This is a genomic window from Streptomyces sp. NPDC051662 (assembly GCF_040681655.1).
In the GTDB taxonomy this organism is placed as follows: domain Bacteria; phylum Actinomycetota; class Actinomycetes; order Streptomycetales; family Streptomycetaceae; genus Streptomyces.
In genome coordinates this window covers 1-57,395 of record NZ_JBFAZD010000012.1, presented here as the reverse complement: position 1 = coordinate 57,395, position 57,395 = coordinate 1, and the positions used below count along the sequence as shown (strand labels likewise).

Below are 57,395 nucleotides of genomic sequence, written 5' to 3'. Positions count from 1 at the left end.
GTTGCGGCCCAGCTTGCGGTAGGGCTCGGTGTCGACGATGCCGTTGGCGCGCAGCGTCTTGGCGACGGCCGCCGCGTCGATCTCGTCCGCGAAGTCGATCGTGCCGATGACCTGCGAGCGCTTCGCCGGATCGACCACGAACGGGGTGGCGTACTTGGACGCGTCGGCCCATCCGTAGAGCGTGCGGGAGGAGGTGGCCGTACGGCGGACCGACCAGTCCAGGCCGCCCTGGGAGTTGAGCCAGGTGAGCTGCTCGTTGAGGAGGAAGAGTGTGGCCAGCGCCGGGGTGTTGTACGTCTGGTTCTTCAGCGAGTTGTCGATCGCCGTCGGCAGCGAGAAGAACTCCGGGACATGGCGTCCCGAGGCGTGGACGCGTGCGGCGCGCTCCAGCGCGGCCGGCGAGAAGACGCCGATCCACAGGCCGCCGTCGGAGGCGAAGGACTTCTGCGGGGCGAAGTAGTAGACGTCCGTCTCGGTGATGTCGACCGGCAGGCCGCCCGCGCCGGAGGTCGCGTCGACCAGGACGAGCGAACCCTCGTCGGCGCCCGCGACGCGCTTGATCGGGGCCGCGACACCCGTGGAGGTCTCGTTGTGGGTGAACGCGTAGACGTCGACGCCCGTCTCGGCCTTCGGGTCCGGGTGCGAGCCGGGATCGGCGGAGATGACGGTCGGGTCGGCCAGCCACGGCGCGAGCTTCGCCGCCTTGGCGAACTTGGAGGAGAACTCACCGAAGGAGAGGTGCTGTGATTTGTTCTCGATCAGACCGTGTGTCGCGATGTCCCAGAAGGCGGTGGAGCCGCCGTTGCCCAGGATCACCTCGTAGCCCTCGGGGAGCTCGAAGAGGCTCCGTACGCCCTCGCGCACCGCGCCGACCAGGTTCTTGACTGGGGCCTGGCGATGGGATGTACCGAGGAGCGACGTACCGGTGGCGGCCAGCGCGTCCACCGCCTCCGTCCGCACCTTGGAGGGGCCTGCGCCGAAACGGCCGTCGGCGGGCTTGATGTCAACGGGAATCTCGATATCGGCCACGGGCCGGAGCGTAGTCGCTCGCGTAGCACGCCCGATAACCGTGTCCGTCGGGTGAGACACGGTGAGACACCCGCCAGGGCGGTGGGAAGGGGGACGCGGAGGCTGCGCTCGGGTCCCGCCGCCCCCTGGCTCCGCAGCCAGAGCTTCACCCGTACGGAGGACTATGGAGGACCACGAGGACTACGGAGGACCAGGGCCGTCAGGGAGTCGCCGCCGTGGCCGCCGCTCTCTTCTCGGCCAGGGCGTGGAGGTACTCGACGAGCGTGATCAGTACGTACTTGCTGGACGAGCGGTCCCGCGCGTCGCACTCCACCAGCGGCACATCCGGCGCCAGAACGAGCGCCGCGCGGATCTCCTCCTCCGTGTGGACGGGCCCGCCGAAGTCGTTGCAGGCCACGATGAAGGGAATGCCGTGGTGCTCCAGCCGGTCGATCGCGTACCAGGAGTCGGAGAGACGGCGGGTGTCGACGAGTACGACCGCGCCGAGTGTGCCGGAGAAGAGCCGGTCCCAGAGATACCAGAAACGTTCCTGCCCGGGGGCGCCGAAGAGATAGAGCACCGAGCGCGCGTCGAGGGAGATCCGGCCGAAGTCGAAGGCGACGGTGGTCGTGTTCTTCCGCTGGAGGCCGTCGAGCCCGGCGAGTCCGCTGATGTCCTGGCCCGAGCGCGTCATCGCCTCCTCGGTGTTGAGGGGACGGATCTCGCTGACGGAACGGACCATGGTCGTCTTGCCGACGGCGAAGCCGCCGACGATGACGATCTTCAGACCGTTGTCGGCGGTACTGGGCAGGGCCTGCCGGTCCGTTGACGGGCCGGCGGCCCGTTCGGAGGTTGCGGAGTCCAACGCGCACCTGCTCCAGGATGTGGGGATCGGGAAGGCGGTCGGCCGCCCGGACCGTCCGGGATGAGGGGCACGGGCGTTGTTGAATAATGCTCAAACGGTGGCCACTATATGAGAATTGACGATCAGTTTGGGAGGTTCATGTTTCCTTTCTTTGCTGTTCCGGGAGCGGCGAATCAGGAAGAACCGGGACGGTGAGAACGGCGGGGGCATGCTGGATTCATGGCTGAGCGCGAAACGCGGGATACACGGGATACCCGAAACACACGAAAAGCGACGGCATCGGCAGCGGACCCGGCACCGGCCACGGAAGTGGCCGCGGCGCTGACGGCGGCCGTGCGCGGTGAGGTGGATTTCGGCGCGGCGGCCAGAGCGCTGACGACCATGGACGCGTCCAACTACCGGCGGGTGCCGGTCGGAGTCGTCGCCCCGCGTGACGCGGCGGATGTGGCGGCGGCGCTCGCGGTCTGCCGTACGTACGGGGTGCCGGTGGTGCCGCGCGGCGCCGGGACCTCCATCGCGGGAAACGCCACGGGCCTGGGCGTGGTGCTCGACCTCACCCGCCATCTGCGGTCGATCGTGTCCGTGGACCCGGAGGCGCGCACGGCGGTCGTCCAGCCAGGCGTCGTCCTGGACGCGCTGCGCGAGGCCGTACGGCCGTACGGGCTGACCTTCGGACCCGATCCGTCCACGCACAGCCGGTGCACGCTCGGCGGGATGATCGGCAACAACTCGTGCGGAGCGCACTCGGTGGCCTGGGGCACGACCGCCGACAATGTCCACGAGCTGTCGGTGATCACCTACGGCGGCGCCGCGCTCCGCCTCGGCAAGGGCTGGGACGGCGCCCCGGCCGGGGTGCGCGAGCTGGTCGAGTCCCATCTCGCACCGCTGCGCACGGGCTTCCCCGCCGGGCTTCCCCGACGGATCTCCGGATACGCGCTGGACGCGCTGCTGCCCGAGGCCGGCACCGATCTGGCCCGTGCCTTCTGCGGCAGCGAGGGCACGCTCGGGGTCGTCACCGAAGCGACGGTACGGCTCGTCGAGTCGCCCCCGGCCCGCGCCCTGGCCGTCCTCGGCTACCCGGACGAGAGCGCCGCCGCCGAAGCCGCGGCCGGGCTGCTCCCGTACGGTCCGCTGACGGTCGAGGGCATGTCCGAGGACCTTGTGCGCGTACGGGGCGAGGGCGGGCACGGACTGCCGCGCGGCGGGGCCTGGCTGTTCGTGGAGACGGGCGGCGCGACGCCGGCCGAGGCGCGGGCCGCCGCCACCGCGATCCTCCGCGCGGCCGACGCGCTGGACGGAACGGTCGTGGCCGACCCGGCCGGGCAGCGGGCGCTGTGGCGCGTACGGGAGGACGCGGCCGGGACCGCGACCCGCATGCCCGACGACACGGAGGCCTGGCCCGGCTGGGAGGACTGCGCGGTGCCGCCCGCCCGGCTCGGCGCGTATCTGCGCGACTTCCGCGCGCTGCTCGCGGAACACGGCCTGCGCGGCACGCCCTACGGGCACTTCGGCGACGGCTGCATCCATGTCCGTATCGACTTCGATCTGCTGACCGAGGACGGGGTACGGCGCTTCCGGCGGTTCTCGGAGGAGGTGGCGTCGCTGGTCGTCGCGCACGGCGGCTCGCTCTCGGGCGAGCACGGCGACGGACTGGCGCGCTCGGAGCTGCTGCCGAAGATGTACGGGGACGAACTGGTCGGGCTCTTCGGCCGGTTCAAGGACCTGTGGGATCCGGCGGGCGGGATGAACCCGGGCGTGCTGGCCCGCCCGGCCAGGCTCGACGAGAATCTGCGCTTCGCGGTGCTGCCCCGCGAGCGTGTCGAGGTCGCGTTCGGCTATCCGCACGACGGGCCGGGCGGCGGGGACTTCTCGGCGGCCGTACGCAGGTGTGTGGGGGTCGCCAAGTGCCGGGTGGGCGGGCCCGGTTCGGGAGCGGAAGCGGGAGCGGGGGCGGGGGCAGGGGCGAACTCGGTGGCGCGTTCCGGGCCGGGGGTGATGTGTCCCTCGTTCCGCGCGACGGGCGAGGAACAGCACTCCACGCGCGGGCGCGCCCGGCTGCTCCACGAGATGCTCGCGGGCGAGGTGGTGACGGACGGCTGGCGCTCGACGGAGGTACGGGACGCGCTGGACCTCTGTCTGTCCTGCAAGGGCTGCCGCAGCGACTGCCCGGTGGGCGTGGACATGGCCACGTACAAGGCGGAGTTCCTGCACCACCACTACGCGGGCCGGATGCGGCCCGCCGCGCACTACGCGATGGGCATGCTGCCGCGCTGGCTGCGGCTGGCGGCGCCGTTCGCACGGGTGCTGAACGCGGCGGCGCGGGTGCCCCCGCTGGCGGCGCTCGCGAAGCGGCTGGGGGGCATCGCCCCGGAGCGTTCGATTCCGCGGCTGGCGCCCGAGCCCTTCGGACGGTGGCTGGAACGGCATATGAAGGCCCGTACGGAGGTCCTCGCGCGCAGCCGCTCGGCGGTCCTGTGGCCGGACACCTTCACCGAGTATCTGACGCCGTCGGTGGGCCGGGCGGCGGTACGGGTGTTCGAGGCGGCCGGGATCGGTGTCGTGGCGCCGCCGCAGGGGGGCCGGGTCTGCTGCGGGCTGACCTATGTCTCGACGGGCCAGCTCGACCGGGCGCGTACGGTCATGCGCCGCACGCTGGACCTGATGGAACCACTGCTGGACGCGGGCCTTCCGGTCGTCGTCCTCGAACCGAGCTGCGCGGGCGCGCTCACCACGGACCTGCCGGAACTGCTCGGCGACGACCCGCGCGCGGCGCGGCTGGCCGCGTCCGTACGGACCTTCGCCCAGGCCCTGGAGGAGTGCGCGCCGCGGTGGCGGCCACCTCGTCTGGACCGTCCGGTCACCGGGCAGACGCACTGCCACCAGCACGCGGTCCTGGGCGACGAGGCGGACCGGCGGCTACGTGAACGCGCGGGCCTGACCGGTGAGCTGAGCGGCGGCTGCTGCGGGCTGGCGGGCAACTTCGGTTTCGAACGCGGCCATTACGCCGTCTCGGTGGCCTGCGCGGAGGACCAGCTGCTGCCGTCGCTGCGGGCGGCCGGCCAGGGGGCGGAGATCCTGGCGGACGGCTTCTCGTGCCGTACCCAGCTGGCGCAGCTGGGCGGCCACCGGGCGCGTCACCTGGCGGAGGTGCTCGCGGAGGCGTTGAAGGAGGAGCCGAAGGCTGAGTCGAAAGAGGAGCTGAAGGAGGAATGAAGGGGGGAGTCGACGGAGAGGCCGGCCGAGGGGCGGTGACGGGAGGCGCGGTGATGGTGACGTCCGCGCTCCGAACCGCCTGGCACCTCGGCCGGCCGCTGTTCGCGCAATCACGCGTCAGCTCGCGGTGGGCCGTCGCCTGCGCGTCGCGGAGACCAGGCTCGCCCCCGCGATGACGGCCGCGCCGGCGACCCCGGCGACGACCGAGGGGTTGGGGCCCGTGGAGGCCAGGGTCCCGTCGGACTCTCCGCCCGCCGCCCGGGACCGGGCGGCGTCGAGGATCAGATCGGTGACGGCCCTGGGGTCGGCGAGCATGGCGAGGTGCGGGGCGTTGATCTCGACCGTATGGGAGCGGGCCCGCTTGGCCTCGAAACGCTCCAGCTCGGGGGAGATGGTCTTGTCCTGGGTGGAGACGAGGGCCCAGGAGGGGATGGTCTTCCAGGCGGCGGGGCCGGCCGTGTCGGCGAACGCCTGGGCGGCGATGGGGCGTTGCGTGGCCGCGAGTACCGCGGTGGTGGCCTCGGGCAGCGAGGCGGCGAACACCGGCCTGAACCGCTCGGGCTTGATGTAGAGGTCGGTGCCGGTGGATCCGTCGGGCCGGGTGAACGGTACGGAGTTGGTGGCCGTTCCGAGTTCGCTGCCCGGGAACTTGTCCGAAAGGACCGAGAGGACTTCGCCCTTGTCGGGCATCAGCGCGTTGATGTAGACGAGCGCCTTGACGTGCGGATTGCCGATCGCGGCGCCGCTGATCACCGCGCCGGCGTAGGAGTGGGCGACCAGAACGATCGGGCCCTTGATGCTTCTGAGGAAGCTGGCTATGTACGCCGCGTCGCCGTGCAGGCCCCGCAGCGGATTGGCGGGTGCCATGACGAGGTAGCCGTCGTTCTGCAGGTTCGGGACGACCTCGCCCCAGCTCGACGCGTCGGCGAAGGCGCCGTGCACCAGCACGATCGTCGGTTTGGCGGCGGTGACGCCGCGGCTCGCGGAGTGGTGGGCGGCAGCGGCGGCGTCGGCGGCGGGGATGGCGTTGACGAGGGCCGTCGCGGTGAACATCGCGGCGAGGGCACACGCGTGGTGCGAACGTATCCGAGGGCCGGAACGCGGACCTCTCCTCGGGCCGGGACGCGAACGTATCCGCCGCCCGGGGGTGGATGGCATGGGCATGTCTCTCTCTCCTCTTTTGAGACGGGTGAGGGCGAGTCGACATCAGTGTGTTCGTCCCCTGTCGAGGGGGGCGCGCGGTGGCGGGCATGCGGGTGAACGGGGCGCGGTCGGGCGCGGTCAGGCTCCCGACGCCAGTTCGTGGGCGAGGGCCGCGAGATGGGGGGTCGCCGGATGCGTGGCGCCCTCGCGCCAGACCAGGAAGACCTGGAGCGGCGGGGCTTCGGGCAAGGGCCGGTAGGCGACGCCGGGGTGGGGGTGCACGGCGGCCGTCGAGGCGCCCGTCACGCCGATGCCGCGCGCCGCGGCGATGGTCATCAGCCAGTCGTCGGTGTTGGTGACCGTGACGGTGGTCGCCGGACCCGCCCCCGGCGGCCAGAGCGCCGGACTCGTCGTGCCCGAGACCCGGTTGACGATCAGCGGCTGGGTCACCAGATCCGCGAGCGTCAGGGACGTGCGCGCGGCCAGCGGTCCATCGGCCGGGACCGCCGCCATCCGGGCCTCGGTGAACAGCAGCTCCGCGACCAGCCCGGGTGTCGCCACCGGGCCGCGCAGCAGCGCCGCGTCGACCTCGCCCCGGGCCAGCCCGGCCGTACGGTCGTCGATCCGCAGCAGTTCGAGCGGGGTCTCGGGCCGCTCCCGCTCCCAGCGGCGCAGCAGCGGTGTGGTGTACGGGCCGAAGGCCGACCACGCGTGACCGAGCCGGAGCGGCCTGCGGCGCAGCCGCTCGGCGTCGAGGGCATCGTCGAACGCGGCGACGGCGGAGGCCGCCCGGTCGCGGAAGGCGCGCCCCTCGGCGGTGAGAGCGAGATGGTGGGTGGAGCGCTCCGCGAGCCGCACGCCGAGATGTTTCTCCAGCGCGGCGAGGGTGCGGGAGACGGCGGGCTGGGTGAGATGCAGCCGGGCCGCCGCCCTGGTCACGCTGGACTCCTCGGCGATGGCGAGGAAGCAGCGGAGATGGCGCAGCTCAATGCTCATGCGTCCGGAGCATAACGGCAGCCCAATAGGCATTTCACGGGGTGCAGGCCAGGGCCGTAGCGTGACTGTGCGAGACAGTCGGATAAGTGCAGTATCTTAGACCGTGAGTCCATTGAAGCGAACTGAGGGAGGGATCCGGTGGAAGAGCCGCGTACCGCTGCCGCCACTGACGCTGTTGCCGCTGTCGACGCTGCCGCCGCTGTCTCACTGCCGGAAGCCACCGGCGCTGTCCAGGCCGCCGGTTCCGTCCAGACCGCCGGTTCCGTCCGGGCCGCGCGCCCCGGCGACTCCACCGGTCCCGGCCAGGCCGTCGGCGGCAAGCAGAGCCTCGGACCCGTCGCCCTGGTCGTGGCGGGTGGGCTCTCCGTACAGTTCGGTGCCGCCATCGCCGTCCTGCTGATGCCCAGGACCGGCGCCCTCGGAATCGTCTCGCTGCGGCTCGCGCTCGCCGCGATCGTGCTGCTCGCGGTCTGCCGCCCCGCCCTGCGCGGCCACTCGCGCGCCGACTGGGGCACGGTGATCGCCTTCGGCGCCGCCATGGCCGCGATGAACTGTCTCTTCTACCAGGCGGCCGACCGTATCCCGCTCGGTGCGGCCGTCACCCTGGAAGTCATCGGGCCGCTCGCCCTCTCCGTGATCGTCTCGCGGCGGCTGGTCAACCTCCTGTGGGCGGGGCTCGCGCTCGGCGGAGTGCTGCTGCTCAGCGGTGGAGGCTTCGACCGGCTCGACCCGGTGGGCGCGGCATATGCGCTCGGTGCGGGCGCCATGTGGGCCACCTACATAGTCTTCAGCGCGCGTACCGGCCGGCGCTTCCCGCAGGCCGACGGGCTGGCGCTGGCGATGGCGGTCGGCGCGCTGCTCGCCCTGCCGCTTGGCATCGTGGAATCCGGCTCGAAACTGCTGGTGCCCTCCACGCTCGGGCTCGCCCTCGCGGTGGCGCTGATGTCCTCCGTCCTCCCGTACACCCTCGAACTGCTCGCCCTGCGGCGGCTGCCCGCCCCCACCTTCGCCGTGCTGATGAGTCTGGAACCGGCCATCGCGGCGACCGCCGGATTCCTCGTTCTGCACCAGGCGCTCTCCGCCACCGACGCGCTGGCGATCGCGCTGGTCATCGTGGCGAGCATGGGCGCGGTACGTACCCAGATCGGGCGCGGGAACCCGAAGCCCGCCCGTAAGCCCGCCGGCAAGCCCGCCCGTAAGCCGGCCCGGGGCGAGGTTCGGTAGGCGAGGTCCGGTAGGCGAGGTCCGGTAACAGCAAAGCAAGCACGCTTGATTGTTTCTCCGGGCGCTGCCATGCTCCGGGGCACGCACACCGTCGTGCCCCGAGGGGAGCGCATTCGTGTCCGACTCCGGCTCTGCCGAAGTGCTCGGTGATCTGCACAGCGAGAGTGAGGAACTCGACCGGCTGGTCGCCCCGCTGGAGCCCGGGAGATGGCTGCTCGCGACCCCGTCACCCGGTTGGTCCATCGCCCATCAGATCGCCCATCTGACCTGGACCGACTCCGCCGCGCTGCTCGCCGTGGCGGATCCGGAGGCCTTCGCCGCGGAGTCCGGACAGGACCTGGCCGCCCCCGACACCTTCGTCGACGAGGGCGCGGCGGCCGGCGCCGTACTCCCGCCCGCCGAACTGCTCGCCCGATGGCGCGACGGCCGTGCGCGGCTGCACGGGGCCCTGCGCGGGGCGCCGCCCGGCGCACGCTTTCCCTGGTTCGGGCCGCCGATGAGCACCACGTCGATGGCGACCGCACGGCTGATGGAGACCTGGGCGCACGGCCAGGACATCGCGGACGCGCTCGGCGTACGCCGTGAGCCGACCGCGCGGCTGCGCCATGTGGCGTGGATCGGTGTACGGGCCCGTGACTACGCCTACGCCGTACGGGGCGAGCAGCCGCCCGCCGCGCCGTTCCGGGTCGAACTGACCGGCCCCGGCGGCGAGTGGTGGACGTACGGTCCCGAGGACGCCGCCCAGCGTGTGACCGGTCCCGCGCTGGACTTCTGTCTGCTGGTGACCCAGCGGGCGCACCGCGCGGATCTCGCCGTACGGGCCGAGGGCCCCGACGCGGATGCGTGGCTGGACATCGCGCAGGCCTTCGCCGGACCGGCGGGCCCCGGCCGGGCGCCCAAGGGGGCCTGATGGCAGCCGATTCCCCAGCCGCTTCCCCACCCAGTTCCCCAGCCGCTTCCCCAGCCGCTTCCCCGCCCGGCGTGCTGCGGATCGGAAACGCCTCCGGCTTCTACGGCGACCGCTTCGACGCGCTGCGCGAGATGCTCACGGACGGTCCGCTCGATGTCCTCACCGGCGACTATCTCGCCGAGCTGACCATGCTCATCCTCGGCAGGGACCGGCGGAAGAACTCGGACGCGGGCTATGCGAAGACGTTCCTGCGGCAGCTGGAGGAGGGCCTCGGACTCGCCCATGAGCGGGGCGTCAGGATCGTCACCAACGCGGGCGGACTGAACCCGGCCGGACTCGCCGCCGCCGTACGCGCGCTGGCCGCGCGGGTGGGCGTGCCGGTACGGGTCGCCCATGTCGAGGGGGACGATCTCCTCGCCCGCGGCGGCTGGGGTGACGGCGTCCTCACCGCCAACGCCTACCTCGGCGGTGCCGGAATCGCCGCCTGTCTGCGGGCCGGTGCCGATGTCGTGATCACCGGACGCGTGACGGACGCGGCGCTGGTGACCGGGCCGGCCGCCGCGCACTTCGGCTGGGACCTCACGGGTCCTGACCGTCCCAACGACCCCGACCGCCCCTACGACCCCGACCGCCCCGGTGATCTCGACGCGCTCGCGGGCGCGGTCGTCGCCGGGCACGTCCTGGAGTGCGGTACGCAGGCGACCGGCGGGAACTACTCCTTCTTCAGCCAGCACGACCTGCGCGGACAAGACCTGCGCGGACACGACCTGCGCCGGCCCGGCTTCCCGCTCGCCGAGATCCACGCCGACGGCTCGGCGGTCATCACCAAGCACGACGGCACGGGCGGGCTGGTCGACCTCGGCACGGTCACCGCGCAGCTGCTGTACGAGACCGGCGGCGCCCGGTACCCCGGGCCCGATGTCACCGCGCGCCTCGACACCGTACGGCTGGACCAGGACGGGCCCGACCGCGTCAGGATCTCCGGCGTACGGGGCGAGCCGCCGCCCCCGGCCCTCAAGGTCGGCCTCAACCGGCTCGGCGGCCTGCGCAATGAGATCGTCTTCGTCCTCACCGGCCTCGACATCGACGCCAAGGCCCGGCTGGTGCGCGGCCAGATGGAGGACGCGCTCGCCGGCCGGCGCCCGGCCGAGGTCCGCTGGGAGCTGGCCCGTACGGACCGGCCGGACGCCGACACCGAGGAGACCGCCAGCGCCCTGCTGCGCCTCGTCGTGCGCGACAGCGATCCGGAGGTGGTGGGCCGGGCCGTCAGCGGGGCGGCGATCGAGCTGGCGCTCGGCAGCTATCCCGGGTTCCATGTGACAGCCCCGCCGGGCAACGGCGTGCCGTACGGGGTCTTCGAGGCGGCGTACGTGGACGCGTCCGAGGTCGCCCATACGGCCGTGCTCCCCGACGGGCGGCGCGTGGCGCTGCCCGCTCCCTTACGTACCAAGGCACTTGAGCCGGTCCCGGCGCCCCCGCTGCCGGAGCCCCTGCCCGCCGGCCTGCCCACCCGTCGCGCCCCCCTCGGGCTCGTCGTGGGTGCCCGCAGCGGTGACAAGGGCGGCGACGCCAACGTCGGTGTCTGGGCGAGGAGCGAGGACGGCTGGCGCTGGCTCGCCCATCAGCTGACGACCGACAGATTCCGGGAACTGATCCCGGAGAGCCGGGAGCTGACCGTGGTCCGGCATCTCCTGCCCCGGCTGCGCGCCGTCAACTTCACCGTCGAGGGGCTGCTCGGTGAGGGCGTCGCCGCGCAGGCCAGGTTCGATCCCCAGGCGAAGGCGCTCGGCGAGTGGCTGCGCGCACGGTACGCCGATATCCCGGAGGTCCTGCTGTGACCGTGCTCCCCTCGGCCCTCGACACCGCGTCCGCCGACTACGGCGCCCACCGCGCCGCCATGCTCGGCAAGCTCGACGAACTGGCCGCCGAACACGCCAAGGCCCTGGCGGGCGGCGGCGAGAAGTACACCGCCAGGCACCGGAAGCGCGGCAAGCTGCTCGCGCGCGAGCGGATCGAGCTGCTGCTCGACCCCGACACCCCGTTCCTCGAACTGTCCCCGCTCGCCGCCTGGGGCAGCGACTACCCCGTCGGCGCGTCCATGGTCACCGGCATCGGTGTGGTCGAGGGCGTCGAGTGTCTGATCACCGCCAACGACCCGACCGTACGCGGCGGCGCCTCCAACCCCTGGACGCTGAAGAAGGCCCTGCGCGCCAACGAGATCGCCTTCGCCAACCGGCTGCCCGTCATCAGCCTGGTCGAGTCCGGCGGCGCCGATCTCCCCTCCCAGAAGGAGATCTTCATCCCCGGCGGCGCGCTCTTCCGCGACCTCACCCGGCTCTCCGCCGCCGGTATCCCCACCGTCGCGGTCGTCTTCGGCAACTCCACGGCGGGCGGCGCGTATGTCCCCGGGATGTCCGACCACACCGTCATGATCAAGGAGCGGTCGAAGGTCTTCCTCGGCGGCCCGCCCCTGGTGAAGATGGCCACCGGCGAGGAGAGCGACGACGAGTCGCTCGGCGGCGCCGAGATGCACGCCCGTACGTCCGGGCTCGCCGACCACTACGCGCTGGACGAACAGGACGCGATCCGGTGCGCGCGGCGGATCGTCGCCCGGTTCAACTGGCGCAAGGCGCACCCCGATCCCGGTCCGGCCGAGCCGCCGAAGTACGACGAGGACGAACTGCTCGGTATCGTCCCCGGCGATCTGAAGATCCCCTTCGATCCGCACGAGGTGATCGCCCGGATCGTGGACGGCTCGGACTTCGACGAGTTCAAACCGTTGTACGGGCCGAGCCTGGTGACCGGCTGGGCGCGGCTGCACGGCTATCCGGTGGGGGTGCTCGCCAACGCGCGGGGCGTGCTGTTCTCCGCCGAGTCGCAGAAGGCCGCGCAGTTCATCCAGCTCGCCAATCAGCGCGACATCCCCCTCGTCTTCCTGCACAACACCACGGGCTACATGGTCGGCAGGGAGTACGAGCAGGGCGGCATCATCAAACACGGCGCGACGATGATCAACGCGGTGTCGAACTCCCGCGTCCCCCATCTGTCCGTGCTGATGGGCGCCTCGTACGGCGCCGGGCACTACGGCATGTGCGGTCGCGCGTACGATCCGCGCTTCCTCTTCGCCTGGCCCAGCGCCAAGTCAGCGGTGATGGGCCCGCAGCAGCTCGCCGGGGTCCTGTCGATCGTGGCGCGGGCCTCGGCGGCGGCGAAGGGGCAGCCGTACGACGAGGACGGCGACGCCGCCTTGCGCGCCATGGTGGAGCGGCAGATCGAGTCCGAGTCGCTGCCCATGTTCCTCTCCGGGCGGCTGTACGACGACGGGGTCATCGACCCGCGCGACACCCGTACCGTCCTCGGCCTGTGCCTGTCCGCCGTCCACACCGCCCCGGTCGAGGGTGTGCGGGGCGGCTTCGGCGTCTTCCGGATGTGAGGTCCCAGATGATCGAGTCCTTGCTCGTCGCGAACCGGGGCGAGATCGCCTGCCGGGTTTTCAGGACCTGCCGCGAACGGGGGATCGCCACCGTCGCGGTCCACTCGGACGCCGACGCGGGCGCACTGCACGTACGGGAGGCGGACGCGGCCGTACGACTGCCGGGGGCCGCGCCCGCCGACACCTATCTGCGCGGCGATCCGATCGTGAAGGCGGCGCTCGACGCGGGCGCCGACGCGGTCCATCCCGGCTATGGCTTCCTCTCCGAGAACGCGGAGTTCGCGCGGGCGGTGCTGGACGCGGGCCTCGTCTGGGTCGGACCGCCGCCGGGCGCGATCGAGGCGATGGCGTCCAAGACGCGGGCGAAGGAGCTGATGGCGGCGGCGGGCGTACCGCTGCTGGCCCCGGTGGATCCGGCCACCGCCACAGGGGCCGATCTGCCACTGCTGCTGAAGGCGGCGGCGGGCGGTGGTGGCCGCGGTATGCGGATCGTGCGTGAACTCGCCTCGCTGGACGAGGAGGTGCGGGCCGCCTCGGCGGAGGCGGCGTCCGCGTTCGGGGACGGGGAGGTCTTCGCCGAGCCGTATGTGGAGCGCGGCAGACATGTGGAGGTACAGATCCTGGCGGACGCGCATGGCACGGTGTGGGCGCTGGGCACCCGGGACTGCTCCCTGCAACGCAGACACCAGAAGGTGATCGAGGAGTGCCCGGCGCCCGGTCTCCCGGACGAGCTGCGTGCGGTACTGCGCGAGGCGGCCGTGGCCGCGGCCCGCGCGGTCGACTACCGGGGCGCGGGCACGGTCGAGTTCTTGATCTCGCCCGAGGGGCGGCCGTACTTCCTGGAGATGAACACCCGCCTCCAGGTCGAACACCCGGTGACGGAGGAGGTGTTCGGGCTGGATCTGGTGGCCCTGCAACTCGCCGTCGCGGAGGGCGCCGCTCTGCCGCCGGAGCCGCCGGCCGCCCAGGGACACGCGGTGGAAGCGCGGCTCTACGCGGAGGACCCGGCGGCGGGGTGGGCGCCTCAGGCGGGGCGGCTGCACGCGCTTGAGGTGCCAGGACAGACGGCGGGCCGGGCGCCGGGGCCTGTTCCGGTGGGCGCCCGCGTGCCACGTCTGCGCGTCGACACCGGCTACACGCACGGCGACACCATCGGGACGCACTACGACGCCATGCTCGCGAAGGTCATCGTCTGGGCCCCCACGCGCGCCGAGGCGCTGCGCGGGCTCCGCCACGCGCTGCGCCGCGCCCGGGTGCACGGCCCCGGCACCAACCGGGACCTGCTCGTACGGTCGCTCGCCCACCCCGACGTCACCGAGGGGCGGTTCGACACCGGGTTCTACGAACGGCAGCTGGACGCGCTCACCACCCCTGTCCCCGGCGAGCGGCACGCCGCCGTCGCCGCCGCGCTCGCCGACGCGGCGGCCCGTACCACGGGCGGCACGCTGCCCGCGCGGCTCGGCGGCTGGCGCAATGTGGGCGCGCCCGCGCAGCGCAAGACGTACGGGGACCACGAGGTGCGCTACCGGGCCACCCGGGACGGTTTCGTCGTGGCGGCGGACGAAGGCGATGACGTCCAGGTCATCGCCGCCGCACCGCACCGCGTCAGTCTCGACATCGGCGGGGTCGTACGGCACTTCGACGTCCGCGTGTACGGCGACGAGGTCCATGTGGACAGCGCCACCGGCGCGTACCGGCTGATCGCCCGGCCGCGGTTCGAGGAGACCGGCCACCGCACCGCACCCGGATCGCTGCTCGCGCCGATGCCCGGCACCGTCGTACGGCTGGCCCCCGGGCTGGCCGAAGGCGCCCGGGTCACCGCCGGGCAGCCGCTCATCTGGCTGGAGGCCATGAAGATGGAGCACCGCGTCACCGCTCCCGCCTCCGGCACGCTCACCGCGCTCCACGCCGTCCCCGGCCGCCAGGTCGAGGTCGGCGCCCTGCTCGCCGTCGTCACCGATACAGACGTACAGGACGCACAGGACGCACAGGAGGAATCGTCACCATGAGCCCCAGCAGCCCCAGCAGCCCTAGCAGCCGCAGCAGTCACAGCAGGAGCAACAGCGCCATCATCGAGAGCGAGGAGCACACCGCGCTGCGCGCCGCCGTCGCCGCCCTCGGACGGCGCCATGGGCGCGGATACGACCGCGAGACCCTGTGGCGCGAGGCCGGCGAGCTCGGCTACCTCGGCGTGAACCTCCCCGAGGAGTACGGCGGCGGGGGCGGCGGGATCGCCGAACTCTCCCTGGTACTGGAAGAGCTGGGGGGAGCGGGCTGTCCGCTGCTGCTGATGATCGTCTCGCCCGCCATCTGCGGCACCGTGATCTCCCGCTTCGGTACGGACGAACAGAAGCGGCGGTGGCTGCCCGGTCTCGCGGACGGCTCCCTCACCATGGCCTTCGGCATCACCGAACCCGACGCCGGCTCCAACTCGCACCGGATCACGACCACGGCGCGCCGGGACGGCGACGACTGGGTGCTCAACGGCCGCAAGGTCTTCATCTCCGGTGTCGACATCGCCGACGCGACCCTCGTCGTCGGCCGTACCGAGGACGCGCGGACCGGCAGCCTCAAGCCATGCCTGTTCATCGTCCCCCGCGACACCGAAGGCTTCCGGCGCTCCCTGATCGAGATGGAACTCCACTCCGTGGAGAAGCAGTTCGAGCTGATCCTCGACGATGTACGGCTGCCCGCCGACGCGCTGGTCGGCGACGAGGACGCCGGGCTGCTCCAGCTGTTCGCCGGGCTCAACCCCGAGCGGATCATGACCGCCGCCTTCGCCCTCGGCATGGGCCGCTACGCGCTGGACCGGGCCGTCGAGTACGCGAAGACCCGTCAGGTGTGGAAGGAGCCCATCGGCGCCCACCAGGCCATCGCGCACCCGCTCGCCCAGGCCCATATCGAACTCGAACTCGCGCGCCTCATGATGCGCAAGGCCGCCCACCTCTACGACGCGGGCGACGACACCGGCGCGGGCGAGGCCGCCAACATGGCCAAGTACGCCGCGGGAGAAGCCTGTGTCAGGGCCGTCGACCAGGCCGTACACACCCTCGGCGGCAACGGGCTCACCCGTGAGTACGGTCTCGCGTCCCTCGTCACGGCCGCCCGGGTGGCCAGGATCGCGCCCGTCAGCCGGGAAATGATCCTGAACTACGTATCCCATCAGTCCCTGGGTCTCCCCAAGTCCTACTGAAACAGGGGAGTCTGTCTCTCCCAGAACGTCCCGTACGTCCACACGTCCACCGCGTCGAAGGGGCCGTCATGGTGTTCCACAGCGAGTACGCGGATGTCCCGGCCGTCGAACTGCCCATCCATGAGGCCGTGCTCGGCCGCGCCGCCGCGTACGGCGACACCGTCGCCCTCGTCGACGGCGTGACCGGCACGGCCATGACGTACACCGAGCTGGACGCCTTCCACCGCCGGATCGCCGCCGCGCTCACCGACGCCGGGGTGCGCAAGGGAGATGTCCTCGCCCTGCACAGCCCGAACACCGTGGCGTACCCCGCCGTCTTCTACGCCGCCACGCGCGCCGGCGCCTCCGTCACCACCGTCCACCCCCTCGCCACGCCCGAGGAAATCGCCACCCAGCTGCGCGACTCCGCCGCACGCTGGATCGTCACCGTCTCGCCGCTGCTCGACGCGGCCCGCAGATCGGCCGAACTCGTCGGCGGCATCGAGGAGATCTTCGTCTGCGACCGGGCGGAGGGGCACCGCTCGATCCTGGACCTGGCACGGTCGACGGCCCCCGAACCCGAGATCGCCATCGACCCGGTCGAGGACGTCGCGGTCCTGCCGTACTCCTCCGGCACCACCGGCGTCCCCAAGGGCGTCATGCTGACCCACCGCTCGATCGCCACCAATCTCGCGCAGCTCGCACCGGTCATGCCCATGGGGCCGGGCGACCGTATCCTCGCCGTTCTGCCGTTCTTCCACATCTACGGGCTCACCGCCCTGATGAACGCGCCGCTGCGGCACGGCGCGACGGTCGTCGTCCTGCCGCGCTTCGATCTCGACCAGTTCCTCGCGGCCATCGAGAAATACCGCGTCAACGGCCTGTTCGTCGCCCCGCCCATAGTCCTCGCGCTGGCCAAGCACCCGGCCGTCGCGCGGTACGACCTGTCCTCGCTCGACTACGTCCTGAGCGCCGCCGCCCCGCTGGACGCCCGGCTCGCCGCCGCCTGTTCGGCCCGGCTGGGGCTCCCGCCCGTACGCCAGGCGTACGGCATGACGGAGCTGTCACCCGGCACGCATGTGGTGCCGCTGACCGCCGAGAACCCGCCGCCGGGCGCCGTCGGCAAGCTCCTGCCCAGTACGGAGATGCGCGTCGTCGCGCTGGACGACCCGGACAAGGACCTCGACCCGGGCGCCGAGGGCGAGATCCTCCTGCGCGGCCCGCAGGTCATGAAGGGATATCTCGGCCGGCCGGAGGCCACTGCCGAGCTGATCGACGGCGCGGGCTGGGTGCACACCGGCGATGTCGGCCGGGTGGACGCCGACGGCTGGCTCTTCGTCGTCGACCGGGTCAAGGAGCTGATCAAGTACAAGGGGTTCCAGGTCGCCCCCGCCGATCTGGAGGCGCTGCTGCTCACCCATGAGCACATCGCGGACGCGGCGGTGATCGGGGTCCACGACGAGGACGGCAATGAGGTGCCCAAGGCATACATTGTTCGCCAGTCGGGTGCGGACGTGCTCACGGAGGAGGACGTCATGGCCTTCGTCGCCGAACGCGTCGCCCCGTACAAGAAGGTCCGCCGGGTCGAATTCGTCGGAGGCGTACCCCGCGCCGCCTCCGGAAAGATCCTCAGACGTGAACTGAGGGACCGTGAACTGAGGGACCGGGAAGCGCGGGACCGCGAGAGGAAGAACACGTGACGCAGACGCAGCCACCGGCGTCCGGGCCCGCGCTGGTCACCACGGCGCACGAGCGGGGCATCACCACGCTGACCCTGGACTCACCGGCGAACCGCAACGCCCTGTCGGCGCGGCTCGTCGACGCGCTCGGTGACGCGCTCACGGCCTGCGCCAAGGACCCGGCCGTACGGGCCGTGCTCCTCACCCACACCGGCACCACCTTCAGTGCGGGCGCCGACCTGAAGGAACCGGCCAACCCGTACACCTTCATCGCCCTGATGCGGCAGATCATCGAGCTGCCGAAGCCGGTCGTCGCGCGGGTCAGCGGCCATGTACGGGCCGGCGGCATCGGGCTCCTCGGCGCGTGCGACATCGCCATCGCCGACCGTACGTCCGACTTCGCCTTCACGGAGGTACGGATCGGAGTCGCCCCGGCCGTGATCTCGCTGCCGCTCCTGCCCCGCGTCGAACCGCGCGCGGCGGCCCGCTACTACCTCACCGGCGAGCGCTTCGACGCCGAGCGCGCCGCCACCGCCGGGGTGATCACCGAGGCCGCGGACGATGTGGACGCCGCGCTCGCGTCCGTACTCGACGGACTGCGCAGAGCCTCGCCGCAAGGGCTGGCCGAATCCAAGAAGCTGCTCACGGTCCGTGTGCTGGACGCCTTCGAGCGGTACGCCGAGGATCTCGTCCAGCGCTCCGCCTCGCTCTTCGTGACGGCTGAGGCGCGCGAGGGCATTACGGCGTTCCTCGAACGGCGGGACGCCTCGTGGGTGCGATAGGTCCTGTCAGGGCCGCGCCGAAACAGGACCGCAGCCGTGCCACCCGGCGCAGACTGCTGGAGGCGGCCGTGGCCTGCCTCGCCGAGTACGGCTGGGCGGGGTCCACGGTCGCCGTCGTCGCCGAGCGCGCGGGAGTCTCGCGCGGGGCGGCGCAGCACCACTTCCCCACCCGCGAGGACCTGTTCACGGCGGCCGTCGAATATGTGGCGGAGGAACGGTCCTCCGCGCTGCGCGCCCTGGTCCCGGCCGGGCCCGCGCACCGCCGCGCGGCCGTCGAGGGCATCGTCGCGCTCTATACGGGCCCTCTGTTCCGCGCGGCGCTGCACCTCTGGGTCGCGGCCTCCGACGAGGACCAGCTGCGGCCCCGCGTCACCGAACTGGAGGCCCGGGTCGGCCGCGAGTCCCACCGGATCGCGGTCGAACTGCTGGGCGCGGACGAGTCCGTGCCCGGCGTACGCGAGACCGTGCAGGGGCTGCTCGACATGGCACGCGGTCTGGGCCTGGCGACGCTGCTGACGGACGACGCGCGGCGGCGGGAGCGGGTCGTGGCGCAGTGGGCGCGGATCCTGGACGGCGTGCTCGGCTGAGGGACCCGGCTGTACCGGCGGCACCGGCTGCCCCGGCTGCACCGGCTGTCCCGACTGCCCCGCCTGCCCCGGTGGTACCGGCTGCCCCGCCGCACGGTCCGACGGGGCAGGGAGTCCGTCCGGTGCTCGGCACCCGGTGCTCAGCGCGCGATCGCGTCGAACCCCTCGATCTCACGCGGGCTCCGTGTTCCGGGCCCCACATAGCGCGCCGAAGGACGCACCAGCCGGCCCGTGCGCTTCTGCTCCAGGATGTGCGCCGACCAGCCGGCCGTACGGGCACAGGTGAACATCGACGTGAACATGTGCGCCGGGACCTCCGCGAAGTCCAGCACGATCGCCGCCCAGAACTCCACGTTCGTCGCGAGCACCCGGTCCGGCCTGCGCGCGTGCAGCTCCTCCAGCGCGGCCTTCTCCAGCGCCTCCGCCACCTCGAACCGCGGCGCGGCCAGCTCGCGCGCCGTACGCCGCAGCACCCGCGCCCGCGGGTCCTCGGCCCGGTAGACCCGGTGTCCGAAGCCCATCAGCCGCTCGCCCTTGTCCAGAGCCCGCCTGACGTACGCCGTCGCGTCGCCCGTGCGCTCGATCTCCTCGATCATGCCGAGGACCCGCGAGGGCGCGCCGCCGTGCAGTGGCCCCGACATGGCGCCGACCGCGCCCGACAGGGCCGCCGCCACATCGGCGCCCGTGGACGCGATGACCCGGGCGGTGAACGTGGAGGCGTTCATTCCGTGCTCGGCGGCCGATGTCCAGTAGGCGTCGACGGCCCGCACATGCCGGGGGTCGGGCTCACCGCGCCAGCGGATCATGAAGCGCTCGACGACGGACTCGGCCTTGTCGATCTCCCTCTGCGGCACCATCGGCACCCCCTGACCGCGGGCCGACTGGGCGACGTACGAGAGCGCCATCACCGCGGCACGCGCCAGATCGTCACGGGCCGTCCGCTCGTCGATGTCGAGGAGCGGTTTCAGCCCCCACACGGGCGCGAGCATCGCCAGCGCGGCCTGGACGTCGACCCGGATGTCACCGGAGTGGATCGGGATGGGGAACGGCTCGGCGGGCGGCAGACCGGGCGCGAACGCCCCGTCGACCAGCAGCCCCCACACATTGCCGAAGGACACCTTGCCGACCAGGTCCTCGATGTCGACGCCCCGGTAGCGGAGCGCGCCGCCCGCCTTGTCCGGTTCGGCGATCTCCGTCTCGAACGCGACGACTCCTTCGAGTCCGGGGACGAACGAGTTGTCCAAGGAGGTGTCGGAAGCGGACATCAGGCGGCTCCTCTGAGGTGGGGGCGGACTTCGGCGGGTCGGTCACCCCGGTGGATGCCCCCTGCGGCAGCCGTCCGGGAGTCAGGAACGTCCGGGAGGCAGGAACGATAGCCCCTGGTGTACGAAGGCCACAGTGGCCCGCCCCAAGATTTTGGCGGGTTCCTCCGATGCGGGGAAGCGTGATAACCGGCACACTGCCAGACTTCCGCCCCAGGGGATTAGCGGCACCCGGTGCCGGGAAAACTATGCCTGCGGCAGGATGGCGGCGTGCCTTACGAGACTCCGGATTCCGTCGATCCCGCCGATGCCGCAGATCCCGCCGATCCTGTGGACCCCGCCGCCATGCGCGAGCAGTACCGCACCACCCCTCTCCTGGAGAAGGACCTCGCGCCCGCGCCGATGGATCAGTTCGCCCGCTGGTTCAAGGACGCGGTGAGCGCGGGCTTCCCTGAGCCGAACGCGATGGTGGTCGCGACGGCCACCCCCGAGGGCCGGCCCTCCTCGCGCCTGGTGCTGCTGAAGGGGTTCGACGACCGGGGCTTTGTCTTCTTCACGAACTACACGTCCCGCAAGAGCGGCGAGATCGAGTCGAACCCGTACGTCTCGCTGCTCTTCCCCTGGCACCCCCTGGCCCGCCAGATCACCATCACGGGCACCGCCGTGCGCATCGGCCGCGACGAGACAGCCGCGTATTTCCGCACCCGCCCGCACGGCTCCCAGCTGGGCGCCTGGGCCAGCGACCAGTCCAGCCCGATCGCCTCCCGCGAGGAACTGCTCCACCGCTACGAAGAGCTGGCGGCCCGCTACCCGGAGGACGAGCGCGTACCGGTGCCCCCGCGGTGGGGCGGCTACCGCGTCACGCCGCAGACCGTCGAATTCTGGCAGGGCCACGAGAACCGACTCCATGACCGGCTGCGCTACGTACGCGAGGGCGACGGCGATGGCGCCGGCTGGCGGGTGGAGCGGCTCTGCCCGTAAGCGGCTCTGTCCGTGGACGCTGGACGCTGGACGCCCCGCGGATGGCCGGAGAAAAAGCAGTACCCCGCGGGCTCGGGTTCCTCCGAAGAGGAGCCGGCCGGACGTACCGGCGAGCCCGCGGGGCGGTGACTGCTGTGGATTGGGCCGGCGGTTACCGGCTCCGCACTGAGTGCGACAACGGGCCGTCAGCCCGCAGCCACCTCACGAGTCCGGAAAGAAATCACTTCCGAATCACCTCCTTTCAGTGTGAGTCACACTTTAGGAGTGGCCCCGGGGACTCTCAAGCGAATTTCTGAGGGAGTCCGGCCCCGCCGGTCGGCGGGCCTGGCACGACGGCATGCGCTCAAAGGATGCCGGGTACGCTCGTATGCGTGTTCCTCATCGAAACTTTGATCGATCGCCCATGGCGTGTGGTAGCCGGTATGCGGGACAGCTTTTGGGGTGCGACGATTTCGGGGAACCTTGTGTGTGCTGAGTCACGTTCGAGTTCAATGATCGGGCGTGCGTCAGCACAGGCGGAGACGCCCTGCAGGGGGTGCCAGGATGAGTGCTTCTCGGAGTGAGACCACCGATCCGCGCGGGCCGGACGAGCCGGATCCCGATCCCGAATCGGAGAGCGGAGCCGGTGCGGGTGGCGGCGGGGCGGAGCGGGACGAGGCCGGATCCGATCTGCTCGCGGCGTTGCTCGACGGTATGGACGCGGCTCTGTGCGCCTTCGACGCGGATGGCGTGATCACCCACTGGAACCGCGAAGCCGAGCGGATACTCGGCTGGTCCGCCGAGGAGGCCGTCGGACGGCAGGGCTTCGCCGGCTGGGCCGCGCGGACCGCCGACGCGGACGAGGTGCGGGCGCGCCTGATGGCCGTGATGGATACGCCGGGGCGGCAGGTGGACGAGTTCGCGCTGCTGCGCAAGGACGGCGGCAGGGTGCTGATACGGACCCAGTCCTCCGGGATGCGCGGGGCCGACGGCAAGCCCGCCGGGGTCTACAGCGCCTTCAGCGAGGTCCATGAGCAGATCGATCTGGAGCGGTCCATCGCGCTGAGCGAGGCGCTCTTCGACGACGCGTCCTGGGGTGTCGTGCTCGTCGACGTCGATCTGCGGCCGACGGTCGTCAATGGATACGCGGCGCGCGCGTTCGGTTCCGGGCGTGGCTCGGTGCTCGGCCGGCCGTTGGGCGAGCTGGTCGTGCAGGGCGTCGAGGAGGTGGAGGCCGCGCTCCACCATGTGCTCGCGGAAGGCGCGCCGAAGTCGCCCGCCGAGCTGTGGGTGTCGATCCCCGCGGCGGACGGGGAGCGGCGGCGCTGCTGGCGCAGCGGATTCCTGCGGCTGGCGTCCCCGCTGGCGGAGGAGCCGGTGCCACTGGGCGTGGGATGGATGTTCCAGGATGTGACGGAGTCGAAGCTGGCGGCCCAGGAGGCGGACCGGCTGCGGTTCCGTTCCAGCCAGCTCTACCGGGCGGGGCGCGCGGCGGCGGAGTGCGAGGATCCGCTGGAGGCGGCGACGGTCTATCTGGACTTCGCGCTGGCGGGTTTCGCGGATCACGCGCTGATCGATCTGGTGGCGGGGGAGCGGCCGGACGGCTCGGCGGCTCCCGTACGGCTGGTGCGGGTGGTGGAGACGCCGTCCGGTGGCGGGTCGGGGCCGGGCATGCCCGTCGAGACGGGCGGGATACCGGTGCGGTACGTGACCGGGCATCCGGCGCTCCAGGCGATGGACCGCAACGGCTCGGTACGGGCGAGCGCCCCTGGCGCCTCGGCCGGTTCCGGCGCCGCCGCGCCGGCACAGGCGCCGGGCGCCGTACCCTCCCCGGCCTGGGCGACCTCGCGGCAGTGGCCACCGGACTCGGTGCATGCTCTCTGTACGGTGCTGCGCAGCCGGGGCCGGTCGCTGGGTGTGGTGACGTTCCTGCGGGCAGCGAGCCGGTCCGCCTTCGAACGGCCGGACGCGGTGTACGCGGAGGATGTCACGATCCGTGTGGCGGCGGCCCTGGATCTCTTCGACGTCCTGTCCGACTGAGACGACGATCTGAGAAGGCGGCCTGGGGCGGCCTGGGGCGGCCTGGGGCGACGTTCTGGGACGGCGTCGCGGAGGTCGGGTGCCGGACGGCACGGGCGGCGTCGTACGTGCGCCGCCGCCGCGCGTACCGTCCGGTACTTCCCTTACTGACGTGCTGTCAGGACGCGCCCGCCTTGGGGCCCGCCGGGCCGCCCTCCCGGAGGGACGCCGCCTCCGGGGGAAGCATCCTGACCGGTTCCGTCTCCGCGTCGTTGTGCCGCAGAGCCCAGTTCTCCAGGGCGATGCGGCACGCGTGGTCGACATGGCGCAGGCCGGACAGATCCAGCTCGATGGGACGGTCCTTCGGCAGCGCCTCCAGCTGCTCCATGATGCGCGGCAGCCGCAGGAAGGTCGCGTTGCCGGTGACCGACACCACCATCCGGCCGCCGGTGAGTTCATGGACGTCGACATGGAGGTGGGAGATCTCCCACGCGGTCTTGACGACCGCCAGCAGCAGCCCGAGGACCACGCCCTCGAAGAGGTTCGTGACCAGGATCGCCAGCGCGGTGATGGCGAGGATCACCACTTCGCCGCGGTGCTCCCGCCACAGCGGGCGCAGATCCTTGACCGGTACGAGCTTGCAGCCCGCGTGCACCAGGACACCGGCGAGCGCCGCGAGCGGGATGATGCCGATCGCCGCCGGCAGCAGCGCGGCGAACAGCAGCAGCCACAGGCCGTGCAGGATCCGGGAGAGTGAAGTCCGCGCACCTGCCTGGACGTTGGCGGCGCTGCGTACGATGACCGCGGTCATCGGCAGCGCGCCGAGCGCCCCGCAGATCGTGTTCCCCACGCCCTGCGCCATGAGTTCCTTGTTGTAGTCCGTGCGCGGGCCGTCATGCATACGGTCCACCGCCGCGGCGCTGAACAGGCTTTCCGCCGAGGCGATCAGGGTGAACGCGAGCACGGTGCCGATGGCGGCCACGCTCGCGAGCTGCCCGAACTCGTCGAGTCCGGGCGGACGTATGGACTCCAGCAGCCCCTGTACCTCGACCTTGGCGACCCGCAGATCCAGCAGGAAGACCGCGGCGGTGGCCAGCGCCACGGCGGCAAGCGGGCCCGGGACCATGCGGGCCCCGGCCGGGAGACGGGGCCAGAGGACCAGTACGGCGATGGTCCCGGCTCCGATGAGGAACGCGGTCAGCGCCGTGCCGTCGGTGATGATGTCGACGGCCAGTCCGGGCAGCCCGGCGATCTTGTCGAGCCCGCCGGACGGCTGTGCGGTGTCGGCCATGGCGTACACCTGGCCCAGGATGAGCACGAGGCCGATGCCGGCCAGCATCCCCTGGACGACGGCGACCGAGATGGCCCGGAACCAGCGGCCGAAACCGAAGGCCCCGAGGGTCAGTTGCAGCAGTCCGGCCACCAGGACGATGGCGCCGAGTGTGCCGACGCCGAACTCCTTGACGGCTTCGTATACGAGGACCGTGAGACCGGCCGCGGGGCCGCTCACCTGAAGTGAGCTGCCGGGCAGGAAGCCCACGACGAGTCCGCCGACGATGCCGGTGACCAGACCGAGTTCGGCCGGGACACCGGAGGCGACCGCCACCCCCACACAGAGGGGCAGGGCGACGAGGAAGACGACGAGGGACGCGAGTATCTCGCGTCGAAGGACACGCTGGTCCTTCAGGAGTGGGAGGGAGAGCATGGCTGGTTGTCCTAGCTGTGCGGTCCGCGAGCGGACAGGAGGTGGGGAGAGATCGATACCGAGGCCGCCGTCACAGCGGTCTGAACTCCCCACCCAGCTCGGGCCGGTGGACGCTGATCGCGCCCGTGTCCACTTCGTAGTACCAGGCGTGCAAGGAGAGACGGCCCTCCGCGAGGCGTTCCCGCACGGCGGGGTAGCTCCTGAGGGTGTCGAGCTGGGCCGCCGCGTGGTGCCGCACGGCGTGGGCGAGACCGTGCGCCGACGGCAGCTCGGAGGCACCGAGGCCGAGCCAGCCGCGCACGGCGGGGACGGCCGACAGGTCCTCGCCGCGGACCATGGCGCCCACGGCGCCGCAGTGCGAGTGACCACAGACGACCAGGTCACGGACGTCGAGCACACGCAGCGCGTACTCGATGGTGGCGGTCTCGCCGCTGGGCCGGTCCGCGTCGTACGGGGGGACGATGTTGCCCGCCGTACGCAGCTCGAACAGCTCGCCGGGGCGGGCGCCGGTGATGAGGGAGGGGATGACACGGGAGTCCGAGCAGGTGATGAAGAGCGCTTGCGGCGTCTGCCCCGCCGCGAGATCTCGGAACTCGTCCGGGCGTTCCGCCACTTGCACGGTGAAGGAACGGGCGTTGTCGATGAGGGATTTCATGATGGCCTGCCTCCTGCACCCGCGGGCTTGCCGGGGCGCGGTGTGGTCGGGTCAGTGGGGGGTGAAACGGATATGCGAGAACTGCGGGTTGAGCGAGAGGGTTGAGGCGTGAGGGTCGAGCGTGAGGGTTGAGCGTGAGGGCGTCGCGCCCTGCCGGATCGCGGCAGTCGGGAGGCCGGCGTCGCGGCTGCCCTGCGGTGGTCCGGGCGGCCGGGTCAGGAAGCGGTCGTCCCGCGTCTGACGGTGGACTCGCGGTCCAGTCGGATTCTCACAGCTCGCCCTTTCCGTCCTTCGGTCTTTCTGTGGTGCCGTGCGGGCGTGGCAGTACGTGCCGACGCGTCCGACACGTCGTCAACTCCGATGATGCTGCACCGGAGTCTCCCCTACTTTGCCTGAACATTACTTCTTTGTGAAAGATCAAAATTTCGCCAAGTGCTCCCATGGTGACGCAAAGTTGTGGTTCCTGGGCATGGGAACGGGCTGGGGCCTGCGGGAATGTCCCCCGCGGGCCCCAGATGTCACTCTGATGTCACTCTCGGTTTCCGGTGAGGCGTGTGTCGCATTTCTTTCTGCACACGCGTCGCTTTACCGTAAATACGTTCTAGTGACGGTAGAAGATCCGGTCGCCGTACTCGGTCATGACCCTGCCATTCCACTCGGTCCCGCCGTCGACATTCCCCGAGCGCAGAAGCGGGGGTTCGATTCCACGTTCGGCCAACTCTCCGGCGGCGGCGGCCATCATCGCCTGCATCAGGGCGCTGGTGACGACGGTCGAGGCCGGCGCGAAGGGAGCCTCGATGCCGTCGGCCGTCAGTTCCGCGTCACCGACCGCGATCTTGCTGTCCAGCACGATGTCGCAGTGGTCCTTGAGATAGGTCCCGGTGAGATGCCGTGACTTGGTCTCCGTCGCGTACGCCACGGACGTCACGCCGATGACCTTCAGCCCCAGCGCCCGCGCGTTCATCGCCATCTCGACGGGCAGCGCGTTGCGTCCGGAGAGGGAGATGATCACCAGCAGGTCCCCGGCGCGGGCGGGGCTGGAGTCGAGCACGGCGCCCGCCAGCCCGTCGACCCGCTCCAGCGCGGAGCCGAGGGTGGCCGGCATGACATCGACGCCGACCACGCCGGGCACGGTGAGCAGATTCATCACGGCGAAGCCGCCGGCCCGGTAGACGACGTCCTGCGCGGCGAGGGAGGAGTGCCCGGCGCCGAAGGCGAAGAGCCGGCCTCCGGCGGCGACGGTGTCGGCGACGGCGGTTCCGGCGGCGGCGACGCCGGCGGACTCCTCGTCGCGTACCCGCTGGAGCAGACCGATCGCCGCATCGAAGAACTGACCGGCCAGGTTGCTCTCGCTCATCGAGGAGGCCCTTCCAGGGTGGGGTTTCAAGGGCGGAACAGGTGGGTGGCGCAGAGGAGGGAGCAGGGGTGGATCAGGGGTGGATCAGCGCTGGAACCGGGGCGGGACGGGGTCGGAGCGGGGGCGGGGCGGGCGCGGGGAATGTCTGTGCCGCGGATCACGTTGAGGTCTGGACCATTGCTCTGTCAATACGGCGACTCGACATGGCTGTCCCGCCGCATCGGGATCCCGCCCCCTTCCGCTCTCCACAGCACGGCACGGTTGTCGGTGGTATGCGTCAGAATTGAGTCAGGGCCAGCGCACGATTTATCGAGGGGCATGTATGTCCGGACTGATCGACACGACGGAGATGTACCTCCGCACCATCCTTGAGCTGGAAGAGGAAGGTGTGGTCCCAATGCGCGCCCGGATCGCGGAGCGGCTCGACCAGAGCGGGCCGACGGTCAGCCAGACCGTGGCCCGGATGGAGCGCGACGGACTGGTGCAGGTCGCGGGTGACCGGCATCTGGAGCTGACGGAAGAAGGACGCCGGCTGGCGACGCGCGTCATGCGCAAGCACAGGCTCGCCGAATGTCTCCTGGTCGATGTGATCGGCCTGGAGTGGGAGCAGGTGCACGCGGAGGCGTGCCGCTGGGAGCATGTGATGAGCGAGGCGGTGGAGCGGCGCGTGCTCGAACTGCTCCGCCACCCGACGGAGTCGCCGTACGGCAACCCGATCCCGGGCCTGGAAGAGCTGGGCGAGAAGGCCGAGGCGGACCCGTTCCTGGATGTGGGGTTGGTGAGCCTCGCCGAGCTGGATCCGGGTGCCGAGGGCAAGACGGTCGTGGTGCGGCGGATCGGTGAGCCCATCCAGACCGATGCCCAGCTGATGTACACGCTGCGGCGCGCGGGCGTACAGCCCGGCTCCGTGGTGAGTGTGACGGAGTCTCCCGGCGGGGTATTGGTCGGGAGCAGTGGCGAGGCCGCGGAGCTTCAGTCCGAGGTGGCGTCGCACGTCTTCGTCGCCAAGCGCTGAGGCGCGCCGGGCCCCGTGCACCGGACCCCGTCGTCGAAGGAGCACCGTCCGTCGTCCGCGTAGGGGGGCGGGCGGGGCTCCGGCGATGGGGCGCTGATCGTGTGCGGACGCGCGCATCCGGCTGTGCGTGCCGGGGGTGCGGGGGTGCGTCCGCGAGGTGGGTGTACCGGGGTGAGCTGAGGCTTCCTGGCAATGGAGTGACTCAGGGGGGCGCTCCGTGGCCGGAGGGTATGCGCTTTCCGGCCTGAGGGGGCGACGGCTGGGCGTTCGCGTGCCAGTCTGTGGCAGAGGCATATGACCTGAGGTGCCGACCGGGGGTGCGGCTCCGGGTCGGTCCGCGGCCGGGAGGGAGCAGGGTGATGCGCCTGTGCGGGGGTGTGCACTGTGTGTCGCGGCTGGCGGACCGTCTGTGCGGACCGGTTCAGCTGTGTGATCCGCGCACTCCGCGCGGGCCCGGCGGTGCGAGCCGGGGTGTTGCGCGAGGGGGCGGCTCCGGCGCCTTTCGGCACCGGAGCCTGTCCTCCCCTGCGCTGACCCGGAGCCCCGAGCTCCCAGGGTCATTCCCCTCGGACCGTCATCCCCGAGCGGCCCGCCTCCCGGTGAAGATCTCCCCCGGGCCGCGTCCGGCAATCCTGGAGCGTGGTCACTCGAACGAGCGGTGTTGCGCGCGGGGATCATGTTTTCGAATGAGAGTTCGATAGTCTGGCATGGCTGGACGCATCGGAACGGGGCCATAGCGGAATCCGACTGACCACTCAGGACCGAAGGGGGTGCCGGGACGCATGGTGCGGCGCATCGATGTAACCGGAGCGGGCGGCGTACGTCTCGCTGCCTGGGAGTTTGCCGACCCGCCCAAGCGACGCGAGGAGACGGAGCGGGCCTCCGGCGTCTTATTGCTGCACGGCCTCATGGGCCGCGCCTCGCACTGGGCGGCCACGGCGCGCTGGCTCTCGGAGCGGCACCGCGCGATCGCGCTCGATCAGCGCGGCCACGGCCGCAGCGACAAGCCCTCCGAGGGGCCGTTCACGCGCGAGGCGTACGTGGCCGACGCCGAGGCCGCGATCGAACAGCTCGGGCTGGCTCCCGTCACACTCGTCGGCCACTCGATGGGCGCGCTCACCGCCTGGCAGCTCGCCGCCAAGCGCCCCGATCTGGTCCGGGCCCTGATCATCTGTGACATGCGGGCCTCGGCGCTGGGGGCGGCGTCCCAGCGGGAGTGGGCGGACTGGTTCCGGGCCTGGCCCGTTCCGTTCGCGACGCTCGCCGACGTACGGAAGTGGTTCGGCGAGGACGACCCCTGGGTGGAGCGTCCCACGCCGGCGCGCGGCGAGTTCTTCGCCGAGGTGATGAAGGAGTGCGCGGACGGCTGGCGTCCGGTCTTCGCACGTCGCCAGATGCTGACGTCCCGGGAGACCTGGGTCCATGACGCGCACTGGGAGGAGCTGGCGCAGGTCCAGTGCCCCACCCTGGTGGTCCGCGGTCTGGACGGCGAGCTGGGCCGCGCGGAGGCGCAGGAAATGGTGCGGGTGCTGCCGCGCGGCCAGTACGCGGAGGTGACGGACGCGGGTCATCTCGCCCATTACGACCAGCCGGAGGCCTGGCGGGCGGCGATCGAACCGTTCCTGGACGGCGTGCTGACGCCCTGATGTGACGGTCACGTCGGGCGGGGGGGCGGGGGAGGGCGGCTCGGGCGCCGTCAGCCCTTGCTGACCGCCGTGAGGATCTCCGGTAGCCGCGCCGCCGTCCGAGGAGCCGCCAGCCGGAGGCCGCCCGCCACCGCCAGGGCCCCGTACGCCGTACCGGCCGGGAGCAGCAGCCACGCCCATTCGTCCGCGCCGGAGACATGGACCCAGATCGCCAGCGCGAGCACGGGCGCGCACAGCAGTGCCGCGCCGAGCATGCCGCCGAGGATCGAGATCCAGGCGAGTCCGGCCTGGCCAGGGGCGACGTTCTTGTAGCCGCTGTCCTGCGGTATCGAGTACGGGAAGCGCGCCGAGGCGACCGCGCCCGTCGCCAGCATCGCGCCGAGCAGCGCGAAGGACAGTCCGAGCGCCTCGGGCAGGGCCTGCCAGTCGCCCAGCAGCGCCGCCGTGGCCACGGTCACCAGCGCCGAGTACGGCAGCGTGATCACCAGCAGCGCCAGCGCACGCGCGCGCAGTTCGAGATAGGCGTCCCGTGTCGAGGAGATCGTCAGGGCCACCATCCAGAAGGCGGAGGTGTCCTGGCCGAACTGGTTGTACATCTGGATGCCGAGCATGCCGGCCGCGAAGCACGCGAAGTAGATCGTGCCCGTGCCCTGGAGCGCGTTGAACAGCGGCACGATCAGGCCGATGGCCAGCGAGGTCACCCAGGCCGCCTTGGTCTTCGGGTCGCGCCACACGTAGCGCAGACTGCGGAGCATCACCGTGCCCGTACGCCCCTCGGGCAGCAGCCGCCCCGGCTGCCACACCGACTCCTTGCGGGCCGGTTCCGCCGCCGCGAGCGTCGAGCCGTCGGGGGCGGTCATCAGCTTCACCAGCGACCGCCGCCACGCGTACAGCAGGGCCGCCAGCGCGGCCACCGTCAGCAGCAGCTGGGCCACGGCCCGCCCGTACGCGCCCTCGCTCACCGACTCCACCGCGCCCAGCGCGGACGCGGGCGGGAGCCACCGGATGACCCGCGCCGCCGGATCGAGCGCGGCGAGCCCGCCCGCGTCCCCGAGCCGCTGGGCGCCGAAGTTGACGACCTGGATGCCCACCGCGATCACCAGACCGCTCAGGACGGCCAAATCACGGCCCTTGCGCGAGGTCAGCAGCCGGATATTGGCCGTCGCGACGGCGCGCGCCAGCGCCACGCACATGAGCAGGACCAGCGGCACGGCCAGGACCGAGACGGCCACGGCCGCCGCGCCGTGGGCCGTCGCCGTCGCCGAGCCGACCGCCAGGCAGAGCGTGAAGAGCGGTCCGATCCCCACCAGCGACGCCGCGAGCAGCGCCCCGACCAGCGGTCGCGGGCGCAGCGGCAGCATCACCAGCCGGGTCGGGTCGAGCGTCTCGTCGCCGCCGGGGAAGAAGAGCGGCATCACGGCCCAGCCCAGTGCCAGCAGCGCGGTCAGCAGCACGACCAACGTGCCCGCGTGCTCGTTTCCGCGCAGCAGGAGGAGGCCGAGGAACTGCGCCGCGGCGAGGAGCAGCGCGAGGACCGCCGACGCGATGTACGCGACCGCCCGGCCCGAGGACTGCCGCAGCCCGTTGCGCAGGAGGGAGAGCTTCAGCCGTACGAAGACGGGCGTGAGTGGGACGGGTGCGAGCGGGACGGGCGTGAGCGGGACGGGTGCGAGGGGGACGGGTGCGAGCGGGCTCGTGCCGGACGCTCCGGACGCTCCGGTCGCGGGGTTGTTCTCGGCCATGTTCATCGCGCGCCACCCAGCCAGTCCAGCGACTCCCCGGCGCCGCGTCCCTGCGCGCCCACCAGCTCCAGGAAGGCGTTCTGGAGGGAGGACGCGGCACCCCGTACCTCTTCGAGGGTGCCCTGTGCGCGGATACGGCCCGCCACCATCACGGCGACCCAGTCGCACAGCGACTCGACCAGCTCCATCACATGGCTGGAGAAGACGACGGTCGCGCCCGAGTCCGTATAGCGCTCAAGGACGCCGCGGATCGTCTGCGCGGAGACCGGGTCGACGCCTTCGAACGGCTCGTCCAGGAAGAGCACCTGGGGGTTGTGGAGCAGCGCTGCCGCGAGGCCGATTTTCTTTCGCATACCTGTCGAGTAGTCGACAACGAGTTTGTGCTGCGCGCCCGCCAGATCCAGTACGTCGAGAAGCTGAGTGGCCCGTTTGTCGACCTCGGCGCCCGGCAGCCCCCGCAGCCGCCCGGTGTAGCCGAGGAGTTCCCGCCCGGAGAGCCGCTCGAAGAGCCTCAGCCCCTCCGGCAGGACCCCGATCCGCGCCTTGACCTCGACGGGGTCCCGCCAGACGTCGTGTCCGGCGACCCGTACCCGCCCCTGGTCGGGCCGGAGGAGGCCGGTGACCATGGACAGGGTCGTGGTCTTGCCCGCGCCGTTCCGTCCGACCAGGCCGATGAACTGGCCCGCGGGCAGTTCGAGGTCGATGCCGGCGACGGCGATGTGCTCGCCGAAGCGCTTCCACAGCCCTTCGACCTGAACGGCGGGCTCGGCGCGGGCGGCCGGCTCGGCGCGGGCGGCCGGCCCGGCGCCGATGGGCTCCGTACCGGCGGTCGCCGCTGTCGGCCGCGCGCCGTCTGCCCTCTCGGCCCTCTCGGCCCTCTCGGCCGGTGTCCGATCCCGTGCCTGGTCCCGTGCCTGGTCCGGCATCGCGCACCGCCTTTCGATATCTCGTACAGATGTCCCCGTACCGCTACGGGGACCACCTTAAGTACGGGCGCGATGTATGGGCGCCGCCTATGCGCGGCGGGCCCGCTCCGCGGCGGCCTCCCGTCCGCACGCGTACGCCAGGGGACTCATCAGCTCCTCGACGTCCGGCAGCCAGCGGTTGGCGTGCGTGGGGTGGCGCGCCCACTGGACCGCGCCGCTGCCGCCGATCCGCGTCGGCGGGGCCGCCACGTACTCCCCCTCGCCCCGGGTGACCAGGTCGATCGTCTCGGGCGTCCAGCCCAGCCTCCGTACGAGATCCTTCACCTTGAGCACCGCCCCGGGCAGTACGAAGAACAGCATCCGCCGGTCCGGGGTGCGGGTCACCGGCCCGAGCGTCAGCTCCATCCGCTCCATCCGGGCCAGTGCCAGGAAGCCGGCGGACTCCGGTACGTCGAGCGCGTCGAAGGTGCGTCCCGTCGGCAGCAGGACCGATGCCCCGGGCTGTTTCGACCACAGTCTGCGCGCCGCGACCGCGCTGCCCGTCGCCTGGGCCGCCCAGTCGGGACCGGTCGCGTGCGCCCCCGGCGCAGGGCAGTCGGGCCGCTCGCACGAGCACATCTCCCGGCCGTCCGCCGCCTCCAGCCAGGTACCGGGGAACACGTCCCAGTGCCGCTCTTCCGCGTACCGCACCGCGCTGTCCAGCAGCAGGTCGCCCCGCTGCTGAGGGATGTGCGCGGTGCCCGTCACTCCGATGGTCTCTTCCACGAACAGCACAACTACCGCCGCCACCACGGGTTACGGGGTGCCCGTTACCACGCCGGGGAACATCCGCCCTGCATGCGGGGCGCATGGATGCATGGGCGGGGGCGCGCGGGAAGGGGTGGGCCGGTAAGGGGGTAGCCACCCTCGGGGGTCCGACAACATATGGGCAACGCGGGCGGCACGGGGGCGAGCCCCGTCGTGTTTACCGAAGTTTTCTGAGAATCCTCGAATTTTTCCGTTATCACCGAACATGTGCATTCTTTGCATATGTGATGGGCAGTGTTCAGCGAGCTGATCACTGCGGCCACAGGGGGTATCCATTGGCAGCCAGACCACTCGTCGCGCGCCAGCCGAACGAACGGCTCCAGGCGCTCATTCAGGAGGCTGCGTGTTCCAACGCCGGGCTCGCCCGGCGCGTCAACATGGTCGGCGCGGAGCGCGGGTTGGACCTGCGCTACGACAAGACCTCGGTGGCGCGCTGGTTACGGGGACAGCAGCCGCGCGGCCGGGCCCCGGGCGTCATCGCCGAGGCGCTGGGCCGGAAGCTGGGCCGTACGGTCACGATCGACGAGATCGGGATGGCGAACGGCAAGAATCTCGCCTCGGGCGTCGGCCTGCAGTTCTCGCCCACTGTCATGGGCGCGATCGAACAGGCCTGTGAGCTGTGGCGCAGCGATGTGGGCCGCCGTGACTTCCTCTCCGGCTCCGCGGTGGCGTCCTCGGCGCTCGTCGAGCCCAGCAGGGACTGGCTGATCACGGGCGCGGACCCGGCCGTCGCGCGCAACACCGGTGCGCGGGTGGGGGATTCGGATGTCGAGGCGGTACGGGCCATGACCGCGGCCCTCATCGATCTGGACCACCGTTTCGGCAGCGGCCATGTTCGTCCCGTCGTCGTCCACTATCTGAACAGCGTGGTCTCGGGCCTGCTCGCCGGTTCGTACCGGGAGTCGGTCGGCCGGCGGCTCTTCGCGGCGGTCTCCCGACTGACCGAGCTGGCCGGTTATATGGCGATCGACACGGGTCAGCCGGGTCTCGCCCAGCGCTACTACATCCAGGCGCTGCGGCTTGCCCAGGCGTCAGGGGACCGCGGCTACGGCGGCTATGTGCTGGCCGCGTCGATGAGTCATCTGGCGGCGCAGCTCGGAAACCCGCGCGAGATCGCGCAGTTGGCGCGGGCGGCGCAGGAAGGGGCGCGCGGGCAGGTGGCGCCGCGGGCGCAGGCCATGTTCTACGCGGCCGAGGCCCGGGGACACGCGCTGATGGGCGACGCCCGCACCTGCGAGGCGGTTGTCGGCCGGGCGATCACCACGCTGGAGCGCTCGGGCGACGCCTCGGGCGACGACCCGGACTGGATCGCGCATTTCGATCACGCGTATCTCGCCGACGAGTTGGCGCACTGCTACCGCGATCTGGGCCGGCCGGAGGCGGCGGCCCGGCATGCCGAGGACTCGTTGGCGGGCCATCCCGAGTCACGGGCCAGACGGCGGGCGATCGGACTCGTCCTGCTGGCCACGTCCCAGGTCCAGCAGCGGGAGGTCGAGGAGGCATGCCGGACCGGCACACGCGCGGTGGAGCTGCTGGGCACGCTGCGCTCCAGCCGGGGCGCGGAGTATCTCGACGATCTCCAGCAGCGGCTGGAGCCGTACGCCAACGAGCCCGCGGTACGGGAGTTCGGGGCGCGGCTGGAGATCCAGGCGGCATGAGCGCGCCAGGTCCTGCCCGGTCGGTCTTCGTGGCCCACGCTTCGTGGCCCACGAGGGCCGACCGGACAGGACCTGGCGGAGCCCCGTGCGGGTGGCGCCGTGTGGGCGGCGTGGGGGGCGCGTGGGGGTGGCGTGAGGGTGATCAAGTCCGGGGCGGGACGGGCGAATTCGGACCCGTAATCAGCGTCTTGGGAGGATGAGTTGTTACAGGGCCGACGCGCGTGGCAGTGGCCGCGATTCACCCGGTAGCGTGAGCCGACGATTCGGTAGGTCTACACGTTCCACACGTAGGAGTCCTGGTGACGCACAGCGGACAAGGGGATGAGCCGCAGCACCCCGCCGCTCGCCCCGCGCACGAAGGCGTAGTGCTGCCCAGCGACGGCAGCGGGCCCTGGGTTCCCGGCTCGGCCGCGGACCAGGACCGGGTCGTGCCGACCGGCGGGCAGCCGTGGGGAGGGCCCTGGGGCCCCCAGGACGGCCACCAGGAGCAGCCCGGGTACGGCGGCGGCGCGCCGTCGGCCCCGCAGGGCGCACCGCAGTCGTACGGAGGGACCTACGGCCCGTCGTACGGGCAGCCGTACGAGCCGCAGCAGGGGCAGCAGCCGCAGCAGGGGCAGCAGGGCGGCGCCCCGCTCCCGCCGGCCCAGGGGCAGCAGGCCCCGGGACAGCCGTACGCGCCGTACCAGCAGTACCCGCAGGACCAGCAGTACCCGCAGGGGCAGCAGCTTTCGCACGGGCAGCAGCTTCCGCCCGCGCAGCCCGGGCCCTTGCCGCAGCCGCTTCCTCCGGCACAGCCCCACGCGCAGCCGTTGCCGCTGCCCGCCGAGGCGCCCGCGTCCGCGCCCGGCAGCGCGGACGCGACGCAGTATCTGCCGCCGGTGCCCGCGATGGGGGACTCGGACGCCACGCAGTTCATCGCACCGGTCCCGCCGGGCCCCGGCATGCTGCCGCCGGAGAGCGCCGCGGAGGCCACGCAGTACCTGCCGTCCGCCGCGCCGCCTCCGCAGGGCTCGGACGCGGACGCCACGCAGTTCATCGCACCCGTCCCGGCGCAGAACGCCCCGGCCGCGCCTCCCGGGGCCCCGTACGGCATCCGGCCCGGGGCTCCCGGCGACCGCCAGCCGCCCGCGGAGTTCGACAACCTCTTCCGTACGGACGGGCCGGGCGCGGGGCAGGGCGCGGAGTCGACGCAACAGATGACCCAGTTCGACGCGGGCCGGGGCCCGCGCCCGCCCCGGCAGCGTCAGCCGTACGGTTACCCGCAGCCGCCGGTCCAGCACCAGCCACCGCAGGGGCCGCCCCAGGGTCCGCCTCAGGCGTCTTCCCAAGGACCGTCCCAGCCCCGGGGCGCCGGACGCCGCAAGTCGTCCCGGGCCCCCATGATCGCGGCCGTCGTCGTCGGCTGCGCCGCCCTCGGCCTGGGCGCGGGCGCGCTGATGAGCAGCGGCGGCGACTCGCCCCAGGGCGACGACAGCAAGACGGTGGCATCGGCGAGTTCGCCCAGCACCGAACCCTCCACCCAGGCCGCCCCGGATCCGGTCAAGCAACAGGCCGAGTCGCTCGACAAGCTCCTCGCGGACAGCAACAACAGCCGCTCGGCGGTCATCAGCGCGGTCGAGGACATCAAGTCCTGCGACAACCTGGACCAGGCGGCCACCGACCTGCACGGGGCGGCCGAACAGCGCAGGGGACTGGTGACCGCACTGGAGGCGCTGACGCTCGACAAGCTGCCGAACCACACCGAGCTGACGTCCTCCCTCACCGACGCCTGGCAGGCCTCCGCCTCCGCGGACGACCACTACGCGGCGTGGGCCAAGCAGGCCAAGGGCAAGAAGGGCTGCAAGGACGGCCGCGCACGGACCACCTCGCAGGCGGCCAAGGGAAACCAGGCGAGCGGCGAGGCCACGGCGGCCAAGCAGAAGGCGTCGGGCCTGTGGAACGGCATCGCGAAGAAGTACGGCCTGACGGAGCGCGCCCCGACTCAGCTGTAGCCCTTGGCGGCGCCTCACCGCCCGCCGACGCCGTCCGGGCCGCCAGGGTCGTCCGGGTCGCCGGTTACCGACTCGGCGCCCGGCGGACAGCCGCCGGGACCCTGTGTCGCCGGACGATCCGCCACGGGCCGTTCGCGACGCGATCCGGGCGGCGATCGAGGCCGTCCTCACCGAAGTACCTGAGCGGGCGGAGGGGTTCCGGCCTCATGTCTCGGTGGCGTACAGCAACGGTGACGGCCCTGCGGCGGCTCTCCTTGAGACGCTCGGCGCGGCGCACGTTCCGTCGGCCCACGCGCGGATAGAGGCGGCCGAGCTGATCGTGCTGCACCGCGACAACCGCATGTACGAATGGCAGCCGTACGCCACTGTGGAACTCGGCTGAGCCTCACACGTACGCCCCCCGGCCCGGGGAAGCGCGGCCGGACAGGACCTAGTGCGAGCCGTTCAGCGTCTGGCCCACGTTCACGAAGCCCTTCTTCTCCGCCACCAGCTTTCCGTCGCGCACCACTTGGAACGTCACGTTCCCGTTCACGATCCGCGGAAAGCCCGGTGTGCCCAGCATGTCCTCGTAGCGCCAGCGCAGGGGCGGGGTCAGGCCGCCCGTGTCGACGCGTACCCCGCGGTCCAGGGTGTCCGCGATCTTGCCCGGCGTGATCGTTTCGCTGTTGATCGTCTCGATCACCGCCTTGAGGGTGGTGTACGCGATCCAGGTGGTCTGGGCGCCCGGGTCGGCCGGGTCGATGTCGTTGTCGCCGAAGGCGAACTTGTCGATCATGTCGCGCATCGGCTTCCACGCCGGGTCGCTCGACACCGGGTACCAGCCGGTGAGGTACGCCCCCTCGAAGGGGCCGTTCTTGCCGCCCGTGCGGTTGATCAGCGGCTGGCCGACGCTGCCGAGGACCGAGGAGACGCGGATGTCGAGGCCGTCCTCGGGGAGGCGTCGGTAGGAGTCGAAGAAGGTCTCCGTGCGGTCGCCGAGCACCGCGGTGACACAGCCGCCGTCCTCGGCGCTCTCGCGGGCGCGGCCGGCCTGGCCGGTGTAGTTGGTGGCGTCCTCCGCCGCGCGGACGTCGGTGGCCGGGCCGCGTTTGCCCTTGGCCAGGCCCGAGTTGAGCAGCTCGGGCAGATCGTCGCCCGAGATGGTGTCGGGCCGTACGAGCGCGGTTCTGTCGCAGTTACGGGCCAGTTGGAGGCCGTTGCCCGCGAGGAGCGCGGCCTGGCCGCCGTTGACGGGGTAGGAGAGGAAGCTCGTGAACTCCTCCTCCGTGACGCCGTATCCGCCGATGTACGGGATCGACGCGGCCTCCAGCGGCGCCATGAACTCCCGGCCGTGCTGGCTGTACGAGCCGACGACCGCGACGGCCTTCTCCTTCACCGCCCGGCGCGCGCACTCGGCGGCGCCCGCGCTGTCGTTGCGCTCGTTGCAGGTCAGCACGCGCAGCTCATGGCCGTCGATGCCGCCGGACGCGTTGACCCAGCGGGCGTACGCCTTGGCCATGGCGGGCATACCGGGCAAATTGGTGGCATTGGTACCGACCGGCGCCCAGGTCATGACCGTGACAGGCTCTCTGGAGCCCCCCGAGTCGCCAGGTAGAACGCCACAGCCGGTCAGCAGGGGGAGGAGCGAAACACCGGCCGCCGTCATGCAGAGGGCGCGGACCACACCCGACTGGAAGGGGCGGAGGGAGGAGGAGCGTCGCCTACCGGTCATAGTCATGCAGACTTCCGCCCTCCGAGTAACGCCGGAGTGAGCGTGGTTCAACGTTCGGTGTCCTGGAGGTGAATTACGGGGGCCCGACCGTACGCTCCCGCGCGGAACGTAAAGTCGTGGACTGTGCAGCAAGGTTCCGAGAACTCTTCCCGTCGTGCCCGTCGCTCCCCCACCATGGGCGGCATGCCGCTCAATGACATGCCGTGGTGGCGCTGGCGCAGCAATGTGCGCTCGGCGCTGCACATGCTTTCCGATCCCGTCTTCCACCAGGAGTACTGGCTGGCCGGCCTGGAGGGGTACGGCGACGTCACCGACGCCGTCTACCGGCTCGTCGAGGACACCTGGCTGGACAACTGGTCCGCCGAGAAATACGTCGGCACGATCTTCCGCGACTCGGGCGAGGCCGCCCTCGTCGATCTCGCCGTGCTCCGGGTGCTGCGCATCATGCACCAGGTCGGGGCGGACGCGCCCGTCTCCGCCTATCTGGAGCACCATGGCTGGCCGGAGGCGATACGGGCGGCCCGCGAGGCGCACGTACGGCTGGCGACGAGCGACGGGGACGATCCGGATGTGCTGCCGACCTCGCTGGATGTGCTGCGGATCATGACGCGGTCCGTCTGACCTCGCCGTGGCAGGGTGACGTCGCTCGGCGTCACCGGCGCGTCACCGGGGGCACCGGCGCAATGTCCACGTTCTGGCGGAATCCGGGGCGCGCGGGACAGATGTGGGATCCTCTGGGGTCATGACCATCGAGACGCCGCCACCCGTCGCCCCGCCGTCCGACCAGTACGTGCTCACGCTCTCCTGCCCGGACAAACAGGGCATCGTGCACGCCGTGTCGAGCTATCTCTTCATGACCGGCTGCAACATCGAGGACAGTCAGCAGTTCGGGGATCACGACACGGGTCTCTTCTTCATGCGGGTGCACTTCTCGGCGGAATCCCCGGTGACCGTGGAGAAGCTGCGGGCGAGTTTCGCCGCCATCGGTGACTCGTTCCGGATGGAGTGGGCGATCCACCGCGCGGACGAGCGGATGCGGATCGTCCTCATGGTCAGCAAGTTCGGCCACTGCCTGAACGATCTGCTCTTCCGGGCCGGCATCGGCGCGCTGCCGGTGGACATCGTGGCGGTCGTCTCGAACCATACGGACTTCGCGGATCTGGCCGCCTCGTACGACATCCCGTTCCACCACATCCCGGTGACCAGGGACACCAAGGCGGCGGCCGAGGCCGAGCTGCTGGAGCTGGTCCGCGCGGAGCGGGTGGAGCTCGTGGTGCTCGCCCGCTATATGCAGGTCATCTCGGACGATCTGTGCAAGCAGCTGAACGGCCGGATCATCAATATCCACCACTCCTTCCTCCCGAGCTTCAAGGGCGCCAAGCCGTACCACCAGGCGCACGCGCGCGGGGTGAAGCTGATCGGCGCGACGGCGCACTACGTGACCGCCGATCTCGACGAGGGCCCGATCATCGAGCAGGAGGTCGAGCGCGTCGGCCACCAGGTCACGCCCGCGCAACTGGTCGCGATCGGCCGGGACGTGGAGTGCCAGGCGCTGGCGCGCGCGGTGAAGTGGCACGCGGAGCACCGGATCCTGCTCAACGGGCACCGCACCGTCGTCTTCGACTGACCGGACCAGTCGGGCCGCGCTGACCGGATTGACCGGACCAGTCGGGCCGCGCTGACCGGATTGACCGGACCAATCGGGCCGCGCTGACCGGATTGACCGGACCAGTCGGGCCGGGCTGACTGACCGGGCCGGCCGGTCCTGACCATGAGGTCTTCAGAGACGGCTCAGCGTGGCCGCCGCGCACAGCACGTCCCTGATCGCCTCACGGTCACCCTCCTGCCCCGCCGCCGCGTCCTCCGGCGAGACCCGTCCGGCCACCAGCTGGCAGAACTCGACGCCGTCCAGCGCGACGTGCGCCACGGAACGCTCGCGCGAGCCCACCGCCGCCGGTGAGTCCAGCGCGATGAACCAGTCGCCGCCGCCCGCGCCCTCGATCTCCAGTCGCAGCGAGCGGCCTGGCGACCCCGCCGTCACCAGCTCACGGGCCGGTCCCGCGAGACCGCTCCGGCGGCGGATGGCCAGGGCGGCGGGCAGCAGCCGGGTCGCCAGATCGATCATCTCGCGCAGATGACCGCCGCTGGGCGGCTTGTACGGGTAGTCCACCGCGTCCGCGATGTCCGCGCCGTGCACCCAGCACTCGAAGGCGCGGTCGAGCAGCGCGTCGCGCAGGGGCAGCGCGAAGAACCCGTACGACACGGAGAGTTCGGCGACCCCGCGGCCGGCGAAGGACACCGTTCTGATGAGGGTGTGGCTCTGCCGGCGCCAGGGCTCGTGGATGGTGCGGGTCGGCGGAGGCTTCGCGGCCTGCCAGAAGCTCTCCGTACGCTCGGTCGGGTGGACCGGAGCGTCGGAGCCGAGCGGGTCGTCGAGCCCGAGGGAGGCGGCGACCAGGCCGTCGACGGTCATCAGATGGCCGATCACCCCGGCGACGGTCGTCCGGCGGGAGACGGTTCCCCCGTCCTCGTACCACTTGAGCCGTACGGGCGCGTGCCACTCGGCGTCGCCGATGTCCCGCAGGAGCGCGTCGAGCCGCGCGGTCTCGGCGTCGTACGGGGCGGCCCAGCCGGGCACGGGGACACGGGCGGGCCGGCGGCCGAGAGCGTTCTCCAGTACGCGGGAGCGCAGCAGCGGGTCGAGGTCCAGGTTTCCATCGGCGTGCAGCAGCCCCACGGCGTCGCGCAGCCTGAGGGCCTCGTCCGCGCAGGGGGCGCATTCGGTGAGGTGCGCCTCGACGAGCGCGGTCTCCTCGGCGGAGCAGGCGCTCAGCGCCCAGGCCCCGAGCAGCGACATGAGCACTTTGTGCGACAGCGGCTCGGCGGCGGGCGGTGTTTCGCGCGCCCCGGCCGCCCCGGCCGCCTCGGGCACCTCCGGTCGCTCCGGTTCCGTCACGTCGTCCGGCGCCGTCCTCGGTGCCGGGATACGGAGGAAGGACGTCGGTTCGTCGTCCGGATCGCGACCGTCATGGGGGCCGCCGTCCAGGGGGCCCGTCACAAGGAACGTCCGGTTCCCGGCGGCGAAGAGCCGCTCCGGGCCTGGGTGTTGGCCGTGGAGAGCAGTTGCAGCCCGAGCCGCAGCCGGCGCCGCGCCTCGTCCTCCGTGACACCGAGGTCCGCCGCGGTCTGGCGGTAGTCCCTGCGCTGGAAGTACGCCAGCTCCAGCGCGTCCCACAGGGGCGTCGGCATCGACCTGACTATGTAGTCCGCCCGCGCGGCCACCGAGACCTGGCTTATCCGCTGCTCCAGCTCCTCCGCCGAACCCTCGCCGCGCGCCTCGTACGCCTCCGCTTCCGTACGCCGGAGCCGCTGCACGGCCAGCCGCTGTGTGACTTTCGCCACCCAGGAACGTATGGAGCCCTGTTTGGGGTCGTACGTGTCCGGGTTCTCCCAGACATGACCGAAGACCTCGCGGGTGACCCGGTTCGCCGCGTCGTCGTCGTCGAGCACCCGGTGGGCCAGGCCGTGCACCAGCGACGCGTACCGGTCGTACAGCTCACCGAGAGCCGCCGCCTCGCCCCGCGACAACCGCTGGTGCATCCCGCGGTCCCACCGGGGCGGTGTGTCCTTCGCCATGCGACCCCCAGCCCTGTTCCTCCGTGCGCCTGCCTGTGCCTCCGGCCGTTCCCCTGCCCCCGTCCACCATCATGTCGAAGCCCGCCGGCGGCCACCATTGGCCACCGTTCCTTCGAATGTAGTGGGCGCCGCCGACAACGCACTCCCCTTTGCCCAAGTGCGCCCCCGAGGCGCTCCTGTGGGCGTGGGCACGGGCCTGGCGCGGGCGGCGGCGGGCGGTGCTGGGGGGCGGAGTGACGTTTCACAACGTTTCACAAGTGCGCGGCGGGGCAGTGGCGGGATGAGGAACGGCAACTTCCGGATCAGCCCAGGAACCCGACGAAAGGTCCAGGCGCGTGACACTCACGATGGAGGAGTCCGAGCAGGGCCCGTGGACCGTACTGCACGTCACCGGCGAGCTGGATCTCATGACGTCGCCCGAGGTCCGCCAGCGGGTCCACGACGCGGTGGCCGCCGGGCGCCACGCACTGGTGCTCGATCTCTCCCGGGTGTTCTTCTGCGACTCCAGCGGGGTCGGCGTGCTGATCGCCTCCCGCAGACTGCTCCACTCCTGCGGGGGCAGACTCCATGTCATCCTGCCGGCCCGTGGCGCCGAGGCGGGTTCGCATGTCAACCGGGTGCTGGCCGCGCTGGGCGTGCGCCGTCTCTTCGAGGTCTACCCGGACGTGCCCGCGGCCGTCGACGACACGGTCCAGCCGCTTTCCGCATAGCGGCTCCGCGCGTAACGGGGCACATCGCGGCCCCCGGCCGTCGTACGCTCCGGGGATGGACAGCGCAGAGTACGAGGCCAAGATCGCCTCACGGTTCGCCGCCTTCGATCAGGACGGCAGTGGGTACATCGACCGCGAAGACTTCAGCGGAGCGGCGGCGGCGCTGCTCGCCGAGTTCGGTACGACGGCACGCTCCGACAAGGGACAGGCACTCTACAGCGGGGCCGAGGCGTTCTGGCAGGGCATGGCCGGGATCGCGGATGTGGACGGTGACCAGCGGGTCAGCAGGCAGGAGTTCGTCACCGGCGCGGTGAAGCGGCTGCGGGACAACCCGGAGCGGTTCGCGGAGATCGCCCGTCCGTTCCTGCGTGCCGCGATCGCCGTGGCCGACGAGGACGGCGGCGGGGTGACCCGGGCGTCGGCCGAGCGCGCGCTGCGGGTGCTCGGTGTCGAGCAGGAGGTGGCGGCCCAGGCGGCGGCGGAGCTCGACGTGGACCACGACGGCAGGATCCATGAAGGAGAGATCCTGACCGGCTTCGTGGCGTACTACGTGACGCCGGAACCCTGATGAGCGTCCCGGGGCCGGTGGGCCGGCCCCGGGTGCGGTGACTCCCGTGGGGCGAGGTGACTTCCGTGGGCGCGATGACTCCCCCGGGGCATGGCAGGGCAACTCCCCACTCACAGCTCTGGCCTCAGCGCTCTGAACGCGTCACCGTCCGTGGCCGGAACACGGCGGTCGAGGTCGATACCGGGTTGTGTCCTGGCGGCGGGCCGTCACAGGCCGGAGTCGTGTCCGCCCTCCGGTACGCTCCGTGGGGTGCGAGAGGTTGCGAGGCGCGACGGTCGCGGTGCTGCCGGTACGGCGGCTCCGGGAACACGAATGTGCGCCGCTCGCGCGGTACGAAGGCGCCGTGTGCGCCCGTGTTCGACTCCCCGCGACGCGCGTCGCACAGTATGCACCACGCGTACTCCTTCGCGCTGGAATATGCCCGAAGCGCTTGTTGCGGTGACTGTACGTCAACCATGCTGTCTCGCAAGGAAATCACGTTCCGTGACTCTTGAGACTCTTGTGACTCTGTTGAGGACCTTGTCGAGGCGCGAGGCGATGTGTCCGCCGGTTCGGATGGTGTGAGCGGTGCAGGTGCTTCAGGTTCAGTTGGAGGTCGGGCCGGATCCCGCGGAGGTGGGGCGGGCCCGCAGATGGGCCCGTTCCAGGCTGGCCGGTTCCGGCATAGAGGATGACGAGCCGGTCGCCGAGACGCTGATCCTGCTCATTTCGGAGCTGGTCACCAATGCCGTGGTGCACACCGGCTGTCCGGCCGTGCTGCGGATGCTCTTCGGCGCGGGAGCGGCCGAGGCAGGGACGGTACGGGTGGAGGTCGCCGACAGCAGCGCCTGCCCGCCGCGCCCGCGCCACGCGGACGGCGAGGACACCAATGGCCGCGGGCTGGAGCTGGTCGACGGTCTCGCCGACCGGTGGGGCTGGCAGCCGGAGGGCGCGGGCAAGCGCATCTGGTGCGAGGTCGACAGAAGCGCGCCGGGGGTGGCGGCCGAAGCGTATGCCCCTGCCGCGTATGAACCCCCATGCGCTGTCCCGCGCCCCGCGTGACGCGTGGTTCCCCCGGATCGCCGCGTACCGGTTGGACAGGGCGTACCGGTCGGACAGGGCGTACCGGGAGGACGCGGTCTACCGGCCCGAGCCGGCTCCCGCGCGGAACGTACGCCGGTAGACCGTCGGCGGGACCCCCAGCGCCGACTGGAGATGCTGGCGCATCGACTGCGCCGTGCCGAACCCCGCGTCCCGCGCCACCTGATCGACCGACAGGTCCGTCGACTCCAGTAGCTGTCTGGCCCGTTCGACCCGTTGCAGCACCAGCCACTGCCCGGGGCTGATCCCGGCCTCCTCGCGGAAGCGGCGTGTGAACGTCCGTACGGACATCGACTCCTGTTCCGCCATGTCGCGCAGCTGTATCGGCTCGTGGAGGCGCTCAAGGGCCCATCCGCGGGCGGTCGCGGTGGTCGCCAGCTGCGGTTCGGGGACCGGGCGTTGGACGTACTGCGCCTGGCCGCCGTCCCGGTACGGCGGGACGACCGTACGCCGCGCGACGTCGTTGGCGACCGCGGTGCCATGATCGCGCCGGACGATATGCAGACACAGATCGATTCCGGCGGCGACCCCGGCGGAGGTCAGCACATCACCGTCGTCGATGAACAGCACGTCCGCGTCCACCTTGACCCGGGGGAACAGCCGCTGGAAGTGGGCGGCGGAGGACCAGTGGGTGGTGGCGGGACGGTCGTCCAGGACCCCGGCGGCGGCCAGCACATAACTGCCGGTGCAGATCGAGACCATACGGGTGCCCGGCCGCAGCCGGGAGAGGGCGGCGTGGAGTTCGTCGGTGAGCCTGCCCTCGTCGAAGACCGGACCCAGTTCGTAGGACGCCGGTATGACCACGGTGTCGGCGGTGGCGAGCGTCTCGGGGCCGTTCTCGACGAGGATCGCGAAGTCGGCGTCGGTCCGTACCGGCCCCGGTTCCCGGACCGAGCAGGTCACGATCTCGTACAGCGGCCGGTGGGAGGCGTCGCGCGCGCGGCCGAAGATCCGCTGCGGGATGCCCAGTTCGAAGGGGATCGCCCCGTCGAGGGCGAGGACGGCGACCCGGTGCGGGCGGCGGTCCGGCATGGTGTGCTCCCCTCTCCTCCGGACTTCGCGGTCCGTTCCACGGAAAAGCTCTGGTGGTCCAGACCTTTACTTGATATCAGTCGCGTCTGTGACAGAAAAGCGCACAGTGGCTCCGGGCATTCCCGAACCGACCGCACCGCCGCACGAAGCCTCGCACGAAGCCTCGCACGAAGCCCCGCACGAAGCCCCGGCCGGAACAGCCCGGGAAGGGGCCGTCCGTACCCTCTGGAACCGTAACTTCCGGTTCTTCTTCCTCGCCCGTACCGTCGCGCGCTTCGGGGACGGCATGGTGCCGGTCGCCCTCGCCGCCGGTCTGCTCGACGCCGGGTACGGCGCCTCGTCCGTCAGCTTCGCGCTCGGCTCCTGGATGGCGTGCTTCGCGGGGTTCGTGATCGTCGGCGGTGTGCTGGCCGACCGGTTCACCCCGCGCCGGATGATGGTGCTGGCGGACGGCGTACGGCTGGTGGGTACGGCGGTGCTGGCCGTCGCCTTCGCCGCCGGAGCGCCCGCGCTCTGGCTCGTGTACGCGCTCAGCGCGCTCAATGGACTGGGCGCCGCGGTCTTCCAGCCGGGGGTGGCCAGCATGCTCCCGAGGCTGGCTCCCGATGTGCAGCGGGGCAACGCGGTGCTCCGGGTCGCGGAGTCGCTGATGACCATGGCGGGTCCGGCGGTCGCGGGCGCGCTGGCCGGCTTCGGCGGCCCCGGTCTGATCTTCGGGGTCAACGCGGCCACCTTCGGGATCAGCGGGATCTGTCTCTTCCTGATCCGGATGGAGTCGGTCGCGCCGGTGGTGACCGGGGAGTCGATGCTCTCCGAACTGATGGGCGGCTGGCACGAGTTCCGGGCCCGGCCCTGGCTGTGGGGGGTCATCGCCGTCTGGTCGGTGTACGGCATCACGGTGCTCGGCCCGATCACACCGCTGGAGGCGGTCGTCGTCACCGAGCGGCACAGCTCGGCGATGTTCGGTCTGATGATGACGGTCCAGGGCGCGGGCAGCGTGGCGGGCGGGCTGCTGGCGATGCGGCTGCGGCCGGTCAGACCGCTGTTCGCGGGCGCGCTCGCGCTGTTCGGGGTGATCGCGAACGTACTGGTCCTGGCGTACGACGTGCCGGTGCCGCTGCTGGCCGCCGGCTTCTTCGTCGGAGGTGTGTCGCTGGCGTTCTGGCTGGTGATGTGGTCGACGACGGTGCAGACGCAGATCCCCGACGCGGCGCTCAACCGGCTGCACGCGTATGACGTGGCGGGCTCGCTGATCATGCTGGCGGTGGGGCGGGCGCTGGCCGGGCCGGTCGCGGAGGCGGTGGGGGTACGGGAAGTACTGGTGGCCGGGGCGGTGATCAATGTGGGGGTGTGCGCGGTGCTGCTGGCGGTACCGGCGATCCGGGGCCTGAAGCGCGTGGCATGAGGCGGGCGGCGATCTCGTTCACGGATGGTACGAGGGCGTGGCCCGATCCTGACGAATGCTGACCGTCGGGCCACTCGTTCCTCGCATGGCCCCCTTGGATGCTGTCCGACGTGACCCAGACAACCGACCTCGCCGCACAGCCCGACCCGCCCGAGCCCTCCGCGCCGTCTGCGCCCGCCGGGCCCTCCGCGTCGCCCGCGTCCCCCGCGCCCCGCGCGCCGGGGCGCGTCCACCGGGCGTGGTTCGTCGCCGTCGTCACGTTCGTGACGATCATCGGCGCGGCGGCGTTCGCCTCGCTGCCCGGTCTGCTGATCGAACCGCTGCACACGGAGTTCGACTGGTCGCGCGGCACGATCGGCTTCGCCGTCTCGGTCAATCTCGCGCTGTACGGACTGACCGCGCCGTTCGCCGCGGCGCTGATGGACCGCTTCGGCATCCGCCGGGTCGTCGCCGTCGCGCTCACCATCATCTCGGCCGGTTCCGTGCTGACCGTATGGATGACCGCGGCCTGGCAACTGGTGCTGTACTGGGGCGTTCTGGTCGGTCTCGGCAGCGGTTCGATGGCGCTGGCCTTCGCCGCGACGGTGACCAACCGCTGGTTCGTGGCGCGACGCGGTCTGGTCACCGGCATCCTCACCGCGGCGGGCGCCTCGGGGCAGCTGGTGTTCCTGCCGCTGCTCTCCTGGCTGGTGGAGCACCACGGCTGGCGCCCGGCCGCCGTGACGGTCTCGCTGGCCGCGCTCGCGGTGGTCCCGTTCGTCTGGCTGCTGCTGCGGGACCATCCGGCGGATGTCGGGCTGCCCGCGTACGGTGCGAAGACGTTCGTACCCAAGCCCGCGCCGGTGCCCGGGGCCGCGCGGCGTGCGGTCTCGGTGCTGTTCTCGGCGGCGCGTACGGGACCGTTCTGGCTGCTCGCCGGGACCTTCGCGATCTGTGGCGCCTCGACGAACGGCCTGGTCAAGACCCACTTCGTACCGGCCGCACATGACCACGGCATGCCGATCACGGCCGCCGCCTCGCTGCTCGCGGTGATAGGCGTCTTCGATGTGGTCGGCACGATCGCCTCCGGCTGGTTCACCGACCGCTTCGAGGCGCGCAGACTGCTGGCGGTCTACTACGCGCTGCGCGGTGTCTCGCTGCTCTTCCTGCCCATGCTGCTCGCGCCGTCCGTCCATCCGCCGATGATCTTCTTCATCGTCTTCTACGGCCTGGACTGGGTCGCCACCGTCCCCCCGACGATCGCCCTGTGCCGTGAGCACTACGGCGAGGACAGCGCGATCGTCTTCGGCTGGGTCCTCGCCTCCCATCAGGTCGGCGCGGCGGTGGTGGCCTTCGCGGGCGGTCTGGCGCGGGACGTGTTCGGCTCGTACGACGTGGTCTGGTACGCGTCGGGGGCGCTGTGCGCGGCGGCGGCGCTGATGGCGCTGGTGATCAGGCGCAGGCCGGTGGTGGCGCCTGCGACGGTTTGACGGTTCGGCGCGGCGGGCGGAGCGGGGGTGAGTGGGGGAGGCGTGGTCAGCGGGGCAGAAGGGACCGGTGCGACCGGCGTGACCGGCGCGCCCGGCCGGACCGACGGGCGGATGTGGTCCCCTCGGCCAGGACCTTCGCAATCTTGCGCGCGTCGATCGCCATCTCGCGGAGGTTGCCGCTGATCGGTTTGGTGAAGCCGATGAAGTAGAGCCCCCGCGCCCGCTCCGGGGTGCGACCGCCGTGGGTCACCGGCCGCCCCCGCTCGTCCAGTACGTCCAGATGCCCCAGCAGGTCTTCCAGGGCCCGGCGGTAGCCGGTCGCCGCGATGACCACCTCGGGGGTGATCCGGGAGCCGTCCGCCAGCACGACCTTGTCGGCCTCGAAGGACTCGACCGCCGCCACCGGTTCGACCCGGCCCTTGCGCACCGCCTTGATCAGACCCACGTCCTGCACCGGGATCGCCCCCTCGCGGACGCGTGAGTAGAGGCCCGTCTCCGGGCGCGGCAGTCCTTTCGCCGACAGGTCGGGCACCGATAGCCGGGCCAGCGCCCGCGCCGCCCGGTCGACCAGCCGGACCGGCAGCCGGCGGACCAGCACGGCCGTCGCCTGGGCCGGCCAGCCCAGCGTGGAGCGGCGCACGATGTGCGGGGCGGTACGTACGGCGAGGCGCACCCGCGCCGCGCCGCCCTCGACGAGGTCCACGGCGATCTCCGCGCCCGTGTTGCCCACACCGACGACCAGGACGTCCTTGCCCGCGTACGGCCGGGCGTCGCGGTACTCGCCCGCGTGCAGCGACTCGCCGCCGTACGACGCGGCGCCCGGCCAGGACGGCAGCCACGGGGTGTGGTTGTAGCCGGTGGCCACGACGACGGCGCGGCCGGTCAGTTCCCGGCCGCCGGTCGCCCGCAGCAGCCAGCCGGTCCCGTCGGGGGAGCGCTCGACCCGGGTGACCTCCACGCGGGTGACGATGTCCAGGCCGTGGAACTCCGCGTACTTCTCCAGGTAGCGCACCAGGCGCGCGCGGGGCACCCAGCGTCCGAACGAACGCGGGATCGGCAGCCCCGGCAGGGCCGACATCCGGCGGGTGGTGTGCAGCCGCAGCCTCTCGTAGTGGCGGCGCCAGGAGGCGCCGACGGCGTCGGACTTCTCCAGTACGACGGCCCGTACGCCCTGTTCACGCAGTGCGGCGGCGACGGCGAGCCCACCGGGGCCGGCGCCGATGACATACACGGGAAGGCTGTTGGCGCGGCCGGAATCGTCGGACATGAGAGCTGAGCGTAACCGGATCCTCACTTGTTGGGTCTCGGTCAAGACGGGAAAGGGTTGCGAATCGATCACATCCGCCGTCCCGCTGCGCCGACCCTCAGGGCCAGAGCAACTCCCTTACCCACAAGCCCCCTTCGCGCCGGTAGCGCAGCCGTACATGCTGTCTGCGCGCGTCGCCCTGGAAGAACTCCACCTCGTCCGGCACGAGCGTGTACGCGGTCCAGGACCGTGCCTCCGCGTCCGGCTCGCGCCGCGCCCGCTCCCACGCCGCCGCGCTCGCCTCCGCCAACTCCTCGGCCGAACCGAGGACTTCGCTCTGCCGGCCGACCAGCGCGGAGGCCAGCGCGCCCGTCGAACGGACCCGCAGATCAGCGCCGCTCTCCTCGGCGCCGGCCGTACGCACCCCACCCCGCAGGCGTACGGCACGTCCCTGCGCCGCCCAGTAGAAGCCGAGCGCGGCCTCGGGGCGCGCGGCCAACTGGCGGCCCTTGCGGCTGGTCGCGTGCGAGGCGAAGTGCCAGCCCCGTGCGTCCGCGTCATGCAGCATCAGGGTCCGTAGGTCGGGCCGGCCCTGTTCGTCGGCGGTCGCCAGCGTCATCGTGTGCGGCTCCGGCTGTCCCGCGGCCACCGCCTCGGCGAACCAGCGGTGGAACAGCGGCAGCGGCTCGTCGGGCGCGCCGGCCGGATCGAACGCGGGCAGTTCGGTGTCCCAGACGGGCTGGGCGCGCAGCAGGGCGCGGAAGGTCTCTTGTCGCCGGTCGTCGTCCACGCGGGCCATTCAACCTCGTCCCTGTCCCCGCCCACATCACTACACTCGGAGTGGTCAGAGCTCCGTGTGGTTCGTGACCCGGAGTGGTGCGAGAGGGAGGACGGAAACCCCGTATGCGGCAGAACCTGGCCCGGCGCGCGGCACTTGTGGACGCGGCCATCGAGGTGCTCGCCCGTGAGGGCGCCCGAGGGCTGACCTTCCGGGCTGTGGACACCGAGGCGCGGGTGCCCAACGGCACCGCGTCCAACTACTTCGCCAGTCGCGACGATCTGCTCACCCAGGCCGGCGGCCGGATCTACGAGCGGATGCGCCCGGACGACGCGACGATGGCGGCGATGACGGAGGGGCCGGCCACCCGGGAGCGGGTCATGGGGCTGGTCCGTGAGGTGGTGGAGCGCGTCGCCGCGTTCCGTACGGGCTATCTCGCCCTGCTCGAACTGCGGCTGGAGGCCACCCGTCGGCCCGCCCTGCGCGCGGTGCTCACCGAGCGCGTCCGCACGGATGTCGAGGCCAATGTCCGGGCCCATCTGGACGCCGGTCTGCCCGGCGACGCCGAGGCGGTGAAGATGATCTATCTGGCCACCAACTGGCTGGTGGTGGAGCAGCTGACGCTTCCGGGGGTGTTCCCGGCGGAGGAGGCGGGTGCGCTGATCGGGGCGCTGGTGGAACGGCTGCTGCCGCCGGCATGACAGAACGGGGGAGGGGCACGCGGTACGTACGTACCGTGGCCGCAGGCCCGGGCGCCGGCCCGCTTCGGCGGGTCACCTCAGCTGGAGCGCGTTGCCTCTGCGGAACGCTACTTCTGCGGAACGTTACTTCTGGGGGGCTTTACTTCGTGGGCTTCTTGCCGGTGACGCTCAGGTGGACCAACTGGGCGAGCGTCGGCCGCAGTTCGGCCTGCTTCACGCCCCAGCTCTGGAAGCCCTTCTGGTGCGAGGCGACCGAGGCGAGCAGCACGACCAGTGAGCCGGCGAGCGCCGCCGGACTGATGTCCTTGTCGACCCTGCCCTTGGACTGAAGCTCCTTCACGGACTCCGTGAGCGAGCTGGTCACGGAGTTCAGGATCTTCATACGGATCTTGTTGAACCGCTTGTCGCCCTCCGCCGCGCCCAGATCGACCACCCGGAGGATGGCGTCGTGTTTGCGCCAGAAGTCGAGGAAGCCGTCGACGAGTTCCTCGGACGTCTGCCAGCCGGCCTTGCCGGCCCAGGAGCGGCCGGAGACCAGCTCGGTCAACCCGGTGCCCTCCTTGGCCATTTCCTCGGCGATCTCAAGGACGGCGCCCTCGACGTCCGGGAAGTACTGGTAGAAGGTCGCGGGTGACGTGCCCGCCTTGCGGGCGACATCGATGACTTTGACGTCCCGGTACGGCGAGGAGCTGAGCATCTCGCCGAGGCAGTCGAGCAGCTTCTGCCGCGTCGCCTGCCCGCGTCGACCAGCCACGCGGCCGTCGACGGTGCGCACTTGTCCTGTCATGCAGTCAGCTTACCGAGGGGTGATCCGAGCGCGATTTGGCCGACTGCAAATGGGGAATCGGCCATCCCGGATGGGGAGCGGGCGGGGAGCGGATGGGGGGCTCGCGAGGAGATCCGGGAGGCGGACGACGCGGGCGCGGGCTTGAATAGTGTTATCAACAGCCTGTGGACAACTTCGGTGGATAACTCGGGGTGGCGGCGAGTTCACGCTGCGATAGTGAATCAATTGTTCTATTTATCCATACGGAAGGGGTCCGGGACATGGACGCATTCGCGGAAGGCACGCCGTGCTGGGTGGATGTGTCACTCCCCGATCTGGAAGCGGGCAAGCGCTTCTACGGGGAGCTGTTCGGCTGGACCTTCGGCCGGGCCAGGGGCATGGACGACGGGCACTACACCCTGGCGTTCAGCGGCGGGAGGCGCGTCGCGGGCCTCGTCGCCAAGCGGGACGGCCGGATGCCGACCGTATGGACCATCTATTTCGCCACCCCGGACGCCGACGCCCTCAGCGCGAGGATCAGGAGGGCGGGCGGCCAGCTGGTGCGGGAGCCGATGGCCGTCGGGCGGTTCGGTGTGATGGCGCTGGCGGCGGATCCGGCCGGCGCGGTCTTCGGGTTCTGGCAGGCGGGCGAGGACCTGGGCTTCGAGAAGACGGGCCGGCCCGGATCCTTCTGCTGGACAGAGGTCTATACGAGGGACAAGGAGCGCGTCGATCCGTTCTACGAGACGGTCTTCGGCTTCCGGGGCAGGGATCTGCCGGGCGACGGCATCGACTTCCGGCTGTGGTCCCCGGCCGGTTCCGCGCCGGGCGCGGAGAGCGCGATCGGCGGGCGCAGCGTGATAACGGACGCGTTCCCGGCGGAGCTGCCCGGCCATTTCCTCAGCTATTTCTCGGTCGACGACTGCGACGAGACGGCGGCGGCGGTCGTCCGGCTCGGTGGCAGGATCACCGCACCGCCGTTCGATATCGACCACGGACGGATGGCGGGGCTGCTGGACAACCAGGGCGCGTACTTCGCCGTGCTGGCCGAGCCGAAACGCGAGCCGAAACGCGAGCCGCAGCATGAGCCGCAACGCGAGCCGCAGCATGAGCCGCAACATGAGTCGCAACGCGAGCCGGAGCGCGAGCCGGAGCCCGCGCAGGGGCAGAAAGCGGGGCAGGAAAGCACAGGAGTGTCCGGATCGGGGTGAGACACCCCGATCCGCCCCCGGGTTCGCAACCGTCGCCTCCGACAGGAAGAATCAGGGGGCACGGGGCCGTACCTTTGTGGCCCGTACGGGGAGGTGGCACGCAAGTGGAGCAGCTGACGCAGCACGACCCGAGGCGCATCGGCCCTTTCGAGGTGCTCGGGCGGCTCGGAGCCGGCGGCATGGGGCTGGTCTATCTCGCGCGCTCGGCGTCCGGCCGCCGGGTGGCGATCAAGACGGTACGTACCGAGCTTGCCGAGGACCAGTTGTTCCGGGTCCGCTTCACACGAGAGGTGGAGGCCGCACGCGCCGTCAGCGGGTTCTACACCGCGGCCGTCGTGGACGCCGATCCCCGGGCCGCCGTGCCCTGGCTGGCGACGGCGTATGTACCCGCCCCCTCGCTGGAAGAAATAGTGAGTGAGTGCGGTCCGATGCCCGCCCAGGCGGTGCGCTGGCTGGCGGCGGGGATCGCGGAGGCGCTCCAGTCGATCCATGGCGCCAATCTCGTGCACCGCGACATGAAGCCGTCGAATGTCCTGGTGGTGGAGGACGGGCCGCGGGTCATCGACTTCGGTATCGCCTCCGGCGTCTCCAACACCCGGCTGACCATGACCAATGTCGCCGTGGGGACGCCCGCGTACATGTCGCCCGAGCAGGCACGCGACTCGCGCAGTGTGACGGGGGCCAGCGATGTCTTCTCGCTCGGCTCGACCCTCGTCTTCGCCGCCACCGGGCACGCGCCCTTCCATGGCGCCAACCCCGTCGAGACGGTCTTCATGCTGCTGCGCGAGGGCCCGGACCTGACGGGGCTGCCGGAGGAGCTGAGGCCGCTCATCGAGGCGTGCATGAAGATGGACGCCTCTCAGCGGCCCTCGCCCGCCGACCTCCAGGCCCAGCTGGCCCCGCATCTCTTCGCCTCGGGCAGTGACGACAGCGGCACGGCCTCGGCGTGGCTGCCGGATCTCGCCACCGCGATGATCGAGCGCCGCCGGGCCGGCGTCCGGGGGCCCGCGCCCGCCGCACGGCGCGCCGGTCCCGGTGCGGGGCCCGGCGCGGTCGCCGCCGTACCGCCGAGGCCCGCGCACGAGCCGCCGGTGCCCGCGCAGGCGGCCCCCGACTGGGACGCCGCGTGGCGGCCCGGCCCGGCGCGGCAGGGCGCCGGTGGTGGCGGTGGCGGGAACGAGAGCCAGCACGCCGGGCGGTCCGAGGAGTCGGCCGCGATGTCGCCGCCCGCGCTGCCGCACGCGCCCCGCTCCGCACCGCAGGACGGCCCGCTCAGGCTGCCGGGATCGCCGGTGCCGATCGGTCCGGGACCGCGGGTCGCGGACACGCGCGTCGGCGTCGGCGGCGCCGACGCGGGCCCCGCCACGGGCTGGATCCGCCCGCCCGCCGGGCTGAACGGTACGGAGGCGCTCACCGGCGCGGCCCCCGCCCCGGCCGCGCCGCCGGTGCCCGCGCCCGCCCCGCCCCCCGACGGCGCTCCCGGCCACTGGCGGCCCTGGCGGTTCCGGATGTCCAACGACGTCTGGGGCACGCCGGTCGTCGACGGCGATCTGCTCTATGTCACGTCCTTCGAGGTGCACGCGCTCGATGTGGCCAGCGGACGCCGCCAGTTCAAGACCAGGGACGTGGCGTGGGCGATGGCCGTCACCGGCGGCCGGATCCACGCCTCGGACGGGCCGACGCTGTACGCGCTCGACGCCGCGGACGGCACCGAGCGCTGGCGGCTCCAGACCGACGCCTGGGTGTACTCCCTGAAGGTCGACCGCGGCACGGTCGTCACCGGTACGCGCGGCGGCGGCGTCCAGGCGTGGGAGGCGTCGAACGGCGACAAGCTGTGGGAGATCGCCGGGGCCCAGACGGACTTCGAGACACCGGAGGCCGGGCCCGCGATCCATGACGGCACGGTGTATGTGTGGAAGGACGCCCGGCTGCTGGCGCTGGACGCGCGCACCGGCACCGAGCTGTGGTCGTACCCCATCGGGGACGCCGCCTCCTGCGGGGGCGTGCCCGTGCGGGTACGGCCCGCCGCCGACGGCCAGTTGTATGTCTCGGCCGGTACGCGCGTGCTCTCCATCGATCTGGTCAGCGGCCACGCGCGCTGGCACTTCGAGGCGCCCGCGGTCTTCCTCTCCCCGCCCGCCTTCGCGCCGGGACCGGCCGTGACGGGCGGCGGTGTCTATCTCGCGGACTATCTCGGCACGGTGTACGCGCTGGACGCCACCACCGGCAAGGACCGCTGGCGCATCGCGACGGAATCCCGGCAGTCGATCGAACCGGTGCTGGTCGCGGACGGCAATATCCATGTCGGCAGCGGCAGCGCGCTGTACACGCTGGACGCGGTGACGGGCACGCCCAAGTGGCGCTTCGCGGCGGGCGGCGAGGTCATCGGCGCGCCGGTCGTCGCCGACGGCCGGCTGCACTTCGGCTCGGCCGACCATGTCCTCTACACGCTGGACGCGAGCGGTGGCCAGCTGCGCTGGAAGCTCGCGACGGGCGGCGAGATCACGGGCTCGCCCGTGACCCAGCGGGGCGTGGTGTACGCGTGCAGCAAGGACCGCTGTGTCTACGCGCTGGACTCGGTGAAGGGGACGGCTACGGGGCGCGGGGCGCGCTGAGTCCTGTCCGACGCGGCTCCCGGGCGGGGCTCCGGGGCGGTGCGAGGCGGCGGTGCGAGGCGGCGGTGCGGGGTGGCGGTCAGCGCGGCCGTGGGGCGTCGGGCGGTTCTTCGGGCGGCGGCCCCGTCGGCGGTGTGGAGCTCGGGCTCCACTGCTCGTCGGTGATCCGGGGGAGCGACTGGGTGTCGCCATCGTGCGGCGACCACTCCTCCGGGGGTGAGGACGGCGGCGGCTGGGGCTCGTATCCGTACGGCTGGTACGCGTACTGGTCGTACGGCTGCGGAGGCCCGGACGGCGGCTGGTACTGCCCTTGCTGGTACTGCGGCTGCTGGTACTGCGCGTGTTCGTACCGCGCCTGTTCGTACCGCGGATGCTCGTAAGCGGGCGGCTGCGGCTGCGGCTGCGGGTGCTGGTACTGCTGCGGGTACGGGACCTCGTAGTCGTACGGCGGCTCCTGATTCCGCCACCGGCCGCGGCGCGCCCGACGGCCGCTCATCACCAGTGCGGCCAGCAGCAGTACGAACCCGCCGCCGACGGCGTACGCGACGCCGGTGCCCAGGCCCGAGCCGCCGCCGGTGACGCCGAGGCCGTCCGCCGACTGGCCCTGGCGCACCATCCACAGGACTGTGAAGCCGAGCACGACGAGACCGGCCAGCCCCACGAGCGCGCGCGAGCGCAGCACCACGCCGGACAGCGTGATCAGGGCGGCGAAGAGGAAGGGCAGCGCGAGCGAGACCACGACGCCGGAGCCGTTGCCGGAGATGCCGTTGAACAGGTCGGTGACGGGGAAGTCGCTCCCCTCCCGGCCGTCGAACCAGGGACGGAACGGACTGAGGACGGCGGCGGCCGCTCCGATGAGAGCGAGCAGCGAGCCGAGGACGTTACGGACCATCGCCGGCCCTCCTTCGCGGTGCGTGATCCTGCTCCGTCAGCGACGCTACGCCGCGTATCCGGCCCCCGCCACGCGACCGCGGGCGCCCGCCGCGCCGCTGAGGGCGCCCACGCCCCAACTGCTAGCGTGTCACGCGCGTTTGACAGGTCCACGGGTAGATCAGCCCCTGGGCCATCGGTGAGTGAGTACATGAGTGAGTACATACGGGGGAGTGACTCGATCGTGATACGTCGACGTCTGAAAGTCGCGGCCGTACTGGTCGCGGTGGTGCTGGCCCTGACGGGGTTCTCGTCCTCCTCGGGCGGCAAGGGCGGCAAGAGCGGCAAGAGCAAGAGTTCGAGCGGCGGCGGCGGGGGCGGCTGCTCCAACTCGAAGAAGAGCAATGGTTCGTACTCCGGCTCGGGCTACGACTCCGATGACGACTACGGCTCGTCCGGCAGCTCGTACGACCCGACGCCCACGGCGACGGCCGGCGCCGAGGCGCGGATCGTCACCTGCGTCAGCAAGGCGAAGGGCAAGCGCAAGGCAGTCACCTACACGACCGTGCGGGTCTCGGTGGGACCCGGTCCGACGGACACCTACGAGGTCGATGTGACCTTCGAGGACGCGGCGGGCTCGGTCGTCGACTTCGGTGACACGACGGTCGAGCTGGACGGCGGGGAGACGACCACGGTGAGGGTCCCGATGGACAGCCCGAAGCAGGTCTCGCGGGTACGGAAGTGCGAGGCGACGATCACGGCGTAGACCGTGTTCGCGGGACGCGCGAGGAGGGGGGCGCGGGGCAAAGACCCCCCCCCCCCCCCCCCCACCCCCACCCCGG

At 71.7% G+C, this 57,395-nt stretch carries 48 protein-coding genes (1 of these 48 running past the window's edge); 28 read left to right on the top strand and 20 right to left on the bottom strand.

Annotation, left to right across the window (positions count from 1 at the left end; all coding sequences use genetic code 11):
- Both serC and AB0M67_RS21085 read right to left on the bottom strand, forming a co-directional pair.
- Positions 1–1,029 carry the 5' portion of a phosphoserine transaminase gene (gene serC / locus AB0M67_RS21090; RefSeq protein ID WP_365747527.1) on the bottom strand. It extends 90 nt beyond the left edge of the window, so 1,029 of the gene's 1,119 nt are visible here — the first part of the coding sequence; the start codon lies at positions 1,027–1,029; the stop codon falls past the left edge of the window.
- A gap of 199 nt (positions 1,030–1,228) precedes the next feature.
- On the bottom strand, positions 1,229–1,873 hold the full coding sequence (locus tag AB0M67_RS21085) for an ATP/GTP-binding protein (protein ID WP_365747526.1): 645 nt from the start codon (positions 1,871–1,873) through the stop codon (positions 1,229–1,231).
- Between the two features lie 219 nt (positions 1,874–2,092).
- Here AB0M67_RS21085 and AB0M67_RS21080 point away from each other — a divergent pair, with 219 nt between their 5' ends.
- Positions 2,093–5,086 carry an FAD-binding and (Fe-S)-binding domain-containing protein gene (locus AB0M67_RS21080; RefSeq protein ID WP_365747524.1) on the top strand — a complete coding sequence of 998 codons (2,994 nt, stop codon included), beginning with the start codon at positions 2,093–2,095 and terminating at the stop codon, positions 5,084–5,086.
- 117 nt (positions 5,087–5,203) lie between these two features.
- Here AB0M67_RS21080 and AB0M67_RS21075 read toward each other — a convergent pair whose 3' ends face one another.
- On the bottom strand, positions 5,204–6,139 hold the full coding sequence (locus AB0M67_RS21075) for an alpha/beta hydrolase (protein ID WP_365747522.1): 936 nt from the start codon (positions 6,137–6,139) through the stop codon (positions 5,204–5,206).
- Between the two features lie 228 nt (positions 6,140–6,367).
- Positions 6,368–7,225, bottom strand: coding sequence for a LysR family transcriptional regulator (locus AB0M67_RS21070; RefSeq protein ID WP_365747520.1), 858 nt, complete (start codon positions 7,223–7,225; stop codon positions 6,368–6,370).
- A 138-nt stretch (positions 7,226–7,363) separates the two neighbouring features.
- Between AB0M67_RS21070 and AB0M67_RS21065 the strand changes: the two genes are divergently transcribed.
- The 9 genes from AB0M67_RS21065 to AB0M67_RS21025 all read left to right on the top strand — a co-directional run bounded on the left by AB0M67_RS21065 (position 7,364) and on the right by AB0M67_RS21025 (position 19,012).
- A complete protein-coding gene (locus AB0M67_RS21065; protein ID WP_365747518.1) occupies positions 7,364–8,449 on the top strand; it encodes an EamA family transporter in 1,086 nt (361 codons plus the stop codon).
- Positions 8,450–8,564: 115 nt separating this feature from the next.
- Positions 8,565–9,359, top strand: a complete 795-nt coding sequence (locus AB0M67_RS21060; protein WP_365747516.1) for a TIGR03084 family metal-binding protein — start codon at positions 8,565–8,567, stop codon at positions 9,357–9,359.
- Positions 9,359–11,197 (top strand): acyclic terpene utilization AtuA family protein, encoded by a 1,839-nt coding sequence (locus tag AB0M67_RS21055; protein ID WP_365747514.1) that lies wholly within the window; start codon positions 9,359–9,361, stop codon positions 11,195–11,197. The genes AB0M67_RS21060 and AB0M67_RS21055 overlap by 1 nt, the downstream gene beginning before the upstream one ends.
- Positions 11,194–12,792 carry a carboxyl transferase domain-containing protein gene (locus AB0M67_RS21050; RefSeq protein WP_365747513.1) on the top strand — a complete coding sequence of 533 codons (1,599 nt, stop codon included), beginning with the start codon at positions 11,194–11,196 and terminating at the stop codon, positions 12,790–12,792. Before AB0M67_RS21055 ends, AB0M67_RS21050 begins: the two co-directional genes overlap by 4 nt.
- 8 nt (positions 12,793–12,800) lie before the next feature.
- On the top strand, positions 12,801–14,801 hold the full coding sequence (locus AB0M67_RS21045) for a biotin carboxylase N-terminal domain-containing protein (protein WP_365747511.1): 2,001 nt from the start codon (positions 12,801–12,803) through the stop codon (positions 14,799–14,801).
- Positions 14,798–15,985, top strand: coding sequence for an acyl-CoA dehydrogenase family protein (locus AB0M67_RS21040; protein ID WP_365747509.1), 1,188 nt, complete (start codon positions 14,798–14,800; stop codon positions 15,983–15,985). The genes AB0M67_RS21045 and AB0M67_RS21040 overlap by 4 nt, the downstream gene beginning before the upstream one ends.
- 68 nt (positions 15,986–16,053) lie before the next feature.
- The gene (locus AB0M67_RS21035) at positions 16,054–17,664 is read left to right on the top strand and encodes a 4-coumarate--CoA ligase family protein (protein WP_365747507.1); all 1,611 of its coding nucleotides are present in this window, start codon (positions 16,054–16,056) and stop codon (positions 17,662–17,664) included.
- Entirely contained in the window at positions 17,661–18,425 is a 765-nt protein-coding gene (locus AB0M67_RS21030) for an enoyl-CoA hydratase family protein (RefSeq protein ID WP_365747505.1), read from the top strand. The genes AB0M67_RS21035 and AB0M67_RS21030 overlap by 4 nt, the downstream gene beginning before the upstream one ends.
- On the top strand, positions 18,413–19,012 hold the full coding sequence (locus AB0M67_RS21025) for a TetR/AcrR family transcriptional regulator (protein ID WP_365747504.1): 600 nt from the start codon (positions 18,413–18,415) through the stop codon (positions 19,010–19,012). Before AB0M67_RS21030 ends, AB0M67_RS21025 begins: the two co-directional genes overlap by 13 nt.
- A 140-nt stretch (positions 19,013–19,152) precedes the next feature.
- Here the strand turns inward: AB0M67_RS21025 and AB0M67_RS21020 are convergent, their stop codons facing one another.
- Positions 19,153–20,277 (bottom strand): citrate synthase 2, encoded by a 1,125-nt coding sequence (locus AB0M67_RS21020; RefSeq protein WP_365747502.1) that lies wholly within the window; start codon positions 20,275–20,277, stop codon positions 19,153–19,155.
- A gap of 342 nt (positions 20,278–20,619) precedes the next feature.
- On the opposite strand from AB0M67_RS21020, the gene pdxH reads away from it, so the two are divergent.
- Positions 20,620–21,255 carry a pyridoxamine 5'-phosphate oxidase gene (pdxH, locus tag AB0M67_RS21015; protein ID WP_365747869.1) on the top strand — a complete coding sequence of 212 codons (636 nt, stop codon included), beginning with the start codon at positions 20,620–20,622 and terminating at the stop codon, positions 21,253–21,255.
- A 543-nt stretch (positions 21,256–21,798) separates the two neighbouring features.
- Positions 21,799–23,274, top strand: a complete 1,476-nt coding sequence (locus tag AB0M67_RS21010; RefSeq protein WP_365747500.1) for a PAS domain-containing protein — start codon at positions 21,799–21,801, stop codon at positions 23,272–23,274.
- A 157-nt stretch (positions 23,275–23,431) separates the two neighbouring features.
- On the opposite strand, the gene AB0M67_RS21005 is transcribed toward AB0M67_RS21010, so the two are convergent.
- From AB0M67_RS21005 to AB0M67_RS20995, 3 genes are all read right to left on the bottom strand, one after another.
- Positions 23,432–24,958, bottom strand: a complete 1,527-nt coding sequence (locus AB0M67_RS21005) for a SulP family inorganic anion transporter (RefSeq protein WP_365747498.1) — start codon at positions 24,956–24,958, stop codon at positions 23,432–23,434.
- Positions 24,959–25,028: 70 nt separating this feature from the next.
- Positions 25,029–25,613, bottom strand: coding sequence for a carbonic anhydrase (locus tag AB0M67_RS21000; RefSeq protein WP_365747496.1), 585 nt, complete (start codon positions 25,611–25,613; stop codon positions 25,029–25,031).
- A 601-nt stretch (positions 25,614–26,214) separates the two neighbouring features.
- On the bottom strand, positions 26,215–26,970 hold the full coding sequence (locus tag AB0M67_RS20995; RefSeq protein WP_365747494.1) for an SIS domain-containing protein: 756 nt from the start codon (positions 26,968–26,970) through the stop codon (positions 26,215–26,217).
- A gap of 322 nt (positions 26,971–27,292) precedes the next feature.
- Here AB0M67_RS20995 and AB0M67_RS20990 point away from each other — a divergent pair, with 322 nt between their 5' ends.
- Positions 27,293–27,985, top strand: coding sequence for a metal-dependent transcriptional regulator (locus AB0M67_RS20990; protein ID WP_365747493.1), 693 nt, complete (start codon positions 27,293–27,295; stop codon positions 27,983–27,985).
- 782 nt (positions 27,986–28,767) lie between these two features.
- The gene (locus AB0M67_RS20985) at positions 28,768–29,631 is read left to right on the top strand and encodes an alpha/beta hydrolase (RefSeq protein ID WP_365747491.1); all 864 of its coding nucleotides are present in this window, start codon (positions 28,768–28,770) and stop codon (positions 29,629–29,631) included.
- A 50-nt stretch (positions 29,632–29,681) separates the two neighbouring features.
- Here AB0M67_RS20985 and AB0M67_RS20980 read toward each other — a convergent pair whose 3' ends face one another.
- The 3 genes from AB0M67_RS20980 to AB0M67_RS20970 all read right to left on the bottom strand — a co-directional run bounded on the left by AB0M67_RS20980 (position 29,682) and on the right by AB0M67_RS20970 (position 33,073).
- Positions 29,682–31,379 (bottom strand): transporter, encoded by a 1,698-nt coding sequence (locus tag AB0M67_RS20980; protein ID WP_365747489.1) that lies wholly within the window; start codon positions 31,377–31,379, stop codon positions 29,682–29,684.
- Entirely contained in the window at positions 31,376–32,299 is a 924-nt protein-coding gene (locus AB0M67_RS20975) for an ABC transporter ATP-binding protein (protein ID WP_365747487.1), read from the bottom strand. The genes AB0M67_RS20980 and AB0M67_RS20975 overlap by 4 nt, the downstream gene beginning before the upstream one ends.
- Positions 32,300–32,386: 87 nt before the next feature.
- On the bottom strand, positions 32,387–33,073 hold the full coding sequence (locus AB0M67_RS20970; protein WP_365747867.1) for a bifunctional DNA primase/polymerase: 687 nt from the start codon (positions 33,071–33,073) through the stop codon (positions 32,387–32,389).
- A gap of 308 nt (positions 33,074–33,381) precedes the next feature.
- On the opposite strand from AB0M67_RS20970, the gene AB0M67_RS20965 reads away from it, so the two are divergent.
- The gene (locus tag AB0M67_RS20965) at positions 33,382–34,764 is read left to right on the top strand and encodes a transcriptional regulator (protein ID WP_365747485.1); all 1,383 of its coding nucleotides are present in this window, start codon (positions 33,382–33,384) and stop codon (positions 34,762–34,764) included.
- A gap of 272 nt (positions 34,765–35,036) precedes the next feature.
- Here AB0M67_RS20965 and AB0M67_RS20960 read toward each other — a convergent pair whose 3' ends face one another.
- Positions 35,037–35,498: a hypothetical protein gene (locus tag AB0M67_RS20960; protein WP_365747483.1), complete on the bottom strand. Its 462-nt coding sequence runs from the start codon at positions 35,496–35,498 to the stop codon at positions 35,037–35,039.
- A 33-nt stretch (positions 35,499–35,531) separates the two neighbouring features.
- Between AB0M67_RS20960 and AB0M67_RS20955 the strand changes: the two genes are divergently transcribed.
- Together AB0M67_RS20955 and AB0M67_RS20950 are read left to right on the top strand one after the other, a co-directional pair.
- On the top strand, positions 35,532–36,755 hold the full coding sequence (locus AB0M67_RS20955; RefSeq protein ID WP_365747482.1) for a hypothetical protein: 1,224 nt from the start codon (positions 35,532–35,534) through the stop codon (positions 36,753–36,755).
- Between the two features lie 103 nt (positions 36,756–36,858).
- Positions 36,859–37,137 (top strand): 2'-5' RNA ligase family protein, encoded by a 279-nt coding sequence (locus tag AB0M67_RS20950; protein ID WP_365747480.1) that lies wholly within the window; start codon positions 36,859–36,861, stop codon positions 37,135–37,137.
- A 48-nt stretch (positions 37,138–37,185) separates the two neighbouring features.
- On the opposite strand, the gene AB0M67_RS20945 is transcribed toward AB0M67_RS20950, so the two are convergent.
- Positions 37,186–38,466 carry an ABC transporter substrate-binding protein gene (locus AB0M67_RS20945; protein WP_365747865.1) on the bottom strand — a complete coding sequence of 427 codons (1,281 nt, stop codon included), beginning with the start codon at positions 38,464–38,466 and terminating at the stop codon, positions 37,186–37,188.
- Between the two features lie 174 nt (positions 38,467–38,640).
- Between AB0M67_RS20945 and AB0M67_RS20940 the strand changes: the two genes are divergently transcribed.
- Together AB0M67_RS20940 and purU are read left to right on the top strand one after the other, a co-directional pair.
- Complete coding sequence (locus AB0M67_RS20940; RefSeq protein ID WP_365747864.1) at positions 38,641–39,087, top strand: hypothetical protein; 447 nt, start codon at positions 38,641–38,643, stop codon at positions 39,085–39,087.
- A 121-nt stretch (positions 39,088–39,208) separates the two neighbouring features.
- Positions 39,209–40,093 carry a formyltetrahydrofolate deformylase gene (purU, locus tag AB0M67_RS20935; RefSeq protein WP_365747478.1) on the top strand — a complete coding sequence of 295 codons (885 nt, stop codon included), beginning with the start codon at positions 39,209–39,211 and terminating at the stop codon, positions 40,091–40,093.
- Between the two features lie 153 nt (positions 40,094–40,246).
- On the opposite strand, the gene AB0M67_RS20930 is transcribed toward purU, so the two are convergent.
- Positions 40,247–41,524, bottom strand: coding sequence for a maleylpyruvate isomerase N-terminal domain-containing protein (locus AB0M67_RS20930; protein ID WP_365747477.1), 1,278 nt, complete (start codon positions 41,522–41,524; stop codon positions 40,247–40,249).
- The gene (locus AB0M67_RS20925; protein WP_365747476.1) at positions 41,521–42,102 is read right to left on the bottom strand and encodes a sigma-70 family RNA polymerase sigma factor; all 582 of its coding nucleotides are present in this window, start codon (positions 42,100–42,102) and stop codon (positions 41,521–41,523) included. The genes AB0M67_RS20930 and AB0M67_RS20925 overlap by 4 nt, the downstream gene beginning before the upstream one ends.
- Positions 42,103–42,437: 335 nt before the next feature.
- Here AB0M67_RS20925 and AB0M67_RS20920 point away from each other — a divergent pair, with 335 nt between their 5' ends.
- The 3 genes from AB0M67_RS20920 to AB0M67_RS20910 all read left to right on the top strand — a co-directional run bounded on the left by AB0M67_RS20920 (position 42,438) and on the right by AB0M67_RS20910 (position 44,421).
- On the top strand, positions 42,438–42,812 hold the full coding sequence (locus tag AB0M67_RS20920; protein ID WP_365747474.1) for an STAS domain-containing protein: 375 nt from the start codon (positions 42,438–42,440) through the stop codon (positions 42,810–42,812).
- Positions 42,813–42,867: 55 nt separating this feature from the next.
- Positions 42,868–43,380: an EF-hand domain-containing protein gene (locus AB0M67_RS20915; protein WP_365747472.1), complete on the top strand. Its 513-nt coding sequence runs from the start codon at positions 42,868–42,870 to the stop codon at positions 43,378–43,380.
- Between the two features lie 567 nt (positions 43,381–43,947).
- Complete coding sequence (locus tag AB0M67_RS20910; RefSeq protein ID WP_365747471.1) at positions 43,948–44,421, top strand: ATP-binding protein; 474 nt, start codon at positions 43,948–43,950, stop codon at positions 44,419–44,421.
- Positions 44,422–44,499: 78 nt separating this feature from the next.
- Here AB0M67_RS20910 and AB0M67_RS20905 read toward each other — a convergent pair whose 3' ends face one another.
- The gene (locus AB0M67_RS20905; RefSeq protein ID WP_365747469.1) at positions 44,500–45,492 is read right to left on the bottom strand and encodes a helix-turn-helix domain-containing protein; all 993 of its coding nucleotides are present in this window, start codon (positions 45,490–45,492) and stop codon (positions 44,500–44,502) included.
- Between the two features lie 88 nt (positions 45,493–45,580).
- Between AB0M67_RS20905 and AB0M67_RS20900 the strand changes: the two genes are divergently transcribed.
- The gene (locus AB0M67_RS20900; protein WP_365747467.1) at positions 45,581–46,897 is read left to right on the top strand and encodes an MFS transporter; all 1,317 of its coding nucleotides are present in this window, start codon (positions 45,581–45,583) and stop codon (positions 46,895–46,897) included.
- Positions 46,898–47,007: 110 nt separating this feature from the next.
- On the top strand, positions 47,008–48,366 hold the full coding sequence (locus AB0M67_RS20895) for an MFS transporter (protein WP_365747465.1): 1,359 nt from the start codon (positions 47,008–47,010) through the stop codon (positions 48,364–48,366).
- A 46-nt stretch (positions 48,367–48,412) separates the two neighbouring features.
- Here AB0M67_RS20895 and AB0M67_RS20890 read toward each other — a convergent pair whose 3' ends face one another.
- Together AB0M67_RS20890 and AB0M67_RS20885 are read right to left on the bottom strand one after the other, a co-directional pair.
- Positions 48,413–49,633: an NAD(P)/FAD-dependent oxidoreductase gene (locus AB0M67_RS20890; RefSeq protein ID WP_365747463.1), complete on the bottom strand. Its 1,221-nt coding sequence runs from the start codon at positions 49,631–49,633 to the stop codon at positions 48,413–48,415.
- Between the two features lie 97 nt (positions 49,634–49,730).
- Positions 49,731–50,411 (bottom strand): pyridoxal 5'-phosphate synthase, encoded by a 681-nt coding sequence (locus AB0M67_RS20885; protein ID WP_365747461.1) that lies wholly within the window; start codon positions 50,409–50,411, stop codon positions 49,731–49,733.
- A gap of 104 nt (positions 50,412–50,515) precedes the next feature.
- Between AB0M67_RS20885 and AB0M67_RS20880 the strand changes: the two genes are divergently transcribed.
- A complete protein-coding gene (locus AB0M67_RS20880; RefSeq protein ID WP_365747459.1) occupies positions 50,516–51,091 on the top strand; it encodes a TetR family transcriptional regulator in 576 nt (191 codons plus the stop codon).
- A gap of 139 nt (positions 51,092–51,230) precedes the next feature.
- On the opposite strand, the gene AB0M67_RS20875 is transcribed toward AB0M67_RS20880, so the two are convergent.
- Complete coding sequence (locus AB0M67_RS20875) at positions 51,231–51,878, bottom strand: TetR family transcriptional regulator (protein WP_365747457.1); 648 nt, start codon at positions 51,876–51,878, stop codon at positions 51,231–51,233.
- A 260-nt stretch (positions 51,879–52,138) separates the two neighbouring features.
- On the opposite strand from AB0M67_RS20875, the gene AB0M67_RS20870 reads away from it, so the two are divergent.
- Positions 52,139–53,068 (top strand): VOC family protein, encoded by a 930-nt coding sequence (locus AB0M67_RS20870; RefSeq protein WP_365747455.1) that lies wholly within the window; start codon positions 52,139–52,141, stop codon positions 53,066–53,068.
- 104 nt (positions 53,069–53,172) lie between these two features.
- A complete protein-coding gene (locus tag AB0M67_RS20865; RefSeq protein ID WP_365747453.1) occupies positions 53,173–55,683 on the top strand; it encodes a PQQ-binding-like beta-propeller repeat protein in 2,511 nt (836 codons plus the stop codon).
- 79 nt (positions 55,684–55,762) lie between these two features.
- On the opposite strand, the gene AB0M67_RS20860 is transcribed toward AB0M67_RS20865, so the two are convergent.
- Positions 55,763–56,575 carry a hypothetical protein gene (locus AB0M67_RS20860; RefSeq protein WP_365747452.1) on the bottom strand — a complete coding sequence of 271 codons (813 nt, stop codon included), beginning with the start codon at positions 56,573–56,575 and terminating at the stop codon, positions 55,763–55,765.
- A gap of 222 nt (positions 56,576–56,797) precedes the next feature.
- Between AB0M67_RS20860 and AB0M67_RS20855 the strand changes: the two genes are divergently transcribed.
- Positions 56,798–57,319, top strand: a complete 522-nt coding sequence (locus AB0M67_RS20855; RefSeq protein ID WP_365747450.1) for a hypothetical protein — start codon at positions 56,798–56,800, stop codon at positions 57,317–57,319.
- The last annotated feature ends 76 nt before the right edge of the window (positions 57,320–57,395 follow it).

Bases quoted from the DNA above. Each gene is read 5' to 3' on its own strand.
- AB0M67_RS21080 (WP_365747524.1), top strand. From the start codon at position 2,093: ATGGCTGAGCGCGAAACGCGGGATACACGGGATACCCGAAACACACGA.
- AB0M67_RS21075 (WP_365747522.1), bottom strand. From the start codon at position 6,139: ATGTTCACCGCGACGGCCCTCGTCAACGCCATCCCCGCCGCCGACGCC.
- AB0M67_RS21070 (WP_365747520.1), bottom strand. From the start codon at position 7,225: ATGAGCATTGAGCTGCGCCATCTCCGCTGCTTCCTCGCCATCGCCGAG.
- AB0M67_RS21055 (WP_365747514.1), top strand. From the start codon at position 9,359: ATGGCAGCCGATTCCCCAGCCGCTTCCCCACCCAGTTCCCCAGCCGCT.
- AB0M67_RS21045 (WP_365747511.1), top strand. From the start codon at position 12,801: ATGATCGAGTCCTTGCTCGTCGCGAACCGGGGCGAGATCGCCTGCCGG.
- AB0M67_RS21040 (WP_365747509.1), top strand. From the start codon at position 14,798: ATGAGCCCCAGCAGCCCCAGCAGCCCTAGCAGCCGCAGCAGTCACAGC.
- AB0M67_RS21035 (WP_365747507.1), top strand. From the start codon at position 16,054: ATGGTGTTCCACAGCGAGTACGCGGATGTCCCGGCCGTCGAACTGCCC.
- AB0M67_RS21020 (WP_365747502.1), bottom strand. From the start codon at position 20,277: ATGTCCGCTTCCGACACCTCCTTGGACAACTCGTTCGTCCCCGGACTC.
- pdxH (WP_365747869.1), top strand. From the start codon at position 20,620: ATGCGCGAGCAGTACCGCACCACCCCTCTCCTGGAGAAGGACCTCGCG.
- AB0M67_RS21010 (WP_365747500.1), top strand. From the start codon at position 21,799: ATGAGTGCTTCTCGGAGTGAGACCACCGATCCGCGCGGGCCGGACGAG.
- AB0M67_RS21005 (WP_365747498.1), bottom strand. From the start codon at position 24,958: ATGCTCTCCCTCCCACTCCTGAAGGACCAGCGTGTCCTTCGACGCGAG.
- AB0M67_RS21000 (WP_365747496.1), bottom strand. From the start codon at position 25,613: ATGAAATCCCTCATCGACAACGCCCGTTCCTTCACCGTGCAAGTGGCG.
- AB0M67_RS20995 (WP_365747494.1), bottom strand. From the start codon at position 26,970: ATGAGCGAGAGCAACCTGGCCGGTCAGTTCTTCGATGCGGCGATCGGT.
- AB0M67_RS20990 (WP_365747493.1), top strand. From the start codon at position 27,293: ATGTCCGGACTGATCGACACGACGGAGATGTACCTCCGCACCATCCTT.
- AB0M67_RS20985 (WP_365747491.1), top strand. From the start codon at position 28,768: ATGGTGCGGCGCATCGATGTAACCGGAGCGGGCGGCGTACGTCTCGCT.
- AB0M67_RS20980 (WP_365747489.1), bottom strand. From the start codon at position 31,379: ATGAACATGGCCGAGAACAACCCCGCGACCGGAGCGTCCGGAGCGTCC.
- AB0M67_RS20975 (WP_365747487.1), bottom strand. From the start codon at position 32,299: ATGCCGGACCAGGCACGGGACCAGGCACGGGATCGGACACCGGCCGAG.
- AB0M67_RS20945 (WP_365747865.1), bottom strand. From the start codon at position 38,466: ATGACCGGTAGGCGACGCTCCTCCTCCCTCCGCCCCTTCCAGTCGGGT.
- AB0M67_RS20940 (WP_365747864.1), top strand. From the start codon at position 38,641: ATGGGCGGCATGCCGCTCAATGACATGCCGTGGTGGCGCTGGCGCAGC.
- purU (WP_365747478.1), top strand. From the start codon at position 39,209: ATGACCATCGAGACGCCGCCACCCGTCGCCCCGCCGTCCGACCAGTAC.
- AB0M67_RS20925 (WP_365747476.1), bottom strand. From the start codon at position 42,102: ATGGCGAAGGACACACCGCCCCGGTGGGACCGCGGGATGCACCAGCGG.
- AB0M67_RS20915 (WP_365747472.1), top strand. From the start codon at position 42,868: ATGGACAGCGCAGAGTACGAGGCCAAGATCGCCTCACGGTTCGCCGCC.
- AB0M67_RS20905 (WP_365747469.1), bottom strand. From the start codon at position 45,492: ATGCCGGACCGCCGCCCGCACCGGGTCGCCGTCCTCGCCCTCGACGGG.
- AB0M67_RS20890 (WP_365747463.1), bottom strand. From the start codon at position 49,633: ATGTCCGACGATTCCGGCCGCGCCAACAGCCTTCCCGTGTATGTCATC.
- AB0M67_RS20885 (WP_365747461.1), bottom strand. From the start codon at position 50,411: ATGGCCCGCGTGGACGACGACCGGCGACAAGAGACCTTCCGCGCCCTG.
- AB0M67_RS20880 (WP_365747459.1), top strand. From the start codon at position 50,516: ATGCGGCAGAACCTGGCCCGGCGCGCGGCACTTGTGGACGCGGCCATC.
- AB0M67_RS20875 (WP_365747457.1), bottom strand. From the start codon at position 51,878: ATGACAGGACAAGTGCGCACCGTCGACGGCCGCGTGGCTGGTCGACGC.
- AB0M67_RS20870 (WP_365747455.1), top strand. From the start codon at position 52,139: ATGGACGCATTCGCGGAAGGCACGCCGTGCTGGGTGGATGTGTCACTC.
- AB0M67_RS20860 (WP_365747452.1), bottom strand. From the start codon at position 56,575: ATGGTCCGTAACGTCCTCGGCTCGCTGCTCGCTCTCATCGGAGCGGCC.